Source organism: Ornithinimicrobium cryptoxanthini, from assembly GCF_023923205.1.
Lineage (GTDB): Bacteria > Actinomycetota > Actinomycetes > Actinomycetales > Dermatophilaceae > Ornithinicoccus > Ornithinicoccus cryptoxanthini.
Window position 1 is genome coordinate 1,257,195 of the sequence record NZ_CP099490.1, and the last position, 57,435, is coordinate 1,314,629.

Annotated in this window: 55 protein-coding genes and 1 rRNA gene (2 of these 56 running past the window's edge); 48 read left to right on the forward strand and 8 right to left on the reverse strand. The window is 67.0% G+C overall.

Annotated features, from left to right (window positions below; genetic code table 11):
- On the reverse strand, positions 1-52 hold the 5' portion of the coding sequence (locus NF557_RS05870) for a hypothetical protein (RefSeq protein ID WP_252622573.1). The gene continues 1,157 nt to the left of window position 1, outside the view; the window shows 52 of its 1,209 coding nt (coding positions 1-52); it begins with the start codon at positions 50-52; the stop codon falls past the left edge of the window.
- 113 nt (positions 53-165) lie between these two features.
- On the opposite strand from NF557_RS05870, the gene NF557_RS05875 reads away from it, so the two are divergent.
- From NF557_RS05875 to NF557_RS05895, 5 genes are all read left to right on the forward strand, one after another.
- The gene (locus NF557_RS05875; protein WP_252622575.1) at positions 166-870 is read left to right on the forward strand and encodes an EcsC family protein; all 705 of its coding nucleotides are present in this window, start codon (positions 166-168) and stop codon (positions 868-870) included.
- Between the two features lie 98 nt (positions 871-968).
- Positions 969-2,207 carry a DUF4192 domain-containing protein gene (locus tag NF557_RS05880; RefSeq protein WP_252622577.1) on the forward strand — a complete coding sequence of 413 codons (1,239 nt, stop codon included), beginning with the start codon at positions 969-971 and terminating at the stop codon, positions 2,205-2,207.
- Positions 2,208-2,389: 182 nt separating this feature from the next.
- Positions 2,390-2,803 carry a universal stress protein gene (locus NF557_RS05885; protein WP_252622579.1) on the forward strand — a complete coding sequence of 138 codons (414 nt, stop codon included), beginning with the start codon at positions 2,390-2,392 and terminating at the stop codon, positions 2,801-2,803.
- Between the two features lie 346 nt (positions 2,804-3,149).
- The gene (locus tag NF557_RS05890; protein WP_370584459.1) at positions 3,150-5,003 is read left to right on the forward strand and encodes an RNA polymerase sigma factor; all 1,854 of its coding nucleotides are present in this window, start codon (positions 3,150-3,152) and stop codon (positions 5,001-5,003) included.
- A 156-nt stretch (positions 5,004-5,159) separates the two neighbouring features.
- A complete protein-coding gene (locus NF557_RS05895; RefSeq protein ID WP_252622581.1) occupies positions 5,160-5,918 on the forward strand; it encodes a class I SAM-dependent methyltransferase in 759 nt (252 codons plus the stop codon).
- A gap of 10 nt (positions 5,919-5,928) precedes the next feature.
- Here NF557_RS05895 and NF557_RS05900 read toward each other — a convergent pair whose 3' ends face one another.
- Complete coding sequence (locus tag NF557_RS05900) at positions 5,929-6,249, reverse strand: GNAT family N-acetyltransferase (protein ID WP_252622583.1); 321 nt, start codon at positions 6,247-6,249, stop codon at positions 5,929-5,931.
- Positions 6,250-6,319: 70 nt separating this feature from the next.
- Between NF557_RS05900 and NF557_RS05905 the strand changes: the two genes are divergently transcribed.
- Positions 6,320-7,285, forward strand: coding sequence for an NAD(P)-dependent alcohol dehydrogenase (locus tag NF557_RS05905; RefSeq protein WP_252622585.1), 966 nt, complete (start codon positions 6,320-6,322; stop codon positions 7,283-7,285).
- 43 nt (positions 7,286-7,328) lie between these two features.
- On the opposite strand, the gene NF557_RS05910 is transcribed toward NF557_RS05905, so the two are convergent.
- From NF557_RS05910 to NF557_RS05920, 3 genes are read right to left on the reverse strand one after another with little or no spacing between them, the layout of a single operon-like run.
- The gene (locus NF557_RS05910) at positions 7,329-9,641 is read right to left on the reverse strand and encodes a transglutaminase TgpA family protein (RefSeq protein ID WP_252622587.1); all 2,313 of its coding nucleotides are present in this window, start codon (positions 9,639-9,641) and stop codon (positions 7,329-7,331) included.
- Positions 9,638-10,861 carry a DUF58 domain-containing protein gene (locus NF557_RS05915; protein ID WP_252622589.1) on the reverse strand — a complete coding sequence of 408 codons (1,224 nt, stop codon included), beginning with the start codon at positions 10,859-10,861 and terminating at the stop codon, positions 9,638-9,640. Before NF557_RS05915 ends, NF557_RS05910 begins: the two co-directional genes overlap by 4 nt.
- Positions 10,862-10,906: 45 nt before the next feature.
- Positions 10,907-11,881 carry an AAA family ATPase gene (locus tag NF557_RS05920; RefSeq protein WP_252622591.1) on the reverse strand — a complete coding sequence of 325 codons (975 nt, stop codon included), beginning with the start codon at positions 11,879-11,881 and terminating at the stop codon, positions 10,907-10,909.
- Between the two features lie 335 nt (positions 11,882-12,216).
- On the opposite strand from NF557_RS05920, the gene NF557_RS05925 reads away from it, so the two are divergent.
- From NF557_RS05925 to NF557_RS06040, 25 genes are all read left to right on the forward strand, one after another.
- A complete protein-coding gene (locus NF557_RS05925) occupies positions 12,217-12,744 on the forward strand; it encodes a hypothetical protein (RefSeq protein WP_252622593.1) in 528 nt (175 codons plus the stop codon).
- Between the two features lie 278 nt (positions 12,745-13,022).
- Complete coding sequence (gene mraZ, locus NF557_RS05930) at positions 13,023-13,451, forward strand: division/cell wall cluster transcriptional repressor MraZ (protein ID WP_252623944.1); 429 nt, start codon at positions 13,023-13,025, stop codon at positions 13,449-13,451.
- Between the two features lie 337 nt (positions 13,452-13,788).
- Positions 13,789-14,775 carry a 16S rRNA (cytosine(1402)-N(4))-methyltransferase RsmH gene (gene rsmH, locus NF557_RS05935; protein ID WP_252622595.1) on the forward strand — a complete coding sequence of 329 codons (987 nt, stop codon included), beginning with the start codon at positions 13,789-13,791 and terminating at the stop codon, positions 14,773-14,775.
- A 5-nt stretch (positions 14,776-14,780) separates the two neighbouring features.
- Positions 14,781-15,266: a cell division protein FtsL gene (gene ftsL / locus NF557_RS05940; protein ID WP_252622597.1), complete on the forward strand. Its 486-nt coding sequence runs from the start codon at positions 14,781-14,783 to the stop codon at positions 15,264-15,266.
- A gap of 3 nt (positions 15,267-15,269) precedes the next feature.
- Positions 15,270-17,153, forward strand: a complete 1,884-nt coding sequence (locus tag NF557_RS05945; protein WP_252622599.1) for a peptidoglycan D,D-transpeptidase FtsI family protein — start codon at positions 15,270-15,272, stop codon at positions 17,151-17,153.
- 1 nt (position 17,154) lies between these two features.
- Positions 17,155-18,597: a UDP-N-acetylmuramoyl-tripeptide--D-alanyl-D-alanine ligase gene (locus tag NF557_RS05950; RefSeq protein ID WP_252622600.1), complete on the forward strand. Its 1,443-nt coding sequence runs from the start codon at positions 17,155-17,157 to the stop codon at positions 18,595-18,597.
- Entirely contained in the window at positions 18,597-19,712 is a 1,116-nt protein-coding gene (mraY, locus tag NF557_RS05955) for a phospho-N-acetylmuramoyl-pentapeptide-transferase (RefSeq protein WP_252622602.1), read from the forward strand. Before NF557_RS05950 ends, mraY begins: the two co-directional genes overlap by 1 nt.
- Complete coding sequence (murD, locus tag NF557_RS05960) at positions 19,709-21,274, forward strand: UDP-N-acetylmuramoyl-L-alanine--D-glutamate ligase (protein WP_252622604.1); 1,566 nt, start codon at positions 19,709-19,711, stop codon at positions 21,272-21,274. The genes mraY and murD overlap by 4 nt, the downstream gene beginning before the upstream one ends.
- Positions 21,271-22,530 (forward strand): putative lipid II flippase FtsW, encoded by a 1,260-nt coding sequence (gene ftsW, locus NF557_RS05965; RefSeq protein WP_252622606.1) that lies wholly within the window; start codon positions 21,271-21,273, stop codon positions 22,528-22,530. The genes murD and ftsW overlap by 4 nt, the downstream gene beginning before the upstream one ends.
- A gap of 13 nt (positions 22,531-22,543) precedes the next feature.
- A complete protein-coding gene (gene murG, locus NF557_RS05970) occupies positions 22,544-23,689 on the forward strand; it encodes an undecaprenyldiphospho-muramoylpentapeptide beta-N-acetylglucosaminyltransferase (protein ID WP_252622608.1) in 1,146 nt (381 codons plus the stop codon).
- Complete coding sequence (murC, locus tag NF557_RS05975; RefSeq protein ID WP_252622610.1) at positions 23,686-25,161, forward strand: UDP-N-acetylmuramate--L-alanine ligase; 1,476 nt, start codon at positions 23,686-23,688, stop codon at positions 25,159-25,161. The genes murG and murC overlap by 4 nt, the downstream gene beginning before the upstream one ends.
- A complete protein-coding gene (locus NF557_RS05980; RefSeq protein WP_252622612.1) occupies positions 25,161-26,039 on the forward strand; it encodes a cell division protein FtsQ/DivIB in 879 nt (292 codons plus the stop codon). The genes murC and NF557_RS05980 overlap by 1 nt, the downstream gene beginning before the upstream one ends.
- A 132-nt stretch (positions 26,040-26,171) precedes the next feature.
- Complete coding sequence (gene ftsZ / locus NF557_RS05985; RefSeq protein ID WP_252622614.1) at positions 26,172-27,491, forward strand: cell division protein FtsZ; 1,320 nt, start codon at positions 26,172-26,174, stop codon at positions 27,489-27,491.
- Positions 27,492-27,650: 159 nt separating this feature from the next.
- Positions 27,651-27,824 carry a Flp family type IVb pilin gene (locus NF557_RS05990; RefSeq protein ID WP_252622616.1) on the forward strand — a complete coding sequence of 58 codons (174 nt, stop codon included), beginning with the start codon at positions 27,651-27,653 and terminating at the stop codon, positions 27,822-27,824.
- 212 nt (positions 27,825-28,036) lie between these two features.
- On the forward strand, positions 28,037-28,219 hold the full coding sequence (locus NF557_RS05995) for a Flp family type IVb pilin (protein WP_252622618.1): 183 nt from the start codon (positions 28,037-28,039) through the stop codon (positions 28,217-28,219).
- A gap of 169 nt (positions 28,220-28,388) precedes the next feature.
- Positions 28,389-28,778, forward strand: a complete 390-nt coding sequence (locus NF557_RS17780; protein WP_370584460.1) for a TadE/TadG family type IV pilus assembly protein — start codon at positions 28,389-28,391, stop codon at positions 28,776-28,778.
- On the forward strand, positions 28,766-29,767 hold the full coding sequence (locus NF557_RS06000; protein WP_252622620.1) for a pilus assembly protein TadG-related protein: 1,002 nt from the start codon (positions 28,766-28,768) through the stop codon (positions 29,765-29,767). The genes NF557_RS17780 and NF557_RS06000 overlap by 13 nt, the downstream gene beginning before the upstream one ends.
- Positions 29,768-29,772: 5 nt before the next feature.
- Entirely contained in the window at positions 29,773-30,642 is an 870-nt protein-coding gene (cpaB, locus tag NF557_RS06005; RefSeq protein WP_252622622.1) for a Flp pilus assembly protein CpaB, read from the forward strand.
- Positions 30,639-31,835: a CpaE/TadZ family protein gene (locus tag NF557_RS06010; protein WP_252622624.1), complete on the forward strand. Its 1,197-nt coding sequence runs from the start codon at positions 30,639-30,641 to the stop codon at positions 31,833-31,835. The genes cpaB and NF557_RS06010 overlap by 4 nt, the downstream gene beginning before the upstream one ends.
- On the forward strand, positions 31,832-33,343 hold the full coding sequence (locus tag NF557_RS06015) for a TadA family conjugal transfer-associated ATPase (protein WP_252622626.1): 1,512 nt from the start codon (positions 31,832-31,834) through the stop codon (positions 33,341-33,343). The genes NF557_RS06010 and NF557_RS06015 overlap by 4 nt, the downstream gene beginning before the upstream one ends.
- The gene (locus tag NF557_RS06020) at positions 33,340-34,302 is read left to right on the forward strand and encodes a type II secretion system F family protein (RefSeq protein ID WP_252622628.1); all 963 of its coding nucleotides are present in this window, start codon (positions 33,340-33,342) and stop codon (positions 34,300-34,302) included. The genes NF557_RS06015 and NF557_RS06020 overlap by 4 nt, the downstream gene beginning before the upstream one ends.
- A 9-nt stretch (positions 34,303-34,311) precedes the next feature.
- Entirely contained in the window at positions 34,312-35,205 is an 894-nt protein-coding gene (locus NF557_RS06025) for a type II secretion system F family protein (RefSeq protein WP_252622630.1), read from the forward strand.
- Between the two features lie 45 nt (positions 35,206-35,250).
- Positions 35,251-36,384: a DivIVA domain-containing protein gene (locus tag NF557_RS06030; RefSeq protein WP_252622631.1), complete on the forward strand. Its 1,134-nt coding sequence runs from the start codon at positions 35,251-35,253 to the stop codon at positions 36,382-36,384.
- A gap of 5 nt (positions 36,385-36,389) precedes the next feature.
- Complete coding sequence (locus tag NF557_RS06035; RefSeq protein ID WP_252623946.1) at positions 36,390-38,222, forward strand: LTA synthase family protein; 1,833 nt, start codon at positions 36,390-36,392, stop codon at positions 38,220-38,222.
- A 691-nt stretch (positions 38,223-38,913) separates the two neighbouring features.
- On the forward strand, positions 38,914-39,720 hold the full coding sequence (locus NF557_RS06040) for a hypothetical protein (protein WP_252622633.1): 807 nt from the start codon (positions 38,914-38,916) through the stop codon (positions 39,718-39,720).
- 49 nt (positions 39,721-39,769) lie between these two features.
- Here NF557_RS06040 and NF557_RS06045 read toward each other — a convergent pair whose 3' ends face one another.
- Positions 39,770-40,906 (reverse strand): glycosyltransferase family 87 protein, encoded by a 1,137-nt coding sequence (locus NF557_RS06045; protein WP_252622635.1) that lies wholly within the window; start codon positions 40,904-40,906, stop codon positions 39,770-39,772.
- A 646-nt stretch (positions 40,907-41,552) separates the two neighbouring features.
- On the opposite strand from NF557_RS06045, the gene NF557_RS06050 reads away from it, so the two are divergent.
- The 5 genes from NF557_RS06050 to NF557_RS06070 all read left to right on the forward strand — a co-directional run bounded on the left by NF557_RS06050 (position 41,553) and on the right by NF557_RS06070 (position 45,674).
- Positions 41,553-41,744 (forward strand): hypothetical protein, encoded by a 192-nt coding sequence (locus NF557_RS06050; RefSeq protein WP_252622637.1) that lies wholly within the window; start codon positions 41,553-41,555, stop codon positions 41,742-41,744.
- Positions 41,745-41,928: 184 nt separating this feature from the next.
- Complete coding sequence (locus tag NF557_RS06055) at positions 41,929-42,648, forward strand: immunity 52 family protein (RefSeq protein ID WP_252622639.1); 720 nt, start codon at positions 41,929-41,931, stop codon at positions 42,646-42,648.
- Positions 42,649-43,363: 715 nt separating this feature from the next.
- Positions 43,364-44,110 carry a PASTA domain-containing protein gene (locus NF557_RS06060; RefSeq protein ID WP_252622641.1) on the forward strand — a complete coding sequence of 249 codons (747 nt, stop codon included), beginning with the start codon at positions 43,364-43,366 and terminating at the stop codon, positions 44,108-44,110.
- Between the two features lie 39 nt (positions 44,111-44,149).
- On the forward strand, positions 44,150-44,899 hold the full coding sequence (locus NF557_RS06065; RefSeq protein WP_252622643.1) for a purine nucleoside phosphorylase YfiH/LACC1 family protein: 750 nt from the start codon (positions 44,150-44,152) through the stop codon (positions 44,897-44,899).
- A 229-nt stretch (positions 44,900-45,128) separates the two neighbouring features.
- Positions 45,129-45,674 (forward strand): hypothetical protein, encoded by a 546-nt coding sequence (locus tag NF557_RS06070; protein ID WP_252622645.1) that lies wholly within the window; start codon positions 45,129-45,131, stop codon positions 45,672-45,674.
- Here NF557_RS06070 and NF557_RS06075 read toward each other — a convergent pair.
- A complete protein-coding gene (locus NF557_RS06075; protein ID WP_425342962.1) occupies positions 45,652-46,920 on the reverse strand; it encodes an IS30 family transposase in 1,269 nt (422 codons plus the stop codon). The two genes, NF557_RS06070 and NF557_RS06075, sit on opposite strands and share 23 nt — an antisense overlap.
- On the opposite strand from NF557_RS06075, the gene NF557_RS17700 reads away from it, so the two are divergent.
- Positions 46,903-47,661, forward strand: a complete 759-nt coding sequence (locus NF557_RS17700) for a DNA glycosylase AlkZ-like family protein (RefSeq protein WP_342454519.1) — start codon at positions 46,903-46,905, stop codon at positions 47,659-47,661. The two genes, NF557_RS06075 and NF557_RS17700, sit on opposite strands and share 18 nt — an antisense overlap.
- Before the next feature lie 54 nt (positions 47,662-47,715).
- On the opposite strand, the gene NF557_RS06085 is transcribed toward NF557_RS17700, so the two are convergent.
- Positions 47,716-48,990, reverse strand: a complete 1,275-nt coding sequence (locus NF557_RS06085; protein ID WP_252622647.1) for a hypothetical protein — start codon at positions 48,988-48,990, stop codon at positions 47,716-47,718.
- A gap of 385 nt (positions 48,991-49,375) precedes the next feature.
- Here NF557_RS06085 and NF557_RS06090 point away from each other — a divergent pair, with 385 nt between their 5' ends.
- The 11 genes from NF557_RS06090 to NF557_RS06140 form a co-directional block, all read left to right on the forward strand.
- On the forward strand, positions 49,376-49,633 hold the full coding sequence (locus NF557_RS06090) for a type II toxin-antitoxin system Phd/YefM family antitoxin (protein ID WP_252622649.1): 258 nt from the start codon (positions 49,376-49,378) through the stop codon (positions 49,631-49,633).
- Positions 49,618-50,016 carry a type II toxin-antitoxin system VapC family toxin gene (locus NF557_RS06095; protein WP_252622651.1) on the forward strand — a complete coding sequence of 133 codons (399 nt, stop codon included), beginning with the start codon at positions 49,618-49,620 and terminating at the stop codon, positions 50,014-50,016. The genes NF557_RS06090 and NF557_RS06095 overlap by 16 nt, the downstream gene beginning before the upstream one ends.
- A gap of 62 nt (positions 50,017-50,078) precedes the next feature.
- Positions 50,079-50,834, forward strand: a complete 756-nt coding sequence (locus NF557_RS06100; protein WP_252622653.1) for a YggS family pyridoxal phosphate-dependent enzyme — start codon at positions 50,079-50,081, stop codon at positions 50,832-50,834.
- A gap of 45 nt (positions 50,835-50,879) precedes the next feature.
- Positions 50,880-51,395: a cell division protein SepF gene (locus NF557_RS06105; protein WP_252622655.1), complete on the forward strand. Its 516-nt coding sequence runs from the start codon at positions 50,880-50,882 to the stop codon at positions 51,393-51,395.
- 104 nt (positions 51,396-51,499) lie between these two features.
- Positions 51,500-51,784 (forward strand): YggT family protein, encoded by a 285-nt coding sequence (locus tag NF557_RS06110; protein WP_252622657.1) that lies wholly within the window; start codon positions 51,500-51,502, stop codon positions 51,782-51,784.
- A 143-nt stretch (positions 51,785-51,927) separates the two neighbouring features.
- Complete coding sequence (locus NF557_RS06115; protein ID WP_252622659.1) at positions 51,928-53,082, forward strand: DivIVA domain-containing protein; 1,155 nt, start codon at positions 51,928-51,930, stop codon at positions 53,080-53,082.
- Between the two features lie 130 nt (positions 53,083-53,212).
- The gene (locus NF557_RS06120; protein ID WP_252622661.1) at positions 53,213-53,791 is read left to right on the forward strand and encodes a TraR/DksA family transcriptional regulator; all 579 of its coding nucleotides are present in this window, start codon (positions 53,213-53,215) and stop codon (positions 53,789-53,791) included.
- Positions 53,764-54,474 carry a signal peptidase II gene (gene lspA, locus NF557_RS06125; RefSeq protein WP_252622663.1) on the forward strand — a complete coding sequence of 237 codons (711 nt, stop codon included), beginning with the start codon at positions 53,764-53,766 and terminating at the stop codon, positions 54,472-54,474. Before NF557_RS06120 ends, lspA begins: the two co-directional genes overlap by 28 nt.
- Positions 54,443-55,396: an RluA family pseudouridine synthase gene (locus tag NF557_RS06130; RefSeq protein ID WP_306238848.1), complete on the forward strand. Its 954-nt coding sequence runs from the start codon at positions 54,443-54,445 to the stop codon at positions 55,394-55,396. Before lspA ends, NF557_RS06130 begins: the two co-directional genes overlap by 32 nt.
- Positions 55,397-55,411: 15 nt before the next feature.
- Positions 55,412-56,296: an META domain-containing protein gene (locus NF557_RS06135; protein ID WP_252622665.1), complete on the forward strand. Its 885-nt coding sequence runs from the start codon at positions 55,412-55,414 to the stop codon at positions 56,294-56,296.
- Between the two features lie 609 nt (positions 56,297-56,905).
- Positions 56,906-57,435 (forward strand): 16S ribosomal RNA (locus NF557_RS06140); it runs 989 nt beyond the window's last position.

A 57,435-nucleotide genomic window follows, 5' to 3' on the forward strand; every position in this document is an offset into this window, starting at 1 on the left:
CAAACGAACCCAGGGCCCGTGATGCGCCGGATGACCTCTGCCCATTACCCATGCCAGAAACCTAACGCACCCCACTGTCACTCGAGCCTGCACCTCCGCGCCACCGGTGGCAGGATGAGGCAAAAGCGCCGCAGGCAAGTTGCGGTCGAACAGACAGGAGAGCCCGTGGGCCTGTTCGGGATCGGCAGAGACAAGGAACCAGAGGCCGCAGAGGCCCTCGACGAGAGCGGCGTCACCGCTCGCACCGCCAACGCACTGGTCGGCAGGCTGATGGACGTCGGCATCGACGGGCTCGGTCCGCTCGACTCCGTCACCGAGATTGTCGACGAGGCGCTCGCAGACAAGAGTGGCCAGCGCGAGAAGGCGATCGACAAGATCGTCCGTTCCCACATCAAGATGGGGGCCGCTGGCGGGTTCGCGACCGGGTTCGGTGGCTTGTTCACGATGGCTGTCTCGCTACCGGCCAACATCGTCGGGTTCTATGTGATCGCGACCCGGATGGTGGGCAGCATCGCGCACATCCGCGGTTATGAGCTGGGCAAGCCCGAGGTGCGCGCCGCCATCATGCTCACCCTCGTGGGCGGGGACTCCCAGGACCTGCTGGCCAAGGCGGGGATCACCGGTGGTGGCCGGCTCGCGCAGGTGGCGATGCAGCGGCTGCCCAAGACCGCCGTGATGATGATCAACAAGGGCGTGGGCTTCAAGCTCGCCACCCAGCTCGGCACCAAGACCGTCAGCCGGTTCACCCGGGCTATTCCGGTCGCCGGTGGCCTGGTCGGCGCCGGCCTGGACGGCTATCTGTTGAACAAGATCGCCGACTTTGCCCGCGAGGAGTTCCCCGCCCGGGCGCTGACCGAGTCGAGCGTCTGAGCCTCCGACTTATCCACCGGGCATCTCGCCCGAGCGCGTCGTCCACAGATCCGGGCGCACCTTAGGCAGCGGGTGTGCCCGGATCTGAGGGTGGCCGTATGACGACGCCCAAGATCCGCTTCACCAGCCTGGCCGACCTGGTCGTGAGCCTGCCCCACCAGCTCGGCTATCGACCGGTGGACAGCCTGGTCCTGACCTTCCTCGCCCGCGGCGACGCAGCACCTGCCACCTCATCGCCGACACGGATCACCCTCAAGTGCCGGGTGGACCTGCCCCCTGACGCGCGCTGCCGCAGCCAGGTCGTGCAGATGCTCGCCGACGTCGTGCGCCGTGAGAAGCCTGCAGGGGTGATCCTGTGTGCCTTCGAGACCGACCAGGACTCCACCGAGACGCTGGCCGCGGTGAGCCGGATGTGCGAGTCGAAGGGCGTCGGGGTCGGTGGGGTGGCCCGGGTGCGCGGCGACCGTTGGCACGAGGTCGGGGACGACGGGGGAGTATGGCGCACTCTCCCGGCCGTGGAGAACGTCCCGGCGGTCGCCGACCTGGTCTATCGCGGGATGCAGCCCGGCCCGAGCCGGGCTGAGCTGACAGCCCGGGTCTGGGGAAGGTTCGACACCGACCAGGCCGACCAGGCAGTGCTCCTGGCCGAGCTCGACGCCTATGCGGACCGCTTCCTCGAGACGCTGCACCGCACGCGTGGTCCGGCGCGGGAGGGGGAGCCCTCGGGCGCGGGAAGCTCCTCGGGGACGACAGATGCGGCGGGCGCGGAGGAGTCCGCGGGCGGGGCCGCTGCCGCGGGCGCGGAGGAGTCCTCGGGCGGGGCCGCTGCCGCGGGCGCCGGCCCGCTGGTCTCGGAGCTCCGGTTCGTCGAGCGCGGGGCGAGGGCATGGCAGCGGATGCTCGACACGACACCCGGCGCGCCGACGGTGCGCGACCTGCCGCCGGCGGTCGTCGCCCAGGGGTTGGCCATGTTGTGGGACCGCGACTTCCGTGACGCGTTGATCAGCTGGCTGGCACCGGGACAGCTTGGTCCTGGAATGCTTCCCGCCGAGGTCTGGGCTGCGTTCGTGCGTCACCTGCCGCTGTCGAGGCTGTGCGACAGCAGGCGGTTGGACCGGCTGGTCGAGGTCTGCGGCCTGGTCCCGGACGAGGTCGCGGCGCCTGTGCTGTCCGTGACGGCTCAGTGCGCCTGGATCCTCAACAACGGCACGATCGCCAACATCGCAGTCGAGCGTGCTCTGGAGTTCCAGCCGGAATACACCCTGGCTCAGCTGATCGATCAGCTGCTGCAGCACGGTGTGCGGCCGCCGGGGGGTCCGTTCGCTGTGGTGGCCTGAGGCCGAGGAGCCAGGGTCGTGCCCGCCGGGTGTGGGCGCGGTGTGTGCGCCGGGTGTGCGCGCCGGGTGAGGGCGCCGGGTGTGGGCGCCCCGGTTTGGCCCATGGATGCGGGCGCTGACTGGTCCGTCCACGACGTGTAATCTCCCTGTGAACGGCCGCACCCCTGGAGAGAGAGCTAAACATGACGATCGTCGTTGGATATGTGCCCACCAAGGAGGGCCGCGCCGCGCTGCGTCGGGCTGCCCAGGAAGCGTCGCTGCGTCACCTCAAGCTGGTCGTGGTGAACAGCCACCGTGGCGGCCGCGACTTCGACGCCCAGGAGGCCCAGCGCTTCGAGACCGAGCTCAGCCGGGTGCAGTCCCAGCTGGACGCCGAGGGCATCGAGCACGAGGTGCGCGCGCTGGTGCGTGGCAACGAGCCGAGCGAGGACCTGATCGAGGTGGCCGAGAAGTCCGGTGCCGAGTTCATCGTCATCGGGCTGCGTCGCCGCACGCCGGTGGGCAAGCTGATCCTCGGCTCGAACGCCCAGCGGATCCTGCTCGACGCCTCCTGCCCGGTGCTGGCTGTCAAGGCCGACGAGGTCGACGACGCGTGAGCAGACGGACTGTCGTCTGAGCAGACGGACTGTCCCAGCTGGAAACTTACCGACGGCCCGGTGGTCATCGCCGCAACCACGCGCACCCCGCGTGACTCCTGCGGCCGGTGACCGCCGGGCCGTTTGTGTTGTTCGGAGCGGGCTCCGGCATCCGTGCTGGTCAGGGACTTGCGCCGGGTGCGGGAACAACTCTGGACCGGTCAGGGTTTTATAATGTCAACAGGTGCTTGTCCGCTCCACTCGGTGGACAGCCTGGATTGCCAACACTCCGACCGTCCTGGGTGCTCCTCCGTGCCCGGCGAACTTTCCTCCGAGTCCGCCCCGCGAGCACCCCAGAAAGTAGCTGGTGCAACCCGTGACAGCCAAGAAGTCCGCTCCCATCCCCGACGCTGACCTGCCGGCCGAGTTCAGCAAGCCCGAGCTGGAGACGCTCTTCAAGCGCGGCAAGCAGTCTGGCCAGGTGACGATCTCCCAGGTGCGCGACGCACTGGAAGTTGCCAAGCTGCCGGACAAGAAGACCCAGGCGAAGGTGCTGCGCGTGCTGCACGACCACGCGATCGCTGTCGAGATGGACGGCACCGAGGCCACACCAGCAAAGCGGACCCGCAAGACGGCGGCCAAGAAGACTGCCGCGAAGTCCACCACGGCTGCCCCCAAGGCCGCTTCGAAGACCGCTGCCACCAAGACGGCGACGACCAAGACCGCGACGAAGGCGGCTCCTGCGAAGGCTGAGACCGCCAAGACCACGGCGTCGAAGGCGGCCCCGGCCAAGGCTGCGCCCGCGACCAAGAAGGCCGCGACGACCAAGGCGGCCGCCGCTAAGACGGCGACGACCAAGACCGCTGCGGAGGCTCCGGCCAAGGCTGCGCCCGCGACCAAGAAGGCCGCGACGACCAAGGCTGCTGCCACAAAGACGGCTGCTGCCAAGACTGCTGCGACCAAGACGGCAGCCACGAAGACTGCAGCCACCAAGACCGCAGCCAAGGCGAGCACTACTCGTGGGGCGGCCAAGGCGGCCGCTGGCGAGAAGGCTCCGGTGGCCAAGAAGGCGACCGCCCGTCAGACCGCGGCGGCCAAGAAGGCTGCCGCCAAGGCGGCCGCCGCCGAGGTCATCGACGACGAGGATCTCGACGCTGATGAGGACGCCGACGACGAGGACAAGTCGAGCGAGAATGTCGTCGCCACTCCCAAGCCGGCCGCAGGCAGCGCATCCAACGCCGAGGACACGGGCTTCGTCCTGAGCCAGGGCGATGACGATGACGCTCCGGCCCAGCAGGTCGTCACGGCCGGCGCCACCGCCGACCCGGTCAAGGACTACCTCAAGCAGATCGGCAAGGTCGCCCTGCTCAACGCCGAGCAGGAGGTCGAGCTCGCCAAGCGGATCGAGGCCGGCCTCTTTGCGGAGGAGCGCCTGAAGTCGGGCGACAAGATCGAGGCCAAGCTCAAGCGTGAGCTGTGGTGGATCTCCCAGGACGGCAAGAACGCCAAGAACCACCTGCTCGAGGCCAACCTGCGGCTGGTGGTGTCGCTGGCCAAGCGCTACACCGGTCGCGGCATGCTCTTCCTGGACCTGATCCAGGAGGGCAACCTCGGGCTGATCCGTGCGGTCGAGAAGTTCGACTACACCAAGGGTTATAAGTTCTCGACCTACGCCACCTGGTGGATCCGCCAGGCGATCACCCGCGCGATGGCCGACCAGGCCCGCACCATCCGCATCCCGGTGCACATGGTCGAGGTCATCAACAAGCTGGCCCGCGTGCAGCGCCAGATGCTCCAGGACCTGGGCCGCGAGCCCACCCCGGAGGAGCTGGCGGCCGAGCTGGACATGACGCCGGAGAAGGTCGTCGAGGTCCAGAAGTATGGCCGCGAGCCCATCTCGCTGCACACCCCGCTGGGCGAGGACGGCGACTCCGAGTTCGGTGACCTGATCGAGGACTCCGAGGCAGTCGTGCCGGCCGACGCGGTCAGCTTCACGCTGCTCCAGGAGCAGCTGCACTCGGTGCTGGACACGCTGTCCGAGCGGGAGGCCGGCGTGGTCTCGATGCGCTTCGGGCTCTCCGACGGCCAGCCCAAGACCCTGGACGAGATCGGCAAGGTCTATGGCGTGACCCGCGAGCGCATCCGCCAGATCGAGAGCAAGACGATGAGCAAGCTGCGCCACCCGTCGCGCTCCCAGGTGCTGCGCGACTACCTGGACTGATCGGCCGACCTGCCTGACGGCATACCGCCAACGTCGTGACAATATGCTCTGCCCCACCAGCCGGGGCAGAGCATATTGCGTGGAGGGTGCGTATGCCGTGGGCCCAGGTCTGCGGAAATCTCTGGTCCGTGCCGGCTGTCGGGTCTACGCTGAAGGGTGGCCTTCAATGCGGCGGACTCCTATGACAGATTCATGGGGCGCTTCTCCCGCCCCCTCGCGCAGGTCTTCGCGGACCGCACCGGTGTCCGGGCGGGCCAGCGCGCGCTGGACGTCGGGTGCGGTCCCGGTGCCCTGACGGAAGTCCTCATCGAGCGGCTGGGGCTCGACCACGTCGAGGCCGTCGACCCGTCCCCGCCGTTCGTGGCTGCCATCGCCGAGCGCTTCCCGGGGCTGAGCGTCCGGGAGGGGACGGCCGAGCACCTGCCGCACGCCGACGACAGTTTCGATCTGAGCCTCGCCCAACTGGTGGTGCACTTCATGGCTGACCCGGTCGCCGGGCTCAGGCAGATGGCCCGGGTGACCCGACCGGGTGGCACGGTGGCGGCGGCTGTCTGGGACCTCACGCCGGGCGCACGCGGACCGGTGTCGCCGTTCCAGACCGCCGTGGCCGAGGTTGATCCGAGCTGGGTCGTCTCCCAGGCCAGGCCGGGCGGGGCGCGGGGTGAGCTTGGCGAGCTGTTCCGGTCGGCAGGGTTGAGGCAGGTCGAGGAGAGTGTCCTGACTGCCGAGGTCCCGATCGCATCCTTCGAGGACTGGTGGGAGCCGTTCCTGCTCGGCATCGGTCCGGCCGGGGACTATGTTGCCGGTCTCGACGAGCGGGCCCGCCACGAGCTGCGCGAGCGCACCCGGCGGCTGCTGCCCGATGGGGCCTTCACGATGCCGGTCGACGCCTGGTGCGCCGTCGCCACCGTGTGAGCGCCCCTAGCTAGCTGTCCTTGGGGATCGCGTGCAGCATCTCCCGCGTGGGACGGTCCACGTGATCGGTCCACTCCTCGTGCTTGGTGACGTATTTCTTGACATAGGGGCACACCGGGACGATCCGCAGCCCCTCCTCACGCGTGGCCCCCAGCGCCTCCTTGACCATGACGCCTGCCAGGCCCTGGCCACCGAACTCCGGGAAGACCTCGGTGTGATAGAAAACGCGACTGCCGTCGTGGTCGACGAACTGCGCGAACCCAGCCGTGGTGCCGTCGACGGTCAGCTCAAAGCGGTCGGGGCCGGTCTGCTTGGTGACTTCAGGTTCCATGTGGCCACCCTGCCACCACCGGTGAGTCCGTGCTCAGCGGGCCCAACCTCGCGCGGATAGAGTCGGGTGCGTGCGAGCAGCCGTGAACCTCCGCTACGGGCCACCGGACGTGGTCTCGGTCACCGAGGTGCCCGTTCCCGAACCCGGTGACGGCGAACTCCTCATCCGGGTGGATGCGACCACGGTCAACCGCACCGACTGTGCTTATCGCGCCGCCCGACCGTTCTTCATGAGGTCGTTCACTGGTCTGCGCCGCCCTCGGCGCACGATCCTGGGCACCGAGTTCGCCGGTGAGGTGGTCGGCCTGGGTGAAGGGGTGGACCGGTTCGCCGTGGGAGACCTGGTCTTCGGCTACTGCGAGGGGCGGTTCGGGGCGCACGCGGAGTATGCCGTGGCACCCCAGACCTCGTCGGTCGCCACCGTCCCGGCCGGGGTCCCCCTGACCACGGCCGCGGCGGCCACCGAGGGGTTCCACTACGCCCGGTCCGCCCTGCGTCGCGCCGGGGTGGGGCCGGGCCAGCACGTCCTGGTCATCGGTGCGACGGGCGGGATCGGCTCAGCGGCGGTGCAACAGCTCGCGGCCATGGGGGTCAACGTGACCGCAGTGTGCGCCGGTGAGCACGCGGACGTGGTCCTGGAGCTGGGCGCCGACCGCGTCGTGGACTACCTGACCGAGGACTTCAGGGACCTGCCGCAGCAGTTCCACCTGGTCTTCGACGCCGTCGGCAAGAGCTCCTTCGGCCGCTGTCGTCGGCTCCTGCGCCCGGATGGTGTCTATGTCTCATCCGAGCTCGGGCCCGGCTGGCAGAACCTGCCGTTGTCGTTGGTCGGGACGATGCGCCGGGGCCACCGCCGGGTGGTCTTTCCGTTCCCGGAGGACAACCAGTCAGTGGTGGAGGAGATCCGCGACCATCTCGCGGCCGGGACGTTCCGCCCCCTGATCGACCGCACCTATCCGTTGGAGGACATCGTGGCTGCCCACCGCTTTGTCGAAACCGGGCAAAAGATCGGCAACGTGGTGATCACGCTGTCCTGATGTCGAGTCCGCAGCGACGCGCAGGAGTGGGTCGCGGTGCGGGCTAGCGGGGCAGCCAGCGCCGCACGACCGACCTGATGTAGTGCACACCCGAGCGCGGGAACAATTTGGCGCTGACCCGCATGTTCCACGGCAGCTCGGAGGTGACGTTGTCCAGGACGGTGACGACGTCGCGGTGCATCGTGGCGTCGTCTGAGGCCACGGTCTGCTCAGGGGCGGCATAGCGCGCCCGCTCCAGGGTCGCCGTCGCCCGCGAGAGCGCCTCGCCGGAAGGACGGTCCAGGCGGGCTTTGGACCGATAGTGCTCACCCATCTCGCGTGGACTGCGATCGGGTGGCGGATCAACGCCATAGTCCTCCAGCGAGCGCTTCAACAGCTCCCACTGGCCCTCGATCCGCTCCTGCGGGGTGTCCGCGTGGCGCAGCACCGCCTCCCGGTGCCGGCGTCCGGCGATGGCGATGACTGCCGTGATCAGCCCGAGCACCAGCACGAACGCCAGCGCCCGCAGCAGGATCGGGCCTGCTGTGCGCAGCGCGTCGAGCAGGTTGTCCCACCAGCTGGTCGACTCCTGCGCACCAGTCGGCTGCTGGGTCGGCGTCGCCGACGGGGTCTCCTCGCCGCTGATCGTCGGGTCCGCCGAGAAGGTGTTCTGGCCAAGCTGGGAGTAGGCCGGGGGAGGGCCGGTCCGCACGCCCGGGGTCGGCTCGAAGCGGGTCCAGCCGAGCCCGTCGATCCACAGCTCGGGCCAGGTGTGCGCGTCGCTGGCCACGACCGACCAGGACCCGTTGGCCTGCTGCTCGCCGGGCAGGAAGCCAACCGCCATGCGGGCGGGGATGCCCTCGTGCCGGGCCATCATCACCATGGCGGTGGCGAACTGCACGCAGTAGCCCTGCCTGGTCGCCAGGAAGTGGGTGACCGGGTCGTTGCGGTCCAGCCCGGGCGCGAGCTGCAGGTCGTAGTTGTAGAGGCCGCTGCGGAAGTGTGCCTGGATCAGTGAGGCCACCTCGACGTCGTTGGTGGCGTCCCCGACGACCTCCTCGGTCAGCTCCGCGATGGCAGCCTCGGCCGCCGGGTCGGACGCGACGGCCTGGCCCCACGCAGCCGGATCGGCGTCAGCCTGGCCGATGCCCTCGGGCAGGGACCCGCGGGGCGCCACGTCGACATACGTCACCTCATAGGTGTTGGCCGGGTCCTCCAGCCGCACCGCGAGCGTCTCGGTGTCATAGGTCATCGGCACGTCCGCGCGGACCGACTCAAAGGGGGAGGGGAGCGCCAGGTGCGGGATCCGCAGGCCGTTGCTCAGCACGGACAGCTGGTCGACGTCGAACGGCACATCAGGTCGTATGTCGCCGGTCCCCTCGCGCGGGGGGCGCAGGAGTCCCTCCTGGGTCACGTCCGCGACGTAGTCGGGCGGCAGCCAGCGCCGGCCGTCGAACTCCGTGGTCGCGGTCACCCGCAACGGCTGCTGGAGGCGCGCGGCGGCGCGATAGCGGATCACCGGCTCGTCCGACTGGTTGGCCAGGTCTGCGGTGACGTCCATCGTCTCGGTGAAGCTGACCGAGCCGGTGCCGCCCAGCGAGCGACCCTCATCGCTGCGGGCCAGCCCGTCGGTCAGGAAGGTCGGCGGCAGGTGCGGCGCGACGGAGGCGAGCACGAGTGCCGCGACCACAGTGGTGCCCGCCAGGATCCGGGCCACCCGCCGGTGACCGGTCGGGCCGAAGGAGACGTCGTGCGAGCCGACCGACTCGCGCCGGTCGGCCGAGCTCCAGCCCGACACGAGCCGGTTGCCCTGCTGGGCCACCAGGAGCAGCCACGCCAGGGCGGCCGCGGCGAAGAACCAGGGCTGCATGGCCGTGCCGGTGTTGGAGACCGACACCAGGAACGCGGCGGCCAGCGGGATGCCCGCCGTCGCAGGTGCCCGTCCGGTGACCGCGATCGAGTCGACGGAGATCGCGGTGAGCACCAGCACCGAGACGATGAGGAACTCGACGCCCTCCGTGGTGGGGGCCGGTGCGGCATACTCCCGCAGGACCGTCCCGGCATCCTGCAGCAGCGCGCGGGCCTGCTCGAGGGTCTCCATCCCGGGCACCACGACCCAGCGCAGTGTCTCGCCCAGATAGCGTCCGATGACACCGGCCAGCGCCGCGAGGATCTGGGCGAGCACCACGAAGGTCGGGTTGACATCGAGGCTGCGCAGCGCTGACCCCACCACCGCCACCGTCAGGATCAGCAGGATGGCCGGACCGACCCAGGGACTCTCGCGCAGCAGGGTGGTCAGCGGCCAGGCGACGGTCAGCGTGGCGAGAGCGGCCAGCAGCGCCTCCGGCCAGAGCCCGCGGTCAAGGTTGAACCTCATGTCAGCATCCCCGAGCGCCGGATCGCCCGCAGCTGCTGCCACGCGCCGGGCACGGAGTCCTCGGGGCCGACGAGCACGGTCTGCCACCCGGCCTGACGCAGGATCTCTGTATGCCGACGCGACTGCTCGCTGTGTCCCGCACCCGACTGGTCGCTCCGGTAGGCGTCGGGGTCGATCACCATCGCCAGCGCGCTCGACCCCGGCTCGCGCACGGCGGCCAGGTTCGACAGCTCGGCCCGGTCGTGGGCGACGACGACGCTGATCAGCAGGACGCCGCCGGAGGTGAAGCTGTGGGCGGCTGCGGCGAGCGGCTCCAAGCTGGAGTCCTGGTCGGCCCTGGCCCGGGCTAGGGCCGCCAACGCGGGCTGGAGGTCGACCGCCACGCCGGCAGAACCGTCCTCGACCGTGCGGTGGGTCAGCAGGTGGACGACGAAGCCGTCCTTGATCAGGTGGCGAGCCAGGGACGCGATCGCACTGACCGCCCACTCGAAGGCCGGCTGGAAGCCGGTGCCTGGATAGGCGCCTGCGCGCGAGTCGAGCAGCAGCACGGCCCGGCGGCGGGCCGGGCGGTCCTCCTGGCGCACCATGATCTCGCCGCGGTGGGCGGTGGCCGGCCAGTGCACCCGGCGCAGCTCGTCACCGTCGCGATACTGCCGGATCGACACGTCGTCCTCGCCGTGCAGGGAGACCATCTGGGGCAGCTCGCCCTCGGTGCCGCGGCCCTGCCCCGCCACGCGGCGGTCACCCAGGTCCCACATGAAGGGCAGCACCAGGAGCTCCACGGTCGCGGGCAGCTGCATCGCCACGTGCGTCAGCCCGAAGGGATCGCGCCGGCGCAGCGTGATCGGGCCGATGGCGAAGGCGCCGCGGTGTCGGCTGCGGACGGTGTATCGCAGCCGTCTCGTCTCCTGCGGGGCCAGGCGCGGGAGCAGGAAGCGCGGCCGGTCGCCGAGCGCATAGTCGAACTGCTCCTCAGCCAGATAGAGCGGGGTCTGCTTCTGGCCGACGTTGCCGAAGTGGACCTCGACCTCGCCCTGCTGGTCGGGGTGCAGGCGGCTGGGCGTGACGATGCGCTGCACGCGGATCGACGGCGGCTTCGGGCGGACCAGCAGCATGGCCAGCAGGGGCAGGACCGCCAGGAGGACGCCGATGCGCGTCACGTCGCGATAGCCCAGCAGCATGCCGGCCGCCGCCGTGATCGCCCCCAGGGCAAGGAACATCTGGCCCCGACTCGTCAGCACCCCCGGGGCACGCACGTCAGGGACTCAGCGTCGGCCCGAGGGCACCGGGGTGCGCTGCAGGATCTCGGAGATGACGTCGCCGGTGGTGCGTCCGGTCAGCTGTGACTCACCGGTGAGGATCAACCGGTGGGAGAGCACGTTGGGCGCCAGGCGCTGGACGTCCTCGGGCAGGACGTGGTCGCGCCCGGAGAGCGCGGCGTTGGCGCGGGCCGCGCCGAGCAGCTGCAGGCTGGCGCGCGGGGAGGCCCCCAACCGCAGCGAGGAGTGGCGCCGGGTCGCGGTGATCAGCGCCACGACATACTCCCGCAGTGCCTGAGCCGTGTGCAGCTGCCGGACCGCCTGGATCTGCCGCTGCACGGTGGCGCCGTCGGTGACCGGGCGAAGGTCGCCCAGCGGGTCGTGCTCGCCGTGCGACTCCAGCATCGCGAGCTCAGCCGCACCGGACGGGTAGCCCATCGAGACGCGTGCCATAAAACGGTCGCGCTGGGCCTCGGGCAGGGGATAGGTCCCCTCCATCTCGATCGGGTTCTGCGTGGCCATCACCAGGAACGGGCCGGGGAGGGGGTATGTCGTGCCGTCGACTGTGACCTGCCGCTCGGCCATGCACTCGAGCAGCGCGGACTGGGTCTTGGGGGAGGCACGGTTGATCTCGTCGCCGACCACGATGTTGGCAAAGATCGCGCCCTTGCGGAACTCGAACTCGTGCGTGGTCTGGTTGAAGACGTTGACGCCGGTGATGTCACTGGGCAGCAGGTCGGGGGTGAACTGGACGCGGCTGACGTTGCAGTCGATCGACTTGGCCAGCGCCTTGGCCAGCATGGTCTTGCCGACACCGGGGACGTCCTCGACGAGCAGGTGGCCCTCGGCCAGCAGGACGGTCACCGCGGTCCGGACCGCGTCCTCCTTGCCCTCGATGACCGTGCTGACGGCTCGGTGGATGTCGTGAGCGACAGACTGCACGGAGTCCAGGTCGGTTGCGGTCTGCGCGGGCACGGTCATAGACGAATCCTGCCTCATCATCCGGCGTTTGGGGAACGGGCTCTTGTCAAAACACTACGTGCTGGGAGGCGCAACGGGTTGCTGCACCCACCTCTTTGTCACGTCCGGCATGGCGGGCTACTCCATCCGCCGGAGGGAACCGGACGACGATTGAGACTCCCGCCGTCGCCAGCTCAAACTTTCCGTCCTTGGACTCTTGATTTCCGGGTGACCAGAGGAGGAATCTGGTTCTCAAGGATGTGTCACGGGGCACATCCCTTGAGATCGGGGAAGCCATGAAAACGAAGAGCCTATTAGCCACGTTCGCGGCTGGTGTTCTGGCAGTCAGCTCGACCGTGACCGCACAAGCAGCGCCGCCCGACAAGTGCACGCGGGGGTCGGCGCAGAAGGTCATCAACGCGGGCATCGTCGCGGCCAACCAGGTCCGGGAGGGCCGAGTCAACACCGGGATCGTCGACGCGATCACGAACTGTCGCTACGTCCTCTACGACGATGGGGAAACCTTCACCTTCTCCGAGGACGACGTCTTCGCCGGCATGACGGCGTTCACCTGGTGGGACTGGGAGTCCGACGGATACACCCGAGCGGAGGTCAAGGGCATCATGAAGCGGGTGCAGGACACTGTGCTTCTCGCCGAGGTGATGGCCGACGGAAGCCTGGGCGAGTTCGTCGAGGTCCCGATCGTCCGGACCCCCGTCAAATACCACGTCATGGCTGGACAGGGCATGACCGCCTACCAGATCACCGGGGTGGTGCTCGATCTCGAGCCCGGCACCTACGTCAGCCAGTACTCCTCGTCGTCGCCCGACTTCCCGGACGAGGACTTCACGGCCACGGTGACCTTGGTCGTGACGCCGGACTGAGCGGGCAGAGCTCCCGCCTCGGCGCTCTGACAGGTTCTGAGGCCGTAGTTATCGACGCCGTCGGCACGTTCGCGTGCCGACGGCGCGCGTCTGTGTGCCCGGACGACGGTCCGAATTTTCCCCACTTTCCCCCCACCATCGCTGACCAGCGCAATTGCTCCCAAGCGACCCACAAAACGCGCCAGTTTGGCGTTGACAGTGGGGGGAAGTGGAGTAGTGTGGGGCACACTGGATGACCAGGGAGTAGCCAACGGTGCTGGGAAGGGGTGGTCGCGGTGCTGTTGCTCGGGACCTACTCGCCCCGTCTCGATGACAAGGGCCGGATGTTCCTGCCGGCCAAGTTCCGCGACAAGCTCGCCGGTGGCCTGGTCATGACGCGCGGGCAGGAGCGCTGCCTCTATGTCTATCCGATGGCCGAGTTCGAGAAGGTCGCCGAGCAGTGGCAGAACGGACCGACCACCAACGCCGGCGTGCGTGCCTACCAGCGGCTTCTCCTCTCCGGCGCCTCTGACGAGATCCCCGACAAGCAGGGTCGGGTCACCGTGCCGGCGATCCTGCGCGACTATGCCGGGCTGACCCACGAGTGCACCGTCATCGGCACCGGCAACCGGATCGAGATCTGGGACGCCGCGGCCTGGGAGGCCTACGTCGCCGAGCACGAGGAGGGCTTCGCCAACCAGAGCGAGGAGGTGGTCCCGGGGCTGTGAGGCAGGTCCTCCACTTCGCCCCACCGCGCCGCTCCACTTCACTCCACCACGGTCAGCCAGACCCCACCCCGACCAGCCGAGACCACCGACCACGACCGCGCCACCGACCACGACCGCACCACCGACCAGCAGGCAGTCCCTGACATCTGGTCTCCAGCCGCAGCGTCCGCACCCGACTCCACTTCCCCGGAGCCGGGCGCACCACGAGAAGCGCCACCCGACTCCACTTCCCCGGAGCCGGGCGGACCACTCGGACGAGGCGGAGGGGGACCAGGTCCCAGGGCACACAGCAGCTGGGACCGCCACCGCCACCCCCAAGACACGAGAGGAGCAGACGATGACCGAACGCCCCACGGCAGAGCGACACGTGCCGGTCCTGGCCGAGCGCATCGTCGAGCTCCTCGCGCCGGCGCTGCAGGGCGAGGGCGCCGTCTATGTCGACGGCACGCTCGGCATGGGCGGCCACACGGAGGCGATCCTGGCGGCCTGCCCGCACGCCACGGCGGTCGGCATCGACCGGGACACCGAGGCGCTGACCCTGGCGGGGGAGCGCCTCGCTCCTTTTGGCGACCGCTTCGTCCCGGTGCACGCGGTCTATGACGAGATCCCGCAGGCGCTGGCCGAGCGGGGCATCGCCCAGGCCAACGCGATCCTGTTTGACCTCGGCGTCTCCTCGCTGCAGCTGGACGAGGCCGAGCGCGGCTTCGCCTATCGCATGGACGCCCCGCTGGACATGCGGATGGACCAGCAGACCGGCCTGACCGCCGCGGACGTCATCAACACCTATGAGCTGGCCGAGCTCGAGTCGATCCTGCGCGACTTCGGCGAGGAGCGCTTCGCCCGCAAGATCGCCCGCGCGCTCGTCGCCGAGCGCGACAAGGAGCCGTTCACCCGCTCGGCCCGTCTCGTGGAGCTGCTGCACCGGGTCGTCCCGGCCGCCTCGCAGCGCTCGGGCGGGCACCCGGCCAAGCGGACCTTCCAGGCGCTGCGGATCGAGGTCAACGCCGAGCTGTCCGTCTGGCGGGACGCACTTCCCGCAGCCCTGTCCCTGTTGCCGGTGGGCGGGCGGATCGCGGTCCTGTCCTATCACTCGCTGGAGGACCGGATCACCAAGCGGGGCCTGGCCGCCGGCGCGACCAGCTCGGCCCCGCCGGAGCTGCCCTTCGAGCTGCCCGAGCACCAGCCCTGGCTCACGCTGCTCACCCGCGGCGCCGAGATGGCCGACGAGGCCGAGATCGCCACCAACCCCCGGGCCGCGTCCGTGCGGCTCCGGGCCGCAGAACGCACCCGTGACACCACGAACATGAGGGAGAGCGCACGATGAGCCTGATGACGGTGGCCCGCCCGGCCTTCCGGGGGTCGCGCACGGCGCCTGCGCCGCGGGCGCGGCTGCGCGTGGTGGACGCCACGCCCAAGACGCAGAGCCACGCGGGGTTCGTCGCACTGTGCATCACCCTGGTGGTGGCCGGGCTGCTCAGCGCCCTGATGCTCAACATCCAGCGGGCGGAGAGCTCCTTCGTCCTGTCGGACCTGCGCGGCGAGCAGACCCAGCTGCACGACACCCGGGTCACGCTCGAGGCCGAGCTGTCCATGAAGCGCTCCCCGGAGACCCTCGCTGTCGAGGCGGAGCGTCTCGGACTCGTCCCCTCGCCGTCGACGGCCGTGCTGCGGCTGTCTGACAACGAGGTCCTCGGCGTGGCGGCCCACGTTGACCCTACCGACAGCTTTACGGTGATCACGCCCTTTGTGTCCGTTGCACAAAAGGACGTGGCGCGGATCGAACGCGCCATCGCGGGAGTCGTTCAGGGAGGTTGAGCAGTGGCGGATCGGCGTCCACCCCAGCAGCGGCCTCGCAAGGGCGCGGTCAAGACCGCAGGAGTCGTCCACCCGCAGCGCCGGATGCGCTTCATGCTCTTTGGCATCCTGATCGTCTTCAGCCTGTTCGGCGCCCAGCTGGTCAAGCTGCAGGGCCTGGACGCGGCCAGCGTCTCCGCCGCAGCCTTCGACCGGCGCCTGACCGAGACGACCATCCCGGCCCAGCGCGGCACCATCTATGACGCCAAGGGCGTGGCGCTGGCCGAGTCGTTCGAGCGCAAGCACATCGTGGGCGACCCGACCGCGGTCGTGACCTACACCAAGCGCATCGACGGTGAGCGCGTCGAGGTCGGTTATGCCGGTGCCGCCGCGGACATCGCGGCCGTCACCGGCGGCGACGCCGCGCAGATCGAGCGCAAGCTGCACGAGCCCGACGCGGCCCGCTTCACCTATCTGACCAAGGACGTCTCACCGCAGGTGTGGCAGGAGGTCAAGGCCCTGGGCATCCCGGGCATCTACTCCGAGCCCTACATGAAGCGCACCTACCCCCTCGGGGCCTCGATGGCGCCGCTGGTCGGCTGGGTGGGCTCCGGCGGCCTGCCCGCCAACGGCATCGAGCTGATGTTTGACCAGGACCTGACCGGCACTCCCGGCACGGCGACCTTCGAGCTCGGCGGCCGCGGCGAGATCATCACCACCGGCACCAACGACGAGATCCCAGCGGTGGCCGGCCAGGACGTGCGCCTGACCATCGACAGCGACCTGCAGTGGTTCACCTACAACGAGGTCGCCGCGATGGTCGAGCAGGCCGGCGCACTCTCCGGCTATGCCGTGGTGATGGATCCCAACACCGGTGAGATCCTCGCGGCCGCCAGCTATCCGTCATACGACCCGGCGAAGCCGACGCAGACCAGCAAGGGCCTGCGCAACCCGCTCTTCGAGGACGTCTATGAGCCGGGCTCGACCTCCAAGGTGATCACGGCCGCGGCCGCGCTCGAGGAGGAGATCATCGACCTCGACACGCCCTTCGTGCTGCCGAACCGGCTGCACCGCGCCGGCCGCAGCTTCAAGGACGCGCACGACCCGGACAACCCCTATGTCACCTTCGCCGGCGTGCTCGCCACCTCCTCCAACATGGGCACGATCATGTATGGCGAGGAGCTGCCGGACGACGTGTTCTACGACTACATCAAGGCGTTCGGCATGGGCAGCACGGCCACGCTCGGCTTCCCCGGCCAGTCCGCCGGCCTGGTGCACCCGCCGGAGGACTGGAGCGCCACCAGCAAATACACGATGTACTACGGCCAGGGCCTGTCCAGCACCATGCTCCAGCAGATCGGCGTCTTCCAGACCGTCGCCAACGGCGGCGTCCACGTCGAACCCAAGCTGATCCAGGGCACCCACGACGAGGACGGCCGCTTCAAGCCGGAGGCGGGCGATAAGGGCGAGCGGGTCATCTCGCAGGAGACTGCCGACGAGCTGACCGCGATCATGGAGTATGTCCCCAGCCCCGAGGGCACCGCGCCACTGGCGGCGGTCGAGGGCTACCGCGTGGCGGGCAAGACCTCCACCGCCGACCGCTACGACCCCAACCTGGGCCGCTACTCCGGGGTCACCGCGGGCTTCATCGGCTACGCACCAGCCGATGACCCGCAGCTGGTCGTCGCCGTAGCGATCCAGAAGCCGACGCGCGGCAAGTGGGGTGGCTCGCTGGCCGGCCCGGTCTTCTCCGAGGTGATGCGCTATGCGCTGACCTCCCGCGGGGTGGAGCCGAGCACGACCGAGGCACCTCCGGTCAAGCTGGACTATGATCCGGACGCTCCTGCGCCCGGCGGTCCTCGTGGTGCCACACTGGGCGACATCGCCATCAAGGAAGGAACGCCCTAACGTGATCGAGCTGTCCCTCGGTGAGATCGCCGAGGCAACCGGTGGGCAGGTGCACCCTCCGGAGGCGGCCACCACGGTGGTCACCGCCACGGTCGTCACCGACTCGCGCGAGGTCGACCCCGGCAGTCTGTATGTCGCACGCCAGGGTGAGCACGCCGACGGTCACGACTACGTCGGCGCGGCTGCCGAAAAAGGCGCCGTCGGCGCCCTGACCGACCGGGTCGTCACCGAGCTGCCCTGCGTCGTGGTCCCCGACACCACTGACGGCTTCGCCGCTCTGGGGCGCGAGGTCGTCGACCGGTGCACCGCGGCCGGTGGCCTGCAGATCATCGGCATCACCGGGAGCTCCGGCAAGACCTCGACCAAGGACCTGGCCGCCCAGGTCGTGTCGCACCTCGGGCCGACAGTGGCGCCGATCGCGTCCTACAACTCCGAGGTCGGCGTGCCGCTGACCGTGTGCCGCCTCACCGAGGAGACCCAGTTCCTCGTCGCCGAGATGGGCGCCTCCGGGGTCGGACATATCGAGTTCCTCACCAAGGTCGCCCCGCCGCGGATCGGCGTCGTGCTCAACGTCGGCACCGCCCACCTGGGCGAGTTCGGCAGCCGCGAGGCGATCGCGCACACCAAGGCCGAGCTGGTGCGGGCCCTGCCCGCCGACGGGCTGGCGGTGCTCAACGCCGACGACCCGGTGGTGCTGGCGATGGCCGACCAGACCCGGGCCCGCGTGGTCAGCGTGGGGCTGAGCCCGGACGCCGACGTGCGCGCCGACGACGTCGAGATCAACGTGCGCGGTCAGGCCAGCTTCGTCCTGCGCGTCCCCGGCGAGAGTGCCGTCCCGGTCGCGCTGCGGGTGCACGGCCCGCACCACGTCGGCAACGCGCTGGCGGTCGCGGCGGTCGCCCACGAGCTGGGCATGCCCGTGCCGCAGATCGCCGAGGCCCTCGGCCAGGCCGGCGCGGTCAGCCGGTGGCGCATGGAGGTCCACGAGCGTCCCGACGGCGTCACGATTGTCAACGACGCCTACAACGCCAACCCCGACTCGATGCGCGCGGCGCTGCGCTCCCTGGCCGTGATGAGCGGCTCCGGTCGCACGGTCGCGGTCATCGGGGAGATGCGCGAGCTGGGGGAGGACTCGGTCCGCGAGCACCGCTCGATCGGCGAGCTCGCCGCCGCCCTGCACATCGACACCATGGTCGTCGTTGGCGAGGGCGCCCTGCCGGTCGCGGCCGGCTTCACCGCCGCCGGCGGCACCACCAGCTATGAGTGCTCCGACACCGACGAGGCCCGCGAGCTGCTCGAGGCGCTGCTCGCCCCCGGCGACGTGGCCCTGCTGAAGTCCAGCCGCGACTCCGGCCTGCGCTTCCTCGGCGACGCCCTGGTCGAGCCGGCGGATGACGCCACAGCGACCACCGCCACCCCGACCACCGGGGACGGGGCGCCCTGATGGTGACCATCGTCCTGGCTGCGGGCATCGCCATGGTGGTGGCCCTGGTCGGCACCCCGCTGTTCATCAAGTTCCTGGTGCGGCGGCAGTATGGCCAGTTCATCCGGGACGACGGGCCGACCAGCCACCACACCAAGCGCGGCACGCCCACCATGGGCGGCGCGGTCATCATCGGCGCGACGCTGATCGGCTATTTCGGCGCCCACCTGCTGCTGCAGCTCATCTCGGCCACCGGCTTCATGGACTTCGCCGGCAGCTCGATGAGCGTCAGCGGCCTGCTCGTGCTCTTCCTGATGGCGGGGCTGGGCCTGGTGGGCTTCGCCGACGACTTCACCAAGATCTCCAAGGAGCGCAGCCTGGGCCTGCGCTCCCACGAGAAGCTCATCGGCCAGGGCCTGGTGGGCGTCATCTTTGCCGTGCTCGCCCTGCAGTTCCCCGGCGGCTCGCACCGCACCCCGGCCAGCACCGCGATCAGTTTCGTGCGCGACACCAACCTCGACCTCGCGGTGTTCGGCACGGCGGGCGCACTCATCGCCTTCGTCCTCTGGGCCAACATCATGATCACCGGCGCCTCCAACGGCGTGAACCTGGTCGACGGCCTCGACGGCCTGGCCACCGGCGCCTCGGTGATGGCCTTCGGCGGCTATGTCCTGATCGGCATCTGGCAGTTCAACCAGAACTGCCAGATCATCCCCGGCCCCAACTGTTATGACGTGCGCGACGCCCACGACCTGGCCGTCGTCGCCGCCTGTGTCGCCGGCGCCTGCTTCGGCTTCCTGTGGTGGAACGCCTCACCCGCCAAGATCTTCATGGGCGACACCGGCTCCCTGGCCCTGGGCGGCGCGCTGGCCGGCCTGGCGATCACCACCCACACCCAGCTGCTGATGATCTTCCTCGGCGGCCTCTTCGTGATCGTCACGATGTCGGTGATCATCCAGGTCGCCGGCTTCAAGATGACCCGCAAACGCGTCTTCCGGATGGCCCCGCTGCACCACCACTTCGAGCTGATCGGGTGGCACGAGGTCACCATCGTGGTCCGCTTCTGGATCATCCAGGGCCTGTGTGTGGCCGCCGGCCTGGGCATCTTCTATGCCGAGTGGGTGGTGGGCCTGTGACCGTCAACGACGCAGGACGGAGCAGCGACCTAGGGCAGGGACGCCTCGCCGGGCTGACCCACCGCGACGCCGACTGGGCGGGGCTGCGCGTGGTCGTCACCGGTCTGGGCATCAGCGGCTTCGCGGCCACCGACGCGCTGCTCGAGCGCGGCGCGCAGGTGATCGTGGTCGACGGCGGCACCGGCGCCAGCGCCCAGGACGAGCGCGCCCGCCTCCTGGAGATCCTCGGCGCCGACGTGCGCCTCGGCCCGGAGCACACCACCGACCTGCCCTGGTTTGCGGACGAGGGCACGACGATCTCCCCAGACCTGGTCGTCACCTCTCCCGGCTGGCGCCCCGACCAACCGGTGCTGGCCGCGGCGGCGCGTGCCGGCATACCCATCTGGGGGGAGGTCGAGCTGGCCTGGCGGATGCGTCCGGCGACCGGGGCGGCGCCCTGGCTGACCGTCACCGGCACCAACGGCAAGACGACCACCGTGCAGATGCTGGAGTCGATCCTGCGGGCGGCTGGGCTGCGCACGATCGCCGCCGGCAACGTCGGCACCCCGGTGCTCGAGGCGCTGCTGGACCCGCAGCCGTTCGACGTGATCGCCGTCGAGCTGTCCAGCTTCCAGCTGCACTGGTCGGAGTCGGTCTCAGCACTGGCCTCGTGCGTGCTCAACGTCGCCCCCGACCACCTGGACTGGCACGGCGGGCAGGAGGCCTATGCCGCGGCCAAGGCCAAGATCTTCGAGCACACCCAGGTGGCCTGCGTCTACAACCACGACGACCCCGCGACCGAGGCGATGGTCGAGGAGGCCGACGTCATCGAGGGGTGCCGCGCGATCGGCTTCACCCTGGGCACGCCGGCCCTGTCGATGCTCGGGGTGGTCGACGACGTGCTGGCCGACCGCGCCTTCGTCACCGAGCGCAAGACCTCCGCAGCCGAGCTGGCCACGCTGCGCGACCTGACTGGGAGCGACCTGACTGGCGGCGACCCAGACCGGGCACCGGCCCCGCACCTGGTCGCGGACGCCCTCGCCGCTGCCGCGCTGGCCCGGGCCTTCGGGGTGCCGCCCGCGGCCGTCCAGCAGGGGTTGCGCGACTTCACCCCCGCCGAGCACCGCATCACCGAGGTCGCCCAGATCGACGGGGTCCGCTATGTCGACGACTCCAAGGCGACCAACCCGCACGCCGCCCAGGCCTCGCTGGCGGCCTATGAGCACATCGTGTGGATCGCCGGCGGTCAGCTCAAGGGCGCCGACGTCGACGCGCTCGTCGCGGGGGCGGCCGGCCGGCTGCGTGCCGCCGTGCTGCTGGGGCAGGACCGCGCCCAGATCGCCGCCGCGCTGGCCCGACACGCGCCGCAGATCCCGGTGGTCGAGGTGCCCACGGGCGAGACTGTCGATGTGACTGCAGTGATGGATGAGGCTGTGGAGGCCGCGCGGGGGCTGGCGCAGCCCGGTGACGTCGTGCTCCTCGCGCCCGCCGCGGCGTCGCTCGACATGTTCGCCAACTACGGGGTCCGGGGAGACGCCTTCACCGACGCGGTGCGGCGGAGGGCCGGCGGGGAGAGCTCATGACGTCGACGCTGCTGCCCATCCGGCGTGACGAGGCGGGCCGGGAGTCAGTCGTCGCGGGCATCGGTGTGCGGCTGCGCTCGCCTGTGGCGCCCTACTATCTGATCCTGGTCTCGACCGCTCTGCTCGTCACCCTCGGGCTGGTGATGGTGCTGTCGGCCTCGAGCGTGACGTCCTACTGGGAGGACGGCAACTCCTACAAGGTCTTCCTGACCCAGCTGATGTATGCCGGGGGCGGGGTCGTCCTGGCCATGCTCGCCGCGCGCATCCCGGTGGGGGTGTGGAAGAAGCTGGCCCCGTGGGGCCTGCTCCTCGCCGTCCTCCTGCAGCTGGCCGTCTTCAGCCCGATCGGCACGGACTTCCAGGGCAACCGCAACTGGATCAGCGTGGCCGGCTTCTCCGTGCAGCCGTCGGAGTTCGGCAAGGTCGCCCTCGTCGTCTTCGGCGCCGCGGTGCTGGCCCGCAAGCGCAAGGTGCTCGGCCACATCAGCCACGTGCTGATCCCGTTCGTCCTGCCCGGGGCTGCCCTGCTGATCGGCCTCGTCCTGGCCGGCCACGACCTGGGCACCGTGCTGATCCTGGTCGCGATCACCGGAGGCGTGATGTTTGCCGCCGGGGTGCAGGCCCGCTGGTTCGTGGGGGTCGCCGCACTGGCCGCCGGCGGTGCGGCATACATGGCGGTCGGCAGCGCCAACCGCATGGAGCGCATCCAGGCCTGGGTCGGCGGCATCTGCGTCAACCCCGACGTCAAGGGCTGCTTCCAGAAGGTGCACGCGGAGTATGCCCTGGCCGACGGCGGCTGGTGGGGCCTCGGCCTGGGCGGCAGCAAGGAGAAGTGGGGCCAGCTGCCCGAGCCGCACAACGACTTCATCATGGCGATCATCGGTGAGGAGCTCGGCCTGCCCGGCACCTTCACCGTGCTCGCGCTCTTCTTCCTCATCGCCTATGCCTGCTATCGCATCGTGGTCACCAGCACCGACTTCTTCGTGCGCGTCGCGGCGGCCGGCATCATGGTCTGGTTCCTGTCCCAGGCGATGATCAACATCGGCTCGGTCATCGGCATGTTCCCGATCATCGGCGTCCCGCTGCCGCTGGTCTCCTCCGGCGGCTCGGCCCTGGTGGCGGCGCTGATCGGCGTCGGGATCCTGCTCGCGCTGGCCCGGTCGCTGCCGGGCTGCCGCGAGTCGCTGTCCGGCCGGCCCTCGATGCTGCGGCGTACCCTGGCAGTGGTGCCGACTCCCCGGCTCCGGCGACGCTGATCGGAGTCCCTTGATGCATGACTCACCCGTTTCGGTCGTCCTGGCCGGCGGTGGCTCGGCCGGCCACGTGAACCCCCTCCTGGCGACCGCCGATGCCCTGCGCGCCGCAGCCCCCGACTGCCGCATCACCGTCCTGGGCACCGCGGAGGGTCTGGAGGCGCGCCTTGTGCCGGAGCGCGGCTATGACCTCGAGATCCTGCCCAAGGTGCCCTTCCCGCGCCGCCCCAACGGTGCCGTGCTGCGCTTCCCCTCCGAGATCCGCCGGGCGATCGCCCGGGCCCGCGAGGTGATGAGGGAGGTCGAGGCCGACGTGGTCGTCGGCTTCGGCGGCTATGTCGCGACCCCGGCCTATCTGGCGGCGCGACGCACCGGCACCCCGATCGTCATCCACGAGCAGAACGCGCGCCCGGGCCTGGCCAACCGCCTCGGCGCCCGCTTCACCCAGGACGTCGCGACCACCTTTGGCGCCACCCGCCTGGCGAACTCCACGGTGATCGGTCTGCCGATGCGCCGGGAGATCGCCGACCTGGACCGCGCCGCCCTGCGCGGGGCCGGCCTGGCCCACTTCGGGCTGCAGGAGGGCACCACCACGCTGCTCGTCTTCGGCGGCTCGCTGGGCGCGCAGCGGCTCAACGACGCCTTCCCCGCCGCCGCCCCCGACCTGCGCGCGGCCGGGGTCCAGGTGCTGCACCTGACCGGGGCGGGCAAGCCGGTCGAGGTCGAGTCGGACAGCCAGTGTCCCTATGTCGTGGTCGACTACACCGACCGGATGGACCTGGCGTATGCCGTGGCTGACCTGGCCGTCTGCCGCGCCGGTGCCGGCACGGTCTCGGAGCTGACGGCCGTCGGTCTGCCGGCCATCTATGTGCCGCTGCCGATCGGCAACGGTGAGCAGCGGCTCAACGCCGCCGACGTCGTCGCGGCCGGGGGAGGGCTGCTCGTCGCCGACGCCGACGTCACCGCCGACTGGGTGCGCGACACGGTGCTGCCGCTGCTCGCCGACGAGGAGCGCCTGGGCCAGATGGCCGACGAGGCCGCCGTGATGGGCGACCGCACCGCCGCCGAGGAGCTGGCCAAGATGGTGCTGGCCGCCGCTGGCCGCCGTGACTCCAGCCGCAGTGACTCCGACCGCAGCGACACGGGGAGCAGTCCGGCATGACGGCGGGTGTCAACGACCGGTTCGACTTCACCGAACCGGTGCCACCGGTGGCTGACCTCGGGCCGGTCCACTTCATCGCGATCGGGGGGTCGGGCATGTCCGGCGTCGCCCGCCTCCACCTGGCGGCCGGCGTGCGCGTCTCCGGCTCTGACGCGCGCGACAGCACGACCCTGCAGGCGCTGGCGGCGGAGGGCGCGCGGGTCTTCATCGGCCAGGACCCGGCCAACCTGGCCGACGACGTGCAGACCGTGGTCATCTCCTCGGCCATCCGCGAGACCAACCCCGAGCTGGCCGCCGCACGGGATCGCGGACTGCGGGTGCTGCACCGCGCCCAGGGCATCGCCACCCTGCTGCCGGGGCGGGACGCCGTCGCGGTCGCCGGCGCCAACGGCAAGACGACCACCAGCGGCATGCTCACCGTGGCCCTGCAGCACTCCGGTGCTGACCCGGCCTATGTCCTGGGCTCCCAGCTGACCACACCCGGCGGCCGCGGCACCAACGCCGCCCCGGGCACCGGGCCGTTCGTGATCGAGGCCGACGAGAGCGACGGGTCCTTCCTGACCTATCACCCACAGGTCGCGGTCGTGACCAACATCAAGCCCGACCACCTCGACTTCTATGGCGACCTGTCCACGATCGAGGCCACGTTTGCCGGGTTCTCCCGCACCATCCGCGAGGGCGGCCTCCTGGTCGCGGCCGCCGATGACCCAGGGGCTGCGAACCTGGCCGCGGCACGCCGTGACGCCGGGGGAGCGGTGGCCACCTTCGGCACCGACGAGAGCGCCGACGTCTGGCTCAGCGACCTGCGCCCGGACTCGATGACGGCCGCCGCCCGGCTGACCTGGCAGCGCGACGTGGACGAGATCCCCGCCGGCACGACCCGCACGCTGACCGTCCCGATGCCGGGCGTGCACAACCTGGCCAACGCCGCCGCAGCGCTGCTCGCGGCGACCGCCGGGCTGGGCCAGGACCTGGACGCCGTGCTGGCCGGGCTCGCGGCCTATCCCGGCACGCACCGCCGCTTCGAGCACGTCGGCGAGGGCGCCGGCGTGCACGTCGTCGACGACTATGCGCACAACCCCGACAAGGTCGCCGCCGTGGTGGCTGCCGGTCGCGGCCTGGTCGACGCGGACCCGCAGGGTGGCCGCCTGGTCGTCATCTTCCAGCCGCACCTGTTCAGCCGCACCCGCGACTTCGCGGCGCAGTTCGCAGCCGGTCTGTCCGCCGCCGATGTCGTGGTGCTGATGGATGTGTATGGAGCGCGCGAGGACCCGCTCGAGGGCGTCACGGGGGCCACGATCGCCGAGCTGGTGCAGGGGCCGCAGGTGCACTTCGTCGCCGACCGTGAGCAGGTCGTGCCGCTCGTAGCGGACCTGCTTCGCGCCGGTGACCTGGTGCTGACCGTCGGGGCCGGTGACGTCACCGAGCTGGGCGTGCCGCTGGTGGAGGAGCTCACAAGGGGGCAGCGCTGATGCGCATGAGGAAGAAGCAGGACCTCGACCAGAGGTTGAGGTCCGCCAATGGCAAGGCCACGGCCAAAGGTAGGGGTAAAACCAAGGCCAAGGACAAAGCCCGGGCCCACAAGAAGTTCCGGGCCCGCGCCGCCGAGGTGCGGGCCCGCCCGTGGCGCATCGTCGCGGTGCTGGCTCTGGTTGCGGCGCTGGTGGGCGGGGTGGTCTTCCTCTTCGGATGGTCCACCGCCTTCGTGGTCGAGGAGATCACCACGACCGGTGCTGACGGTGAGGTCGCCGAGCTTGCTCAGGCCAACGCCGGCGTCCCGATCGGGCGGCCGATGGCGCGGGTCGACACCGACGCGGTGGAGAAGCGGGTGCTGCAGGACCTGCGGGTGGCCGACGTCGACGTGGGCCGCTCCTGGCCCTCGACGCTCACTCTCGAGCTGACCCTGCGTCAGCCCGCGCTCGTCGTGCAACACAGCGGCCTGCGGGGCGTGCTCCTCGCGGACGCCCAGGGCGTAATTTATGACACGGCCGACGAGGCGCCCGAGGACTTGCCGACCGTCCGCGCCCCCAAGGGCGACCTCGACCCGGCGCACCTGCAGGCAGCCCTGGCCCTCCCGGGTGCCCTTCCCGCCGCGGTGGCGCGGCAGGCTGAGGACTTGCGGCTCGACGCCGCCGGACGCCTGGAGTTCACCGTCGGCTCGGTCACGGTGCGGTGGGGCGACGGCACCAGTGCGGAGCTCAAGGGCAGGGTTCTGGAGGGGCTGCTGGAGCAGGAGGGGATCGACCCTTCCGGTGAGGTCGACCCCGTCACAGGCCCCATCGAGATCGACCTGTCGACCCCGTCGACGCCCGTCGTGACCGGCCTGCAGACCGCCTCACCCACAGATTGACCTCAACTTGAGGTCTAGCGGGCTGGGTCTCAATCCGATCACGACGTATGCTCGCCGGAACAGGTTCTAGATGGCGCGTCTTGTTGGCCGCATCTGGTCCGTCATACCGGTTCATCATGGAAGGTCCCACCAGTGTCGTCTGCGCAGAACTACCTGGCAGTTATCAAGGTCGTCGGCATCGGTGGTGGTGGCGTCAACGCCATCAACCGGATGATCGAGGTCGGTCTCAAGGGCGTGGAGTTCATCGCCATCAACACGGACGCCCAGGCGCTCCTGATGAGCGATGCCGACGTCAAGCTCGACGTGGGCCGTGAGCTGACACGCGGTCTGGGCGCTGGCGCCGACCCCGAGGTCGGGCGCAGGGCCGCCGAGGACCACCAGGAGGAGATCGAGGAGGCGCTGCGCGGCGCGGACATGGTCTTCGTCACCGCCGGTGAGGGCGGTGGCACCGGCACCGGTGGTGCCCCGGTCGTGGCCAAGATCGCCAAGAGCATCGGCGCGCTGACCATCGGTGTGGTCACCCGCCCATTCACCTTCGAGGGTCGTCGTCGGGCCAACCAGGCCGAGACCGGCATCGGCCAGCTCCGCGAGGAGGTCGACACCCTGATCGTCATCCCCAACGACCGGCTGCTGTCCATTTCGGACCGTCAGGTCTCCATGCTCGACGCCTTCCGCAGCGCCGACCAAGTGCTGCTCTCTGGTGTGCAGGGCATCACCGACCTGATCACCACCCCGGGTCTGATCAACCTCGACTTCGCCGACGTCAAGTCGGTCATGCAGGGCGCCGGCTCGGCCCTGATGGGCATCGGTTCGGCCCGTGGCGAGGACCGCGCTGTCCAGGCCGCCGAGCTCGCCATCTCCTCACCCCTGCTCGAGGCCTCCATCGAGGGCGCGCACGGCGTGCTGCTCTCGATCCAGGGTGGCTCCGACCTCGGCCTCTTCGAGATCAACGAGGCCGCCCGCCTCGTCCAGGAGGCCGCCCACCCCGAGGCCAACATCATCTTCGGCGCAGTCATCGACGACTCCCTCGGCGACGAGGTGCGCGTCACTGTCATCGCAGCGGGTTTCGACGGCGGAGCCCCGATGCAGCGGACCGACGAGCGCGCGCTCGGCCAGGTCCAGGCCGGCGGCACCAACCGACCGCCGCAGCAGCAGGGCCAGCCCCAGGGCCAGCCCCAGCAGCGGCTCGAGCAGCAGGGGCAGCCCCAGCAGCGACCGGCCCAGGGGCAGCCGCAGCAGCGTCCGGCGGGGGCACCGCACGGCCAGCCCCAGCAGCGCCCCGCCCAGGCGCCCCAGGGCCAGCCGCAGCAGGCGCCCGGCCAGAGCGGTCAGCGTCCGCAGGGCCAGCCCCAGCAAACGCCCCAGGGTCAGCCGCAGCAGCCGCCGCGCCAGCCGCAACCCGTCACCTTCGACGACTCCGACGACCTGGACGTGCCCGACTTCTTGAAGTGAGCAACGATTGTGATCTTGGTCACTAATCGACCGAGGAAACATTGGATCAGCTCAACCGCGACAAATCATAAGCGCCCCAACCGATTTCGGTTGGGGCGCTTGTCTTTTACGCCAGTCAGTGCCATGATCCCTGCAGATCGACACCTCTGAGGAGCCACCATGTCTAGACGCCTGTTCCGCCAGCAGCCTGCTGACCTGCGCGAACGCGGCGCTACTGCCGTGGAGTACGCCCTGATCGCGAGCCTGATCGCGGTCGTGATCGCCGTCGCGGTCGCCGCGGTCGGCACGCAGGTCGTTGCGCTCTATCAGGCGGCTGCGGACGGCTTCCCCTGACCGTAGCCCGTTGAGGAGTCAGGTAAAGCGTTGGTCAAGTGGCGTTATAGAAACGTTACAGTCGAGCCCTTGCCGAAAGTTGCATTGTCTGTCAGGATCCTCTCAGGTTCGGGGGACCCCTGGGCCACACAAGTCGGAGCACCCCGTCTCCGGCTCCGCACCGGCGCAGGCGCAACCGCCCCCCAGCCGGCTCTTCACAAGGAGATCAACACATGGCTGCTCTGGCCTACTTCATCACCACCCTGCGTGACCGCTTCGAGGACAAGGAGCGCGGAGCCACCGCCGTTGAGTATGGCCTGATCGTGGCCCTCATCGCGATCTTCATTATTACCGCGGTCGCGCTCGTCGGCACGGCCCTGGACGGGCTTTTCACGTCGGTCTCGGACGCCCTGTAGGGCTCCACCACACCCGCGGCTGACCCAAGCGGGGCATCTCGCTGTCGCCGCACGATGGAATGTCGCCGTGGTGGCTCATCAAGCGCGCCTGAGCCACCACGGCCCCGCTTCAACCGAAAGTCCATGCAGTTGTCCCCTTCTGCCCGAGCAATTAGCCACGGAGTTATGCGTGCAGCCAACTCGTCATAGGCGTCTCGATCGCGGCGCCGCTGCCGTCGAGTTCGCTCTAGTCGCCATTCTTCTCATCACGCTCGTGGTCGGAATCTTCGAGGGTGGGCGTGTCTGGATGATTCAGGGAGCGCTGTCTCAAGCTGCTCGTGAGGGTGCGCGCGAGATGGCGATCCGGGATGATGAGATTAAGGCTAAAGAAGTAATCACTAAGCGGGCTGGTTCATTTGGGGCCGAGCCAGGTATTGAGGTCCTAACGACTGCTGATGGATGCGTCGTCAGGGCTACCGCGAAAGTCGAGAATTACCGGACCATGACTGGGCTCTTGGAACTCGCAATGTTCGACGGTATTACTCTGACGGGGAAGGCTGACATGCGATGCGGCGGGTAGCGAGAGTTGTTCGAAGGGCCTCGCCTGAGCGCGGCGCAGCTGCAATTTTGGTCGCCCTATTGCTGACTGCGTTGCTCGGCGCGGCTGGCCTGGCGATCGACCTCGGCGCCTCCTACGTAAAGAAGCAACAACTCCAGAACGGCGCAGATGCCGCGGCTATCGCCCTGGCCCAAGACCATGCCTTTGACGGTTGTGCAGCTGCCGCTAACCCTACTGAGGCTACAAATTGGGTTCAAGACAATATCAATAATGGTTCCGCGACTGGGGATCCGTCATGTCCCGAAGGTCCAACGGGAAGCGTGTTGACTGTTCTGGCAGAGGGGGAGCAGGACCATTGGTTTATCCCCATCCTTCCCGGCGGGCCAAAAAGTTCAGAAATTTCGGCTAGCGCCACGGTGGAGTGGGGAACGCCGATTGCTGGCGCAGGTTTTCCGATCGTGTTCTCTGAGTGCGTATTCAACTCTGCGATCGCACAAGCTGGGGAATATGTCGAGGTTTGGATCCCGAAGAAGAACGACAAGGACCCAAATTGTAGTAGTTATGATTATCCGAATGGCGGATTTGGGTGGCTCAATGGTACCGACTGTGTGGCTGACTATGCTGAACTTCAGCCAAGCAAATCGGTCCTGGTGCCAGGTGACCCAGGTAACAACGATAGCACCGAATGCAAGTGGGCTGAAGAAGCAAAGAGTTGGCCTCGCAAGGTGCTGATCCCTGTCTTTGATGGGACGAATGGCGTGAATGGAAACGGGCACGCGTTCTACGTTTACAAATTTGCTTCGTTCGAACTCGCCGGAGTTGCGATTCAGTCTGGAAATGAGCGGCACGGAGCAGATATGCCGGCAAATAGGTGCTCAAGCAATCCGGGCTGGTCACATAAAAGTTGTATTTATGGTCGTTTTGTTCAATATGTGTCTGTCGATGACGCATTCAAGTTGGGTCCCGTGACTGATCCGGACACCCTTGTCGTTCGATTTAAGAAGGACTAACGCACATGGCACGACGCATTATCGCCGCTCTGGCGGCACTGATTCTCGCTGCCGTTGGCGTCTTCCTCGTCATCAACTACGCGAATAACGCCGACGAGCGAGCCATGGGTGACCAGGAAACCGTGGATGTGCTGGTGGCTACCGAGACGATCGCTCGAGGGGATTCCGACGACCTCGCTACGCGACTTGAAGTGCGACAGATTCCTCGAACTTATGTCGCGGATGGCGCACTGGAGTCCGTGGAGGATGTCGAGGGTCTCGTGGCCGCCAACAACCTGACTGCCGGCCAACAGGTGCTAGCCAGCTCCTTCGTCACCCAGGAAGAGTTGCGTCGCAGCGGTGATTACGTGGTGCCGGAAGAAGCACAGGGTCTGCATCAACTGACCATCAACCTGCCTAATCCTCAGGCGCTTGGAGGCAGCATTGCTCCGGGTGACACGGTTGGCCTGTTCGCAACGTTCGAGCTCGAACCACCCACTGGCTGGGTCATCGGACCCAATGGCGATTTGGTGTGGGACCCCGATGCAGCACAGTCGAACGACTCAGGTTCCGACGACAGCGAGGGAGGGGGAGACAGCGGCGGTTCTGGCGGAAGCGAGTCCATCACCTTCACCGACCTGGTCCTCGACAAGGTGCTCGTGGTCCGGGTCGAAGGCGGCTATCTCGCCACGCCCACGGAGACCGAGGAGGGCGGCGAGGCACAGGACACCATTCATGTCACCATCGCCCTAGAGGCCCAGGACGCCGCTCGCGTGATCCAGACCATGCAGACTGGGACCGTGTGGTTGACCCTCTCGCCTGACGCCGCGGATGAGGCTGACATCGATGCCGTCGTGCCAGCAGCGCCAAGCCTCGTGACTGGCGTCATCGAATGAGTTCAGTAATCCTGGCTAGCGGCTCGACCGACCTTGCTCGTCGAGTGCGCTTGGCATCTGGGGATGATCTGTTCGTGCTGGCGCCGGAGCAGGTACCCACCGGTCCGGCCCAGTTGCTAGGGCTGCTCAATGGGTCTGGACCTGTTCAAGCTGTCGTTCTGGATGTCACCGGCCAGGACGCACCGGATGCCTCGCTCGGGCTGGCCGAGCGCTTCCAGGAGCAGTTTCCCCGGGTAGCTGTGCTCCTAGTCACGGATCGGCCCGCAGAGTTGGGTTTGGCGGCCCTGCGTGCCGGCGTGCGAGATCTGGTTGAGCCGACGTTGTCTATCGACGAGATGCGTTGGGCGCTGCGACGAGCCGTGGAAGCAAGTGCCGCCGCAGCGTCGGGCGCGGGACAGAGCGAGTCGGCTGCCGTCGGACGCGTCATCACGGTTGCTTCGCCTAAGGGCGGGGTCGGCAAGACCACACTCGCTACCAACCTGGCTGTCGGGTTGGCGAACCAGTCACCGCAAGGCACCGTCCTTGTCGATTTGGACATCCAGTTCGGTGACGTGGCGGCGGCTCTGGACCTCGACCCCACCTACACGCTCGGGGATGTGGTGCATGGCTCCGCACTTCAGGACGTCATGGGCCTCAAGACGTTGCTCACGAAGCATCGCACGGGGCTACACGTGCTGAGCGGTGTCAAGTCGCCTGCTGAGGCCGACGAGGTCACGGCCGGCCACGTCTCAACGATCATCAGCCTGCTCAAGATGGAATTTCGGTATGTCGTGCTTGACACCGCTCCGGGCTTAGGGGCGCATACGCTCGCAGCGCTTGACCACACAACGGATCTTGTTCTGGTCAGCAGCCTAGACGTGCCGGGGGTGCGCGGCCTACGCAAGGAGATGGAACTGCTTGACGAGTTGGACCTGCCTCCAGCGACCCGGCACATTGTCGTCAACTTTGCTGAGCGTTCTGGGGGACTGTCGGTGGCTGATGTTGAGGCGACGATCGGGCGCAGGGTGGACTTCACGATCCCCCGGTCCAGCAAGCTCGTGGCCGCGACAAACCGGGGCCACCCGATATTGGAGTCCCCGGGTCGCGACCGGATAAGTCGAGACCTGGAGGCTATGGTCGCCCGGTTCAGCCCGATCAAGGTGCGTCGCTCTGGTTTCAGTTGGGGTGCCCGGCACAGGGGGAGAGACCAATGAACCTTTCTGAACGTCTGGCCGCTGCCAAACAGCGCGAAGCTAAGCACCGAGAGCCCAACGAGCAGCCGAAGCTCCCAGCGGAAGTTGTCGTTGCTGAGGTCACGAAGGGAGACGATGCATCGGTCCAGTCGCCACCCGTAGGGGGTGACCAATCGCCAGCAACTGCCCCGACTACGTCGCCCAAGCCCGAACAGCAGCGCACAGACTCTGGCGCACGACCGACTGATGCGCTCAGCACGCTGAAGGCGGAGGCACGCCAACAACTCTTCTCCAGGTTGGGGTCGCGGCTGAGTGACACGTCGATGAGCGAGGCGCAACTGCACGAGTTGGTGCGCAAGGAGCTCACCCAACTCGTCCAGGCGGCTGAGACGCCGTTGAAGTCAGATGAGCGTCGTCGCTTGATCCGTGAGGTCACCGACGACGTCCTCGGATACGGACCGCTGCAGAACCTGCTCGACGATGACTCCGTGACGGAGATCATGGTCAACGGCCCAGACAACGTCTACGTCGAGCGAGAGGGTCGGTTGACCCGTGCTGACGTCCACTTCGCATCCGAGGAACACCTCCGGCGCGTCATCGAGCGGATTGTCGGCCGAGTCGGCAGACGCATCGACGAATCGTCGCCGCTGGTAGACGCCCGCCTAGAGGATGGGTCCCGCGTCAACGCCATCATTCCGCCCCTAGCCTTCAGCGGATCAACCCTTACTATCCGCAAGTTCGGCAAAGTCCCGCTCATGGTTGACGACCTGGTTGCCAAGGACAGCCTGTCACCGCAGATGGTCGACCTTCTCCGCGCCTGCGTGCAGGCCAAGCTCAACGTGCTTGTCTCTGGTGGCACCGGAACAGGCAAGACGACCCTACTCAATGTGCTCTCATCCTTCATTCCCGGCGACGAGCGTATCGTCACCATTGAGGATGCCGTGGAGCTCCAGTTGCAGCAGGAGCACGTGGTGCGCTTGGAGTCGCGGCCCCGCAACATCGAGGGTCGCGGTGAGGTCACCATCCGTGACTTGGTCCGCAACTCGCTGCGCATGCGCCCTGACCGGATTATCGTCGGCGAGGTCCGTGGCGGCGAGAGCCTGGACATGCTGCAGGCGATGAACACCGGTCACGAAGGCTCCCTGTCCACACTCCACGCGAACACGCCCCGCGATGCGGTTTCGCGTCTCGAAACCATGGTGCTGATGGCTGGCATGGAACTGCCACTTAGGGCGATCCGTGAACAGATCTCCTCGGCCATCGATGTGATCGTGCACCTGACTCGACTGCGAGACGGCACGCGCCGCGTCACCCATGTCACCGAGGTGCAGGGCATGGAGGGTGAGATTATTACCCTCCAGGACGCATTCGCCTTCGACTACCACGCCGGCGTCGACCACACCGGTCGATTCCTCGGGACCACCAAGTCCACCGGGGTGCGACCTCAGTTCACGGAACGAATTCTAGAGCAGGGCATCGACTTGCCCTACGAGGTCTTCGACACCGCCGACTTCCGGATGCGTCGATGAGCTGGGACACACTCGTCGCCGGGTCCAATGGCGTCTGGCTTGCGGCAGGGGCACTCGTGCTCGCCGTCGCTATCGCGGCATACGTATTCATCGTCCCCTCGCATGCGATCCCAATGGATCGTCGACGCTACGGTGTGCAAAGCACGCCCTCCCTCATCACTCAGGCGACTGATGCCAGCACCGGACTCATCGATCGTCTCGTCCGCCGACGCAGGGGTGGTGCCGACTCGGCATCGCATGCCCTTGATCTCGCTGGTATCAAACGATCGGTCCCCGAGTTCATCCTACTTGTCGGTGCCGCGGCGCTCACTGGCGCTGCGCTGGGACTGGTTATCGGTGGCTTGATCGTTGCCATCATGCTGGCCTGCCTGGCTGTTGCCGGGGCTCTGGTCTTTGTGTCCTTCCGCGCCAACAGACGGCGGGCCAACTTCGCCGACCAGTTGGACGACTTGGTGCAACTTCTAGGCAGCAACATGCGCGCCGGGCACTCAGTGCTACAAGCGATGGACTCAGTCGCCCGCGAGATGGAAGAGCCCGGATCTAGCGAAATCGCGCGTGTGGTCAATCAGGTAAGAGTTGGTCGCGACCTTGGCGAGGCGTTGGATGAAACCGCCGACCGGATGGACAGCGACGACTTTCGCTGGATCTCCCAGGCCATCGCGATCCACCGGCAGGTTGGCGGCAACCTGGCCGAGGTGATGGACACCGTGGGCGAGACCATCCGGGAGCGCAACCAGATTCGACGACAGGTCTCGGCACTCTCGGCTGAGGGGAAACTTTCGGCCTACGTGTTGATTGCCCTCCCTGTTGGCGTGACCCTCATGCTGTTAATTTTGAACCCAGAATACATCTTGGGCCTGACCCAGAGCCCCATCGGGTACGCATTGATTCTCCTCGCTATGGTTCTGATGACGGTCGGATCGGTCTGGCTGTCCAAGATCGTCAAGATCAAGTTCTGAGGTCGCCCCGTGGACAACGTAAACCCCCTCATAATCGTGGCCGCTGGCTGCGTCGCAGTGGCCCTGCCGTTGCTTGCCTTTGCCTTCACCGCCCGCCCCGGGCGCAGTCGGCAGCAGACACTGGCGATCCTCAACCGAGACCTTCACACTGGACAGTCGGCGGGGGACCCCCAGGTCGCCGGAGGCGCCCTGGTCAACCTCGCCAAGTCCCTGACCCCCATGGCTGCTGTTCGCTGGATCGATAGCTTGCTCAGTAAAGCGGGCCGCCCGGCAGCTTGGCCCCTTGAGCGCATCCTGGTCACGAAATTGGTGCTCACCGCGGCCTTCGTCGGCGTCGGCTTCTTGCTCGTGGCTCAGAGCCCCAGCCCGCGGATACTCCTCCTAGCGGTATTCATCTCGGTGTTGGCGTGGGCCACCCCCGAACTTCTACTCTTTAGCAAGGGCCAGGAACGTCGTCAGGCGATCCAGGAGAAACTCCCTGACATGATGGATCAGTTGACCATTGCAGTGGAGGCTGGTCTAGGCTTCGAGGCCGCACTCGCTCACGTTGCCCGGCATGGTTCGGGTCCGCTGTCGGAGGAACTGATCAGAACGCTTCAGGACATTCAGGTCGGGCGCCCGCGCCGTCAGGCCTACTCCGATCTGGCGGAACGTACCCAGGTCCAGGATCTGGGCCGATTCGTGAGAGCGCTTAACCAGGCAGAAACCAACGGAATCTCGATCGCGGGCGTGCTCAGCACGCAGGCCCGTGAGATGCGCATCAAGCGCAGGCAGCGGGCCGAGGAGAAGGCGATGAAGATCCCGGTCAAGGTGGTCTTTCCCCTGATCCTGTTTATTCTTCCGGTGCTCTTTATCGTGATTATGGGACCAGCCGTCATCAACATCATCGATGCGTTCTCGTAGGTACGAGCCGCCTCACGCCCGTTGCCGACCGACAAGGAAACATGCATGCCACTGAGGCCCGAGGACGTCGTCCGGAAGAATTTTAACAACACCGCCCGCTTCCGGGGCGGCTACGTCAGCGAGGAGGTTGACACCTTCCTCGAAGAGGTCGTGGCCGAGCTGCGGCGGCTCAACGCCCTTGTGGACGAGCAGCAGGCGGAGGTCAACCATCTCAAGTCGGCTCGCCCGGACGATAGTTCTGGCTACCAACTCGGAACAGAGCAGATACAGCTCGCGCATGTCCGCAAGGAGCGAAACGCCCTCGTCGCCGAGATGGAGAACGCCGACCGGAGGATCGCCGAAGCCCAACAGGCGGCTGCGCTCGCTGAGGAGGCCAAGGAGTTGAGCTTGGAGGAGATCCGGGCGCGCTTCGACGACGACCTGCTCAAGTTGGAGCAGAAGGTCAACACGGTTCGTGCAGACGCCAACGCGGCGGTAGACGACAGCAAGAAGCGCATCGCAGTTGCTGACCAACTGGCGCAGGCTGCCGAGCGGCACGCCGCGCAACTGCGGGAAAAACTGGCAAAGGTCAGCGCGGACGTGCGCGCCGCTGCGACCGAACACCTCGGCGCCGATGTCGTGGAGGAGTTGATCCCATTCGGCGACGGTCTAGAGACGGACGCGATCGCGCAGTCCTCGATGGTTGCCATGCTGGCAGACCGGATCCGACGTGATCACCTGACATCAGGGCAGCACGAGGCCGAGCGCCTCCTGGGGGAGGCCGCGCTGGAGCGCGAGAGCATCATCGCCGAGGGTCATCGGGGTCTTGAGCAAGCCCAGGACGAGGCTGCCGCCCTCATTGCGGCTGCTCGGGAAGAAGGAGATGACGCCAGGGAGACGGCACGCATCTCAAGCGAGCGACTGCTGGCAGAGGCCCAGCGGCAACAGACTGCGCTGCTCGACCAGGCGCAGCGGGACTACGACGAGCGAGTGCGCCTGGCCAGTTCTGAGGCCACCAAACTTATGGAGCACGCCCAGCTGGAGCGCGACGCGATCCTGGCTGACCTCGCGACCCGCCGCGAGGCACTTGAGGCGCGGGTGACCGAACTGGACACGTCGGCGCGAGAATATCGCGAGCGAGTGCGCGCGCTGGTCAACCACCAGTTGATCGCGATCGACAAAGAGGACTGGGACCGGTGACTGACATGATCTCTTGGTTACAGTCCCCAAACTCAATCCGTAGCCGCACCGCGGACATGAATAGGCCTTGGCGCTCGCGCAATCGAATTGAAGGGTATCGTCAGCCCCATGTTCGGAAGTGGAGTCTTAGCGTCGTCGAGCTGGTTGTGATCGGTGGGCTCGCGCTAAAGTCCACCTACCTAACTACCTTGATCCTCGGGGCCGGTGGCGTGATGGCGGGAATCCCCTTAGCTATCTGGTTAGTGGCGATATTCTGGGTGGGAGCGCGCATTGGAAGAAGAGCCCAAAAGGCTCTTCTGTTGACCTTGATGGTTGGATGCAACCTAGTGCTTTACGCAGATCTGCTTCACATACGCGCCTTCGGTAGTCAACTAGACTTAGCTTCAGTAGTGGGCGTTGCCAACAATTCAGGACTTGGGCCGTCCATCCTGGCCCTAGTGAGCCTGTGGGACATCATCTTTTTCATTGATCTATTGGCGGTACTGATAGCCTACGGGGCGTTTGGGATAGACAAAGAAATCCTTGTTCCCGCGCCCCGGCGAAGATTCTCCTACGCGTTCACACTGTTTGTTGTCGCCTACTTGGCATTCTCGACCTTTCAGGCAACGAAAATTCCAGTTTCTCCACACCAATACCTGGGCGGTTCAGGACCGTTGGGGGTCCACGCGAACCAACTACTGTCAGCATTGCCCTGGTCAAAACATATCTTGAGCAACGATGAGCGTACTGCAGTGTCTTCTTGGCTTGACCGCAATTCGGTCTACGTCGACGCAGCACCTGAGTATGAGCGCCTGGATGGCATGCTGGAAGGGAAGGACGTCTATTTGATTGTGGTGGAGTCGCTCGAGGAGAGTGTGCTTAACCTTGAAGTCGATGGTCAGGAGGTGACGCCTAACATAAATAGAATATTGAACGACAGCATCGTCTTTCCACGGGTCGTCGAACAGGTCCGTGATGGAGTAACCTCCGACGCAGAGTTGATGCTTTTGACTAGCATGTATCCCGTGCAATCGGGCGCAGCCTTTTTAAAGCATGCGGATAGCCATTACCCAGTCACGCTGCCGCGCCTGTTAAAGGCGAATGGATACTCGTCGATAGCGGTAAACGGCGACGCCCGCCAGTTTTGGAATCGACATGTTATGTTTCCGAACCTGGGATTCGACAAATATGTGGCAGAGGAGGAGTTTCTCACTGCCCCTCAAATTGGAATGGGTGTAGCAGACGAGACACTCTTCGACCAGGCACTGATCGAGCGAGAGAAATTTGATTCACCGAGTTTCATGATGATAAGTACTGTCACATCTCATTATCCGTGGACAATTCCCGAAAGCCTAAAGGGATTGAGTCTCAAAAGAGGGGACCGAACGGCGAACTACCTTCAGACGTTGAACTATGTAGACCGTGCTATCGGCGATTTCGTTGAAGTCATTCAAGCGAATGAGTCGCTAGGTGAGCCGGCCTTTGTCATCGTGGGGGATCACGAAGGGATACACAAATTTGAAGGTGAGAGCACATGGCTGGAAGACAACGGCGGCCGCGTGCCTTTTATTGTTCATGTCCCAGGTATCGAGGGTGAAGTAATAGGCACGCCTGGGGGACAGGTGGATATCCTGCCAACCTTGGCTTACCTCCTCGGGGTGCCCTCAGGCGAAGTTGAGGGCCGGATCATGGGCCGCAATTTGCTCGGATTATCGCTTGGATCCGCCATTGATTCTGAGGGGTCTACTACTGGAGGTGGATCTCCTGATGTCCTGCTCAATGATGCCTTTAGTATCTCAGACTTGGCTATACGCGGAGACTACTTCGGTGCGCATGGCGGAGCAGCTCACGTTGGCTAGATCCGTCAGCGTTCGGCCAGGGGTTCTCGGGCGGGGCAGGGGTTGTGGGGTGGTAGGTGTGCCGCGAGACATCGTCGCATCGCGTCTCGTTCCGCTAATTCCTTGGGCGGTGTTCTGCGCGACGCCCGTGATTGTCGTCCTATTGGGTATGACTGTGGGAATGAATCACGATGTTGCTTGGATTCTCGTGGGGGCGGAACGAATGCTAGATGGTGGAACGTTCGGAGTCGATGTCGTGGATGTCAACCCACCACTCGCCTGGTGGATCTCCCTGCCAGCTGCCTATCTTGCTCGGCTTATGAATGTTCCCGTCTACCTAGTTTGGCAACTTTCGGTATTCGCTGTCATTTCCACTGTGGTTGCGAAGTGCGTGCGGGAACGAAGATATTCGACTGGCCAAGCGGCCGGGATGCTGCTGACCTTGGCTGTGCTCCCGGGGTACAGTTATGGGCAACGAGATCACCTGGTTGCGGTTTTCCTTCTGCCTTACGTTCTTGGCGTGGGGTGTCGACGACGACGTCTCGGTCTAGGGGCCGCGGTGCTGGTTGGCGTCGGGGTATCCTTGAAGCCCCACTATTTGATCATTCCCATTCTAATTGAAGGTTACGTGGTCCTAAAGTCAGGGGTGTATCGAGATACACTGAGGCGACTTGCGGGGATAGCGCTGGTAGGGGGGATCTACTTGGCGTTAGTGAGGTTTTTCGCGCCGTCCTATTTATCGGAGGTGCTTCCAGCGGCGCGGGCGACTTATGGAGGCTACGATGCAGCAATACAAGGACTCCTTGCGAATGTGTTGGCGATAGCGGCCCTTGTCACTATCGTGATTTTAGTGACTGGGCGTCGCAATTGGCCCCCAAGGGTGCTGCTCGCGGTCATTGGAAGCCTTCTGGCCGCACTCCTCCAGGGTAAGGGATTCAATTATCACTTCCTTCCATCACTTCTATTCGTTTCGGTTGGCGTCGTTCTTTGTTGGGGCTCTATCGAAAGTCCGAGCCTCCGTGAGCACCTCCTCAAGAAGGTGGTATTGGTAGCCGCCGTGGGGTCGGTCATATTGTCGGTTGGGGATGGTGTTAGTGCTCGCCTGAGCAAGGTCAATGACGTTGACCCGCTCGTCGCTGCTATCAATGCCAATTCTGAACCGGGCGATAAGGTTGTAGTGCTGGCGACGTCCCCGCGCATCTTGCAGCCTGCGCTCTGGATGAGCGAAGCCAAAGTAGTTGGGTCTACTTGTTGCTTGTTTACCCTGCCCCAGTATCAAAAGGAGGGCACCAGCTACAACTTCTTGTCCTGGCAGCTTGAGGGAATTGCTACGGATGTGAAGCAATATCGGCCGCACCTAATAATACTCGATCATCGTCAACCGCAACTGGCGCTGTCTGCGCCATTTGACTACAGAGACTTGTTAACGGGTGGGTTGGATTCGATCAAAGTGGATTATCATCAGGTGCTTGATGGTCCCGTTGCTCCCGATTACGTTCTCTTAAAATTGGTTGAGTAGTCTGTTCGTGTGGTTCTAACATACATTTGTGTTACCGCTTGTCAGATCCCTACGGCCTGTTTGTGCTAGGTGGCTGGCAGGTGTGCGGCTTCTGCGAGTCTTTCACTGCAAGCGCAGCCAAGACGAGGACTGGGATGGCGTGCCAGGGGGTCTGTGCGATCCGTGGTGCTACTGCTAAGGCGGATAGGAGGAGCCCCAGGGCGGGGACGACCCAGAGTGCGATCCACGCGATGGCTGTGGAGACGCGTAATGAGGCGGTCCACCTGTGCACCATGACTAAGGCTAGGGCTGGAATACCCAGAACCAAGTCGTAGGTCATGGAGTGCGGGGCTGCCAGCGTCGCCACAAGAACGACCAGCCACCAGCGCATTCTACTATCAGATGTTTTCTTGTGGATGTAGAGGACCGCCAATAGTCCTAAGGAGAGCGATGTAACTGTGGCGACAGATTGCCATGGTGCGTTCCCTGCGTTTGGGAGCCAAGGGGTCAGGAGCCCAACAAGCCCAGTGTTCTTTAGAGTTTGCCCCTCGTGGACTCCGTCAACGTACGGACCGCTCTGAAGGGCGCCCAGCCACACGGATACACTGTCTGGACCGACGACAAATAGGGACAGCACAACCCAGGCTGCGGTTGTCGTCGCGAGGCCAGCCAAAGCACTCCACCGCCGTTCGAGAAGCCATAGCCACGGAATCAGGGCAATCAGGTGTGGTTTGACTAACGCGAGTCCAATAATAAGGCCCGCCACGAAAGGCCTATTTCTGTTCATAGCCCTATGGCTTAGAGCGAGCCACAGAAGAACGAATGCTGTGTTCTGGCCGGAGTAGAGTAGTTCTGTGATGGGAACTGACGCGAGTGCGATGATTACAAATCGTTGCCAGTTGAGGACGGATGAGGGTGCATGCTTGCCGATTGTGCGAAGACTAATTACGAGAGCGGCCGCTGACGCGCCAGTCCAGATGAGTGTGGCAACGGGATAGGGGAGTGCTCCAAAAGGTGCAAGGATCACGGCTTCAAAGGGCGGGCCGACGAACCACGATAAGGCATCGTCACTCTTGAATAGGTCGGACTGGTACTCCATCTGAGTGATGGGGTCGTAGAGATTTCCGAATGCCGACTGACTCGCTATCCTCCCCCCTGTCCACCGTGCCACGAAGTCAACCATGAATGGGTCGGGCCCAATCAACATTCTGACCAGCCATGCCAGCGGCCACAGGATGAGAATGACTACCGGATAGACCGTGGTTCGTGCGGGCCGAAGTAGACCGTCGAGTTGGTCGAGGAACGATGATGCCTTTAACTGACTGCTCCCAGGGGTCACTGAAGAGAATCTACCCTGATGAACGCTGCTCGGGGTTGGCCTTGGTGGAAGTTCTACCTGACTAGCTGCCTGGTCCGTCACTCCAGCGCGTGTGCCTTGGGCTGGATCGCGGTTGTGTGAGGCTTGGGTGTCGTTGGCAGGGTCTGTGGGGTAGTCCGGTGCCTCCGGGTCTACGGCGGACCCTGGTACGCCGCGCCACACGTAACTGCCGGGCCGGCAGCGTCCACGGTTCCAGGCATATCAGGTCGACTTCGAAGACGCAGAGCAGGTCATCGACACAGATTGGCCGTTCGATGCAAGCTACGGGCACTTCCACGCCCGGCGGTGCACCAGGACGGGGACCGGACAAGAACCACGAGACCACGGACGAACTCCTTCACCCGAACGAGCCGAACAGGACCGAGCGTGAGACCCGGCGCAAAGAGGCTGAGCGGAGAGAGGCCGAGCGCAAGGATGATGAGCAGCCGCCACCGTTCTAATCCATTGCACCATCCCGAGAACGCACACTGGGGCGGTGAACCCCAACGGTGTGGCCGAGGCTGGAGTTGCCCTCCTCGACCTCAGCACTGGGGTGGAAGAATTCGTGGCTGGCCATCCGGCATATCTCATGGGAGTGCGGCACCACTCACCGGCGCTCGCGGCGTGCGTGCCCGCGCTGCCGCAGGCAGCCGCCCCCGACACGCTGGCGGTCGAGACGGCGGAGTGAGTCGATTAGCTGAGTCGGCCCGAAGCACAAGCCCCGCTGGCTCTGGCCTTCAGCCGGGAGACTACGGTGGACGGCGCCCATATGTTGGAACTCACCTGGGTCTTCATGGAGGACCTTTCGTTGCGAGCATTCCGAAATCTGCACGTCGGTGCCGGCGTCGTGGGAATCAAGACGAGCATGTCCCGTGACGGTTGACCAGTCTCTGGGCCGTCCCTATATCGGTGCGTACTGGGGGCAGCGTCGGGAGTCCGCCTGGGCGGGTGCGGAGCGGCTGTTGCGTTGCGTGACCCTGCTCGGCGAGGCCCACTCACTGCTCGGTTCGTGGTTTCGCGGCGGCTCAACCCGCGACGCTGCCTGGGCGGGTCCATTGGCGGGCGACGACCTCGAAGCGGTGACGCAACGGTTCGAGCGTGGAGCGCTGCGCAGAGACGACAACGGTGAGCCGATGCCGTATGGCGGTTTCGTCGTGGGGTGGTGGAACGGTGAGGCTGCCGCTCCGGCCGGCCTTCGCGCCAGCGCTGGCATCGAGAGCGAGTTCCAGGTCAACTCTGTCGTGCTCGAGCTGCCGCCTCTGGAGAATGCGGAGCACATTTATCAGCCCGAGGCGGCAGTTCAGATCCTCACCGCCATCCAGAGTTCGTGGGAGCTGGAGTGGGCGACCTGGGTCACACACCCCTGGCGGGACGCGCGGCCACTGAGCAGGCCGTGGCCACCGAGCATGGGCTGGCTGACTTATCTCAACGGTGTCCAGCCCCACGCGCTGGACGCCGGCCACATGGAGGGGGTGGCCGATGGCGCACTGGTCTGGGCTGCAGATGCCTTCTCGAGGGTGACCGTGGACGGGCTGCTGGCCGTGCGGGCGGGTCTGGAGCGTGCTGGTGACCTGCGTCCCGTTCTCAGGTGAGCGGTGGACCCGACCCAAGCTCACGGCATACAGGAATCTGACAGCAACACGAAGTGACTGGCGCATCGCCGGTCCAGCAATCGTGGGAGGGCCGGATGTTCGCATCCGGCCCTCTCTGCTGTCCGCAGGGCTACAGCCTGGGTGTGCCACCAGCTCCCCGGAAGTGGCGCCTAGGCGCTTCCGGTTGCACACGGCATACGGACTCTCCTGACCAACGACGCCCCTGCTGTGAGGCACTACGCTCGGGGGCAGCCCGCAGGGACTACCCGTGTCGGGGAATGACAGTTCGGAAACCACCCGGTGTCATCGATGCACGGCGCTGAGGCCGCACCGTGACGGGAGATCTTGATGAGCGACAACCCAACAGGCGATGAGCCGAGGGGTTTGAGCCGAGGGGCGACGACCCGCAGGGCCAGCCATGGGGTGAGGCCAGCGCGGATGACACGGTGCTGATCCCGCAGACGGGGGGCGCTGCGGGGCACGCCTACGATCACAACCCCGCGGCGGACCCTGACGCGCACGGTCTGCAGGAGGTCGAGGACCCCGACGAGGCCGAGGGCCGCCCGACCTGGGTGACCCCGACGATCGCTAGCGTTGCCGCACTCCTCGTGGGTCTGCTGGCCGGCTGGTTGATCTGGTCCGGTGGCGATGACGACTCGGACGAGGTCGCAGCCCTGCAGAGCCAGGTCAGCGACCTCACGGCCGAGAAGCCGAGTTGCAGGAGCAGTATGACGAGTTGTCGGCTGAGATGGACGCGCTCGGCGAGGCGGGGGGCGAGAAGGCAGCCACAGTTGAGGAGCTCACGGCGGAGAACGTCGAGCTCACTGGGCAGGTGGAGACACTGACTGGTGATCTCGACAGCCTGACGAGCGAGAAGGATGCGCTCACCGATGAGCTTGCCGGTCTCGAGCAGGAGAACGCAGACTTGCGCGAGCAGATCGAGGGCATCCTCGACGACATCGATGCCTCGGTAGTCGCGGCGTCCGACCTGGACGGTGGCACCGCAGCGGCTGCCGTCGCCGCGGCCGAGGCGAACGGCTGGGTGGTCATCCAGATCCCGACTGCCGCAAGCGAGGTGGCCGCTGGGACGGTCCTGTCCCAGACACCAGCGGCCGGCACGCCGATGCTCGCTGGCTCCGCGCTGGCGATCAGCGTCGCTACCGCTCCTGAGCCGCCTCCCGGGGCGGACGCCGGGACGATCTTTGAGGAGGACGGCAACGGATCGGCCACCACCGGGTCAGTGAACCTCGAGCCGGGTGTGCGCCACTTCCTGGCGTTCACCTTTGAGGGCGAAGACCGCCACGTGGTCAGCCTGGTCGACGCCGACGGTGACACGGTCGCCCAGCTCGTGGACCTGAACGGGACGACTGAGGCAGGTGCGACGCTGCCCTTCATCCGCTCCTACAGCTTCGCGGTGGAGACTGAGGGTGCCTGGAGCCTCAGGGTGGTGACCCTGCCGTAGGTGATCTGGCGGCTGCCTCACAGTCGATACGATCATCAGGTGTTCAAGTGGCGTGAGCGAGAGCCCGGTGTGGGACAGGCCTGGGGCGTGGACTGGGGCTTCACGGACCGCGCAGGTGGGGTGAGCACAGGGGCATACGACTCGCTCAACCTCGGCGGTCATGTGGGCGATGACCCGGCTGCGGTGACGCGGAACCGGGCACGGGTGGCAGAGGCGTTTGAGCTGGAGCCGGAGGCGCTGCGCTTCATGCGTCAGGTGCACGGGACCGCCGTCGCGGTCGTGGGATCTGAGCCTCAGGAGCTGGCTCCCGAGGCGGACGTCATGCTCACCGACAGCCCTGCTGTGGCGCTGGTCGTGATGGTGGCCGACTGCACCCCGATCCTGTTGTTGGACCGCACCGAGGGACTGGCGGCCGTCGTGCACGCCGGCCGGGTCGGCTTCACCAACGGTGTGGTGGACGCTGCCGTGTCTGCCTTGCGGGACCGCGGAGCAAGCGACCTGGAAGCCGTCGTCGGGTCTTCGGTCTGCCCGCGTTGCTATGAGGTGCCGGCCGACCTGCGGGACCAGGCCGCTGCTGCCAGCCCCGCGGCATACTCCGTGTCTGGCATTGGGACTCCGGCGATTGACGTGGCCGCCGGCGTCGTCGACCACCTGCACTCCGCCGGTGTCTCGGTGACCTGGCTGCCCGGCTGCACGCGGGAGGACGAGACGCTGTTCTCACACCGTCGGGAGGCCGGCGGCCGGTTCGCCGGCGTCGTCCGCCTGCTCCCGCCCGAGGACGCTGCCTGACGCCGCTTCAGAGAGCGCGACCGCGGCCTCCGGCGCGGCGCCCGGGTCCGGACGTGCCTGGGGAATGGGATGTGGTCTTGGTTGGATGTGCCATGTCACGCTCCACGTTCTTGTTTGACGGGATGCGGCCGGCCATCCCGAGGGAGCGACGGCTGCCGGTGGTGGCGCGCACATCGGGCAAATGCCCTATCCTCTGCGTCGACTCGGGACGAGCAGGCACCATGGGGCCATGCGCACCTCCGTGACGGCCGCCGAGGCCGCGGCCTATCGACTGGCTGCCAACCACCTGACCGGGCGGCTGCCGGCTGGTGCCTACGTCGAGGCGGCTCACGTTGGCCTGCAGGACACTGCGCCGCGTGATGCGTTGGTGGGCCTGCACGCGCGGGTCGAGTCGTGCGAGCCGTCGGCCTGGGAGTCACCCGGCCTGATCCAGACCTACGGGCCACGGCAGGCTGTCTATGTGCTGCCGGAGGACAGCTTCAGCGTCTTCACTCTGGGTCGGTTGCCGCGGGAGCCAGCGGCGCAGCAGGCCCTCCAGGACGCCGCCGACGAGGTATGCCGGGAGCTCGCCGGGCAGGAACGTCAGGGGGTGCTGCATCCGCAGCTCAGGATGGCTTGCGCCACCGGGCGACTCGCGGTGCGGTGGACCGCCAGCGCCCTGATCGTCCGCGAGGTCGCGGTCCCGGCCGTCGATGTCGACGACGCGCGGGTCGAGCTCTGCCGCCGGCACGTGCACGCCTTGGGGGGCGAATTCAAGGGGTCTGCGCAACGGTGAGTAGTTCGGCGAGTCTAGCGGCGGGAGTCGCGAAGCCGAGTGTTTTGCGGGGTCGGGTGTTCAGGAGGTCCTGGGCGTCACGGACTTCTTCGTCGGTGACCTTGGCGAAGTCGGTGCCTTTGGGGAAGAAGTCACGGATCAGGCCGTTGGTGTTCTCGTTGGTGCCGCGTTGCCAGGGTGAGTGCGGGTCACAGAAGTAGACCTGGCAGTCACTGGCCAGTGTGAAATCAGCGTGCTCAGCCAGCTCAGATCCTTGGTCCCAGGTGATGGTTCGGCGCAGGTCGCCCGGGAGGTCGGCGACCATCTGGATCAGGGCCTGGGTCACGGTCGGGGCGTCGTGGCGGTCCGGGAGTCGGAGTCGGTAGATCAGCACGTTGCGGGTGGCCCGCTCGGCCAGGGTGATCAACGCGGTGGCGCCCTTGGCACCGATGACGAGGTCTCCTTCCCAGTGGCCGGGCACGGCCCGGTCGGCCACCTCGGCAGGTCGGGCGCTGATGTGGTTGTCCTCATCGATCCAGGACCGGCTGCTGGCCTTGGGCGGCAGCTTGGAGCGGGGCTTGCGGCTCGTGCGGCCGGTGCGGGTGGCCTTGGCCACCTTCACCTCGTGACGCAGGGAGCCTTTGCCCTGGACGTACAGCGCTTGGTAGATCGTCTCGTGGGACACCCACATATCTTCCTCGTCCGGGTAGCTGAGACGCAGGTCAGCAGCGACCTGCTCGGGCGACCACCTCTTGTTCAGCCGCTCGATCACCGCGGCTCGCAACCGCGGGCAGGACAACCGGCGGGCCTGCGGACGGGCCGCCGCGGCAGTGGCAAGGTCCTGCGCGGCCCGAGCGCGGTAGCCGGCTCGGTCAGCGAACCGGGCCAGCTCCCGACCGATCGTGGAGCGGTGCACGCCCAGCACCCTGGCGATATGGGCGTTGGTCGCGGTGGTGCCAGCCAGGTGCTGGAGCACCCCGCGCCCGGCCTGGGTCAACCGGCCCCGCTCATCGCGGTAGTCCTCATCCATAGGTACAGCAGGTACCAGGCTCGCGCGAGCCGCCGCCCGCGACGCGCCGTCCAACCCCCCGATCCCACCGGGTTGCCCGGACCACCCCTGCGCGACGATCCACCGGTACAGGGTCGACTCGTTGATGCCGAGCGTGCGGGCGACCGCTGTCAGGCTCTTTCCCTCGGCAAGCATTCCGAACGCTTCGGCGCGACGCTGTGCACTGCTCGGCTGGCCCACCTGACCGGCCACCCGCACCGGAGCGATCAACTCCTCCCCGGCCGGGGTCAGCAAGCCCCGGGCATCGACATAACCGCCCTCAAGGAAGCCAGCCGGCAACAGCTCCGGTCGCAAGACGAGCTGGTCGGCGGCCACACCCGTGGCCCGCACCCAACGAAGCACCGACGACCGGTCCCGGGCCAAGACCCTGCCCACCTCCTCCAGAGCCATCCCAGCAGCCACCAAACCCAGACCATACGAACGCAGCACCATGCCTCCCGGCAGATTGGTGTTGCGCTGACCCCTGAACCCAAGGGGCCGACCACGCCGCAGACCTTCCGGTGGTGGGCCGGGATCAGCACCCAGGACGCTCGCGAGACCTGGCAGTTGCTGGCCGACGAGCTGGTGCCGGTCGACCTGGACGGCCAGGCCGCCTGGATGCTGGCCGAGGATGAGGCCTCGTTCAGCGCGGTCGAGCAGCCTCGCGGGGTTCGCCTCCTCGTCGCGTCGGACCTGCGTCTGCTCGGCCAGGACCGCACCGGGCGGTTCGTCGGGCCGGGGCTGCGCCCGCTGTCGCCACTGCACGACACCTTCCACCCCAACGGCGTCCTGGTGGACGGCCGGATCGTCGGCGTGTGGGGCCGCAAGGGCGGCAAGGTCGACGTGCGCATCGATGCTGGCCTGCCCCGTCGGACGGTGGAGGCCATCGAGGCCGAGGCACTGTCCCTGCCGATCCCGGGCGTCACGATGAGCGTGACGGTCACCGAGTGGCAGGCCTAACTGGCAGGGACGGACCAAGGCTGGCGCACGGCATACGCCCACCTGTGCCGTGGGTCACTCGTTGAGGAGCCGCCTGGCGTGCTGCTCGGCGTTGTAGGCACCGATGAGCCGGTCCATCGCCTCCTTGTCGCCCAGATCGATGCCTTCAGCCATCGCGCGGCTCAGGAGCTCGGCGGCCGGCCCCTTGGGGGAGGTGCCCACGTCATCGCGATAGTCGTCCGCGAGATCGTCGACGACCGCGACCACAGGCTCGATGTCTGCCTCCGCAACTCCCTTGCGCTGCAACGCAAACACCACCCACTCCCGCAGCACGTCCGGCAGGGCGGCGCTGTCGTCGGGGTCGAGGATGACCTTGCGCTGCACCCAGTCCAGCAGGAAGCGTTCCACCTCTCCGGGGCTCCACCCCAGCACGCCGCCGGCCAGGTAGCCCTCGCCGAAGTCCACGAAGGTGTCGGCGAGGAGCTCCACCACCTGGGCGTCATGGGGCAGCCGAACTCCGTGCTCCTCCTGGAACGCGGTGAGCAGTTCCTGCCGCTTCTCGTCGGGCACCTCGTCCCAGTCGGACTCGCGCCGGTGACCCTGCGTGAGCCAGTGGGCATAGGCGCGGTTGACGATGTAGTCGGGGTCGTCCTGCGGCGGCCAGTACATGTCGGTCTGGAACAGGCCGTCACCGACCGCTGCGAGGGCCTCGTCCCCCGGGATGTCGCCGCGGTGCGTCATCGCGCCGACCGTCTCGTCCGGGTTGGCGTCCCGTTCGACAACAATGGACTGGATCATGACCCCGCCGACGGTGCTGATGGGCACGAGCACGATGTGCGGCTCCGGGAGGCTATAGCGGAGGAGATAGACCGTCTCCGAGCCCCACGGGTCGCTCCAGAACTGGGCCCGCTCGGGTGCTGGGGGTGCGTCGAGCTCGCGGGCCCAGGCTGGCCTTGGCTGGTCGCTGCGTGCCAGGGCGGTCGAGAGTGGGTCGCGCCACGCGTCGCGGGCGATCGTCTGGAGTGCCTCAAGAGCGAGGTATGCCGCCCGCCCCTGTCGTCCTCCCAGCTCACCCACGAGTTCGGTCACCAGGGCGCCCTCGGGGTCTCGAGCACCCATGTTGCGGGCACCCCAGACCGCGCCCACCCACGCGCTCGCCACGAGCCGGACCGCGAGCAGGCTCTGGTCATCGCTCAGGCTTATCCGCGACTCCTGCAGGATGCGCCGCGACGCAGACAACTCCGTCACGGGGCGCCGTGCGCCGTGGGTGTCGTGTGTGCTCCTGGTGCTCTGGCGGCGGGCTGGCGTGCGACCGCGCCCCTTGGGGCGACCCTTGCTCTTCGGGCTCATGGCCCCAGTCGATCACAGACTCGGCAGGCAACACACGGGGGAGCAGGAGGTGCTGCACGCCCGAGGACGCTGCCTGACGCGATTCAGGGAGCGCGACCGCGGCCTCCGGCGTAACGTGAGAGCACGGACGGAGGTGTCGTCATGACTCGTCAGGACTGGATCGACCTCGCGTGGTGGACGTGCGCTGCTGGAGCGTTCATCTTTGCGTTGCTGCTGGCGCACGTCGTCGCGATCGTCGCCGTCGGGTTGCTTCCGCTGTGATCTGCCTGCTCAGCCGCGGCAGGGACCGCTCCTGCCAGCGGCCCGCCTCCTGTGCGGGGAGCCGCACCTAGAGATCCAGGACCAAGGCCAGGCCGAGTGTCTGATTATCAGACATGATGGGGTCATGCGGACAATCAGTGCGACGGAGGCCTCTCGCCGGTTCCCGGACATGCTTGATGCCGTCGCGGCCGGCGAGACAGTCACAGTGACCCGCGGCGGCCAGCCGATCGCCGAGATCAGTCCGGCGCGCCACCGCACTGGCCGTGATCTCCGGCTGGCACTAGCGGCGACGAGTCAACCTGATGAATCCTTCGAGACCGACATTGCTGAGGCCGTCGCCGGATTGGATCACGCCGGGGGTGACCCGTGGGCCGCCGGGTGATCCTGGACACGAACGTCTTGATCGACTACGAGCGGGGGCTCGTCGATCGTGTATCGCTCGATGACGACGAGCTGGCGATCGGTGCCAGCACGGTCGCTGAATACCGCACGGGCATCGAGCTCGCCGACTCGGCAGAGCGGTCAGCCGCCCGCTCGCGTGCCCTCGCGCTCATCGTGGAGTTCGTCGAGGTGCTGGACTACACCGATGCAACCGCCGTGCACCACGCGCGGTTGATTGCTCACGTGCGCCGGTCGGGTCGGCCTCGCGGCGCGCATGACCTCATCATTGCCGCGCACGCAGCGCAGACTGGCCGGGTGCTGCTCAGTCGTGACGCCGAAGCCCGCTTCGGGGATCTGCCAGGAGTCTTGGCCTCCCAGCTGTGACCGACTGTTCTCAAGCGTGGCTCGTGATCCCGCCGGCTGCGCTCGCCGGGTAGCCTCGGCGCATGACCCGTCGCCAGCAGATCGAGACGAACCTGACGGCTGTGCGCGAGCGGATCGAGACCGCCTGCACGGCCGCGGGGCGCTCGTCAGATGAGGTCACGCTGATCGTGGTCACCAAGTTCCACCCGGCCTCCGACATCGCCCACCTGGTCGACCTCGGGGTCACCGACATCGGCGAGAACCGCGACCAAGAGGCTGGCGTCAAGATCGCCGAACTGGACCCCGCCACCCGAGCCGCGCTCACCGTCCACTTCGTCGGCCAGCTGCAGACCAACAAGGCCAAGAACGTCGTGGCGTATGCCGACTGCGTCCAGTCCGTGGACCGTCCCAAGTTGGTCGGGGCACTGGACCGGGCGATGGCAGACCGGCAAAACCCGTATCAAAAGGCGGGCGGGACCAGCGAAACCCGCACCAAAATTGGGGTCCTTCTGCAGGTCGACCTGGGTGAGGGGGAGGACGCCGGGCGCGGCGGCATACTGCCGGATCAGGTGCCTGACCTGGCCGACGCGGTGGGGGAGCGCGAGCACCTGACCCTGCGCGGGGTGATGGCCGTGGCCCCGTTCGGGCTCGACGAGGCGGGGACGGCGGCGGCGTTCGGGCGGCTCGCGGACCTGGCTGAGGCGGTGCGGGAGCGGCACCCGGAGGCCACGATCAGGTCGGCCGGGATGAGTGGGGACCTGGAGATCGCGATTGCATCTGGCGCGACACACCTGCGTGTCGGGACCGCAATCCTCGGTTCACGGCCCGACCCCCGGTAGCGTCGTTCTCGACCAACTAATGGACGCACCAAGGAGCTCGCACACATGGCTGGGGCGCTGCGCAAGACCATGGAGTACCTCGGGCTCGCCGAGACTGACGAGCGGTACGACGACTACGACTATGACGAGCCTGAGCGCGCGCCGGAGCGGGACCTTCGGGCCGCGCCAGAGCCGGAGCGCGCCCACTCGGCTGACGTGACCCCGCTGCCGAGGCGCGCCGGTGCCCCGGAGCAGAGCCAGCGCACCCCCGTGGCGCGCGTTGTCCGCGAGGCAGAGGTGGAGCCGATGAACCGGATCACCACGATCCATCCCCGCACCTACAACGAGGCCAAGAACATCGGTGAGGCGTTCCGTGGCGGCATCCCCGTCATCATGAACCTCTCCGACATGGACGACTCGGACGCCAAGCGTCTGGTCGACTTCGCCGCCGGCCTGGCCTTCGGCCTGCACGGGTCCATCGAGCGCGTCACCAGCAAGGTGTTCCTGCTCTCGCCCTCGCACGTCGAGGTGGACGGCTCCGAGCCGGCCGCCCCCAAGCAGGCACTCTTCAACCAGAGCTGAGCCCACGGCATACACCCCAGCGCCGTCGACCACCCGGTCGGCGGCGCTGAGTTGTCGCCGGGCCCACGTAGACTTCACGCCATGACGAACAGGACCAGCACTCGATGATCGCCACCATCCTCTTTTGGTTGCTGAACCTCTATTTCTTTGTGCTGATCATCCGGCTGATCCTGGACTGGGTGCAGGTCTTCTCCCGCGACTGGCGCCCGTCCGGGGTGATGCTGATCGTCGCCGAGACCGTCTATAGCCTCACGGACCCGCCGATCCGCTTCCTGCGCCGCTTCATCCCGCCCCTGCGTCTGGGGGGTGTGGCGCTCGACCTGGCGTTCCTCGTGCTCATCCTGCTGGTGAGCATCGGCCGCCGGCTGGTGCTGGAGATTCCGTTCTGATCCGGAGGCTCGCGACAGTGTCCGGTGGGGCCGGTGTTGGGCTATGGTGTGGGCTGTTACAAAGCAGTTTGTTGCTAGTGCCAAGTGGGTCTCGCGCGCCGTGATGCCGGGTTCCACGAGGATCTCCAGAGCGAGGTGAACCCATGGCGTTGTCCCCCGAGGACGTCATCAAGAAGAGCTTTAGCGCGACCCACTTGCGGCGTGGTTATGACGAGACCCAGGTCGACGATTTCCTGGACGAGGTCGTCGTCGAGCTGCGCCGCATGCTGGCCGACCAGGACGACCTGGCCGCTCAGCTGGAGGACTGCCGCTCAGGCAAGTATGACGCGGGCGCCGAGGGTGGTGCCGCCGCCTTTGCCGGTGGTGGGGCCAGCCTGGACGAGGAGCAGCTGGCCCAGGTCCGGCGGGAGCGTGAGGAGCTCGTCGCCGAGCTCGAGCAGCTCTCCGGACAGCTGGACAGTCGCCGCGCCGAGGTGGGGGAGGTCGAGGGCGACGCCGAGCGCCGCATCGAGGCCGCCAGGGCCAAGGCTGCTGAGGCCGAGTCGGCTGCAAACGAGGAGATCGAGGGCCGCCTCCAGGGCGAGCTGAAGGAGCTGCAGCACAAGGTCGAGGAGACCCGCGTTCAGGCTGAGGCCGAGCAGGCGCGTCTGGCCGAGCTCCAGCAGCAGGTGACCGAGGCCGAGGCCCGCGCCACCGAGGCGGAGAGCCGGGCCACCGAGGTCGAGGGTTCCGCCGAGCAGGCCGATGCTGCGGCTGCTCCGGTCGCTGCCGCCGCTCCCGCTGCCATGGGCGAGGACCCGACCAAGATCATCTCTCTGGCCCAGCGCCTGCACGACCAGCACGTCGCCGACGGTGAGGAGTCCAAGCAGCGCCTCATCGGCGAGGGCGAGGACTATCGCGACCGGGTCGTCAAGGAAGCCAACGAGACCAAGGACACCCTGATCCGCGAGGGCCAGGAGAAGCACGACGAGCTGGTCGCCACCGGTCAGGCCGAGCACGACAAGCTCGTCAACACCGGTCAGCAGAGGCACGACGAGCTGGTCGCCACCGGCCAGGCCGAGCACGACAAGCTGGTCGGCGAGGGCACCAGTCGCCGCGACTCCCTCGTGGGCGAGGCGGAGGTCAAGCGCACCAACATCCTGACCGACCTGGAGAGCAAGCAGACCACCTTGTCCACGCGCATCGACGAGCTCAAGACGTTTGAGGGTGACTACCGCGACAAGCTGCGCGGCTACCTCACCGAGCAGATGGGCTTCCTCGACCGCAACAACGACGGGATCGACGACCGTCAGCAGTGACGCACCGCTGCTTCGCAGGCCCCCGCTCCGGTCACTGACCCGGTGCGGGGGCCTGCTTGTCTTTCACCCCTTCCTGCCCTTATCCTTCGCGCACACAAGGGTTGAGTCCCACACCGATTAAGGGGTCGCATTGGCAGTCAAGGGTGGAGCCGAGCAGGTCGTCGCAGGTGCCAATGCTGAGTCGACCACGGCACAGAAGTCGACGGCCAGGAAGCCGGCGGCAAAGAAGGCCGCAGCCGCCAAGAAGCCGGCGGCAAAGAAGGCCACCACCCCCCGGAAGTCCACTGCGGGGACAGCGCGGCGCGGCACGTCGGTGACCACCCTGCCCGTGCTCGAGCAGGAGGACCCGTGGACCACGGAGGAGCTCGCCGAGGTCGAGGCAGAGCTCCAAACCGACCGGGACCGCCTGCAGACCGAGGTCGATGAGGCCGAGGCCGACCTGGCCGAGCTGATGCGCGAGGGTGGCGAGGGCTCAGGTGACGACCAGGCCGACGCGGGCTCAGCGACCTGGGAGCGCGAGCACGAGCTGTCGCTGACCAACAACGCCCGGGAGCTCCTCCAGCAGATCGAGCGCGCGCTCGAGCGGATCGAGGAGGGCGTCTATGGCACCTGCGAGTCGTGCGGCAACCCGATCGGCAAGATGCGGCTCCAGGCCTTCCCGCGTGCGACGCTGTGTCTGACATGCAAGCAGAAGCAGGAGCGCCGCTGACCTCCCAGGCCGGGGACGACGCCACGGACTCCATCACCCACCGGCCCGTCACTCGCTCCCTCTTCTGGCTGGTGCTGGGCATTGCGGCGGTGTGGGTCGTCGTCGACCAGGTCACCAAGAACCTCGCGGAGGAGCACCTCTCCGACGGGTCCACGATCCAGGTGGTCGGTGAGATCTTCCAGCTGCACCTGACCTACAACTCGGGCGCGGCCTTCTCGATGGGCACCGGCTCCACCGGCCTGCTGACGATCCTGGCGAGCATCGTCAGCGTCGTCATCATCTGGAACGCCAGGCGCTTGGGCAGCCTGGCCTGGGCCTGGGGGCTGGGCTTGCTCCTCGGCGGTGCCGTCGGCAACCTGACCGACCGGCTGATCCGCCCCCCGGAGTTCGGCAAGGGGCACGTGGTCGACTTCTTCCAGCTGCCCAACTTCCCGATCTTTAACGTGGCGGACATCGGCATCACCTCCGCGGCCGTCCTGATCGGCATCCTCGCCCTGCGCGGCATCAACCCCGACGGCACGCGGCACACCAAGAACGGCGAGGACAAGGGTGCCGAGTCGCGCGAACCGGGCGCCCCGGCATACGACACGGACGAGGACAAGGGTGCCGGGTCCCGCGAACCGGGTGCCCCGGCATACGACAAGGACAACGATGACGATGCTGACGGAGACCGTCGTGGCTGAGACGCGCACCGTCAACGTCCCCGACGGCCTGGACGGTGAGCGGGTCGACGCCGGTCTGGCCAGGCTGCTCGGCCTGTCCCGCAGCCGCGCCGCCGACCTGGCCGCCGAGGGCCACATCAGAATCGGTGGCCGAGCCGTCGGCAAGTCCGACCGCCTGCAGGCCGGTGACTGGGTCGAGGTCGTGCTGCCGCCGGTCCGTCAGCCTGAGGAGCTGGAGGTGCGCGCCGAGCCGGTCGAGGGCATGCGCATCGTGCACGACGACACGGAGATCGTCGTCGTCGACAAGCCGGCGTATGTCGCGGCGCACCCGAGCGTCGGCTGGAGTGGGCCGACGGTGGTCGGGGGACTGGCCGCGGCGGGCTATCGCATCTCCACCTCGGGTGCGCCCGAGCGGCAGGGGATCGTGCAGCGCCTCGACGTCGGCACCAGCGGACTGATGGTCGTGGCCAAGTCGGAGCGGGCCTACACCGTGCTCAAGCAGGCGTTCCGCGACCGGGTGGTCGACAAGACCTATCACACGCTGGTGCAGGGGCTGCCCGACCCGCACGAGGGCACCATCGACGCTCCGATCGGGCGGCACCCGGGGCATGACTACCGCTTCGCCGTCCGCTCCGAGGGGCGGCACTCGATCACGCACTACGAGCTGCTCGAGGCCCACCGGCGGGCGAGCCTGCTGGAGGTCCAACTCGAGACTGGGCGCACTCACCAGATCCGCGTGCACTTCTCGGCGCTGCGGCACCCGTGCTGCGGCGACCTCACCTATGGCGCCGACCCCCGCCTCGCGCGCGAGCTCGGGCTGCAGCGGCAGTGGCTGCACGCGGTCAAGCTCGGCTTCGAGCACCCGGGCAGCGGCGACTACGTCAGCTTCGACAGCCCCTATCCCGAGGATCTCCAGATCGCTCTGGACCGCATCGCCTCCTGACGGCAGACTTGCCTCATGGCACAGAGGGTGGCGACCACACGTCATACGGGCAGGGATCTGCTGCGTGCCGCGGTCCTGACCCCGGTCCTGGTCGCCGGGTTGGCCCTGGCCCTGAGTGCCTGCGCCAACCAGACCGCCCCCGGTGACGGATCCGCGGCACCCGAGCCGAGCGCCTCGACCGGCGAGGAGCTGGCCGGGCGCACGTTCGTGTCCACCGGTGCCAGTGGGCACGAGCTGGTCGACGGCTCGCAGGTGCAGCTGACCTTCGAGGCGACCACCCTGTCGGCGCGCGCCGGCTGCAACGCTCTGTTCGGCGACTATGCAGTGGAGGAGCAGACCCTCCGCGTCGGGGCGATGGGCAGCACCGAGATGGGCTGCGAGCAGGCGTTGATGGAGCAGGACCAGTGGCTGGCCGCGTTCCTCGAGGCGGGGCCGACCGTGCGGGTCGACGGTGACGAGCTCACGCTGAGTGGCGAAGAGGCGGAGCTGGTGCTGACCGACCGGGTCGTCGCGGACCCGGACCGACCGCTGGAGGGGACGACGTGGCAGCTTGAGTCGCACCGCGGCAACGATGCGGTCTCGCACGTCACGGGCATGGACAAGGCGTCGCTGCGCTTTGACGGTGACGGGCTGTTGGAGGTGCACACCGGCTGCAACCAGGGGAGTGCCACCTATGAGCTGGACGGCGACACCGTCATCATCGGGCCCGTCGCCCTCACGCGCATGGCCTGTCCTGAGCCGGCCATGGAGATCGAGGCCCTGCTGACCTCGGCCCTGGACCAGCAGACGCTGACCGTGTCCGTCGAGGCTGACCGCTTGACGTTGGACGGTGACGACTCTGGTCTCGGCCTGGTCGCGGTGCCTACGCCTGATGCTGACACCGGCGCGAGTACGTCCTGACGGCTCAGGATGAGGCGCTCAGGATCAGGCGCCCCAGGACCAGGCACCCTGGGTCAGGCACCCTGGGTCAGGCCCCCACGATTGGGCCCGCAGGATCTGGCCCTTCAGGGCGCTGACCTGCACGGCTGGCCACCGGGTGTCCTGCCGATGACGGGTGGCTGGACCGGAGTTGGTGACGACGCAAACCTGGTGCTACAGTAACGACTCGCTGCTGCGGCCCTGCCGCGCAGAGGATCGAGCCGATGGACCTGGCCAAGGCCGCTCTTGCAGAGCGAAGCCGATTTGGACAAGCGAGACTGGCTCAGATAGAATAAACAGGTTGCCCCAATCGCTGTGCCGGCGGTTTTGTTGGTGTGGTGGTTGGTGTGTGTCCGATCTTTGAGAACTCAACAGCGTGTCAGTAATCGATGCCAATTTTTACCCTGTCCTGGGGCATGGCATGGGCCCATTTTGTGTGGGTGTGTGGTGTGTTCTGATGGCAAGGATTTCTTTGATTATTTTGTTGGATGAGTCAGTGTGACTTGTTCTGCTAGTGATTGTGCCCTTCTTTGGGTCAAAGTTTGCTTGGCTGCTCATCTCTTTTTGGGGTGGGTGGTTGGGTGTTTGATTTTAACGGAGAGTTTGATCCTGGCTCAGGACGAACGCTGGCGGCGTGCTTAACACATGCAAGTCGAACGATGAAGCCCAGCTTGCTGGGTGGATTAGTGGCGAACGGGTGAGTAACACGTGAGTAACCTGCCCTTCACTCTGGGATAACTCCGGGAAACCGGTGCTAATACTGGATATGACTACTTCCCGCATGGGATGGTGGTGGAAAGTTTTTCGGTGGGGGATGGACTCGCGGCCTATCAGCTTGTTGGTGGGGTAATGGCCTACCAAGGCGACGACGGGTAGCCGGCCTGAGAGGGCGACCGGCCACACTGGGACTGAGACACGGCCCAGACTCCTACGGGAGGCAGCAGTGGGGAATATTGCACAATGGGCGAAAGCCTGATGCAGCGACGCCGCGTGAGGGATGACGGCCTTCGGGTTGTAAACCTCTTTCAGCAGGGACGAAGCTTTTGTGACGGTACCTGCAGAAGAAGCACCGGCTAACTACGTGCCAGCAGCCGCGGTAATACGTAGGGTGCGAGCGTTGT

What these genes read in the sequence shown, in the direction of transcription:
- NF557_RS05880 (WP_252622577.1), top strand. Translation starts at nt 969, where the DNA reads ATGACGACGCCCAAGATCCGCTTCACCAGCCTGGCCGACCTGGTCGTG.
- NF557_RS05885 (WP_252622579.1), top strand. Translation starts at nt 2,390, where the DNA reads ATGACGATCGTCGTTGGATATGTGCCCACCAAGGAGGGCCGCGCCGCG.
- NF557_RS05900 (WP_252622583.1), bottom strand. Translation starts at nt 6,249, where the DNA reads ATGGAACCTGAAGTCACCAAGCAGACCGGCCCCGACCGCTTTGAGCTG.
- NF557_RS05910 (WP_252622587.1), bottom strand. Translation starts at nt 9,641, where the DNA reads ATGAGGTTCAACCTTGACCGCGGGCTCTGGCCGGAGGCGCTGCTGGCC.
- NF557_RS05915 (WP_252622589.1), bottom strand. Translation starts at nt 10,861, where the DNA reads ATGTTCCTTGCCCTGGGGGCGATCACGGCGGCGGCCGGCATGCTGCTG.
- NF557_RS05920 (WP_252622591.1), bottom strand. Translation starts at nt 11,881, where the DNA reads ATGACCGTGCCCGCGCAGACCGCAACCGACCTGGACTCCGTGCAGTCT.
- rsmH (WP_252622595.1), top strand. Translation starts at nt 13,789, where the DNA reads ATGACCGAACGCCCCACGGCAGAGCGACACGTGCCGGTCCTGGCCGAG.
- ftsL (WP_252622597.1), top strand. Translation starts at nt 14,781, where the DNA reads ATGACGGTGGCCCGCCCGGCCTTCCGGGGGTCGCGCACGGCGCCTGCG.
- mraY (WP_252622602.1), top strand. Translation starts at nt 18,597, where the DNA reads ATGGTGACCATCGTCCTGGCTGCGGGCATCGCCATGGTGGTGGCCCTG.
- ftsW (WP_252622606.1), top strand. Translation starts at nt 21,271, where the DNA reads ATGACGTCGACGCTGCTGCCCATCCGGCGTGACGAGGCGGGCCGGGAG.
- murG (WP_252622608.1), top strand. Translation starts at nt 22,544, where the DNA reads ATGCATGACTCACCCGTTTCGGTCGTCCTGGCCGGCGGTGGCTCGGCC.
- murC (WP_252622610.1), top strand. Translation starts at nt 23,686, where the DNA reads ATGACGGCGGGTGTCAACGACCGGTTCGACTTCACCGAACCGGTGCCA.
- NF557_RS05980 (WP_252622612.1), top strand. Translation starts at nt 25,161, where the DNA reads ATGCGCATGAGGAAGAAGCAGGACCTCGACCAGAGGTTGAGGTCCGCC.
- NF557_RS05990 (WP_252622616.1), top strand. Translation starts at nt 27,651, where the DNA reads ATGTCTAGACGCCTGTTCCGCCAGCAGCCTGCTGACCTGCGCGAACGC.
- NF557_RS05995 (WP_252622618.1), top strand. Translation starts at nt 28,037, where the DNA reads ATGGCTGCTCTGGCCTACTTCATCACCACCCTGCGTGACCGCTTCGAG.
- NF557_RS06000 (WP_252622620.1), top strand. Translation starts at nt 28,766, where the DNA reads ATGCGGCGGGTAGCGAGAGTTGTTCGAAGGGCCTCGCCTGAGCGCGGC.
- cpaB (WP_252622622.1), top strand. Translation starts at nt 29,773, where the DNA reads ATGGCACGACGCATTATCGCCGCTCTGGCGGCACTGATTCTCGCTGCC.
- NF557_RS06010 (WP_252622624.1), top strand. Translation starts at nt 30,639, where the DNA reads ATGAGTTCAGTAATCCTGGCTAGCGGCTCGACCGACCTTGCTCGTCGA.
- NF557_RS06015 (WP_252622626.1), top strand. Translation starts at nt 31,832, where the DNA reads ATGAACCTTTCTGAACGTCTGGCCGCTGCCAAACAGCGCGAAGCTAAG.
- NF557_RS06020 (WP_252622628.1), top strand. Translation starts at nt 33,340, where the DNA reads ATGAGCTGGGACACACTCGTCGCCGGGTCCAATGGCGTCTGGCTTGCG.
- NF557_RS06030 (WP_252622631.1), top strand. Translation starts at nt 35,251, where the DNA reads ATGCCACTGAGGCCCGAGGACGTCGTCCGGAAGAATTTTAACAACACC.
- NF557_RS06035 (WP_252623946.1), top strand. Translation starts at nt 36,390, where the DNA reads ATGATCTCTTGGTTACAGTCCCCAAACTCAATCCGTAGCCGCACCGCG.
- NF557_RS06045 (WP_252622635.1), bottom strand. Translation starts at nt 40,906, where the DNA reads ATGTTGATTGGGCCCGACCCATTCATGGTTGACTTCGTGGCACGGTGG.
- NF557_RS06070 (WP_252622645.1), top strand. Translation starts at nt 45,129, where the DNA reads ATGCGCACCTCCGTGACGGCCGCCGAGGCCGCGGCCTATCGACTGGCT.
- NF557_RS06085 (WP_252622647.1), bottom strand. Translation starts at nt 48,990, where the DNA reads ATGAGCCCGAAGAGCAAGGGTCGCCCCAAGGGGCGCGGTCGCACGCCA.
- NF557_RS06090 (WP_252622649.1), top strand. Translation starts at nt 49,376, where the DNA reads ATGCGGACAATCAGTGCGACGGAGGCCTCTCGCCGGTTCCCGGACATG.
- NF557_RS06100 (WP_252622653.1), top strand. Translation starts at nt 50,079, where the DNA reads ATGACCCGTCGCCAGCAGATCGAGACGAACCTGACGGCTGTGCGCGAG.
- NF557_RS06105 (WP_252622655.1), top strand. Translation starts at nt 50,880, where the DNA reads ATGGCTGGGGCGCTGCGCAAGACCATGGAGTACCTCGGGCTCGCCGAG.
- NF557_RS06110 (WP_252622657.1), top strand. Translation starts at nt 51,500, where the DNA reads ATGATCGCCACCATCCTCTTTTGGTTGCTGAACCTCTATTTCTTTGTG.
- NF557_RS06115 (WP_252622659.1), top strand. Translation starts at nt 51,928, where the DNA reads ATGGCGTTGTCCCCCGAGGACGTCATCAAGAAGAGCTTTAGCGCGACC.
- lspA (WP_252622663.1), top strand. Translation starts at nt 53,764, where the DNA reads ATGCAAGCAGAAGCAGGAGCGCCGCTGACCTCCCAGGCCGGGGACGAC.
- NF557_RS06130 (WP_306238848.1), top strand. Translation starts at nt 54,443, where the DNA reads ATGACGATGCTGACGGAGACCGTCGTGGCTGAGACGCGCACCGTCAAC.
- NF557_RS06135 (WP_252622665.1), top strand. Translation starts at nt 55,412, where the DNA reads ATGGCACAGAGGGTGGCGACCACACGTCATACGGGCAGGGATCTGCTG.